The organism is Methylocaldum sp. 14B (assembly GCF_002005105.1).
In the GTDB taxonomy this organism is placed as follows: domain Bacteria; phylum Pseudomonadota; class Gammaproteobacteria; order Methylococcales; family Methylococcaceae; genus Methylocaldum.
This window is the reverse complement of sequence record NZ_MSCV01000001.1, coordinates 171,080-226,638: the sequence shown is the minus strand read 5'-3', so window position 1 is coordinate 226,638 and position 55,559 is coordinate 171,080. Positions and strand designations below refer to the sequence as shown.

Here is a 55,559-nt window from a genome sequence, read left to right as displayed (position 1 = left end):
GTTATAAAAATCCTCGCCCTGCTTGTCGAATCGCCGGTTTCCGCCGCCGGCGAGCACTTCCCGTGCGATGTCCGTGGTGATTTTGTCTTGTCCCACTTCCAACAGATCGAGAGTGATCTCCAGCAGACTCAGGACTTTTCGAGCATCACCGTCGGCCGCCTTGGCGTACCAGCAGCGAAGCTCCTCGGGAAATCCGAGGTCCGGCCGGCCGACGCCTCGTTCGCCATCCCGCAAGGCCCGCTCGATGAGATCCAGCAGATCGTCTTCCGACAAGGACTTCAACAGGTAAACGCGGGCACGCGAAAGCAAGGCGTTGTTCAGCTCGAAGGACGGATTCTCGGTGGTGGCGCCGATGAAATAGATGGTGCCGTCTTCCACATGGGGCAGAAAGGCATCCTGCTGGGATTTGTTGAAGCGATGCACCTCGTCCACGAATAGAATGGTGCGCCGATTATGCTCGGTCAAAAGCCGCTTCGCCTCGGCCACCGCTTCTCGGATTTCCTTGACGCCCGCCAGTACCGCCGAGATCGGCAGGAATTCCGCGTCGGCGTGACGGGCGACGATCCGCGCCAAGGTCGTCTTGCCGGTGCCGGGCGGCCCCCAGAAAATCATCGAATGAAGCTTGCCGGCCTTGATGGCCTCATAAAGAGGCTTGCCGGGCGATATCAAATGCCGCTGGCCGATATACTCGTCCAGGCAGCGGGGCCGCATCCGGTCGGCCAGAGGTCTCTGAAGATCCGTATTCACGCGTTTATTTTTCCTCGAACACGTCGACTCCCGGCGGAGGACGGAATTCGAACAGGCTGCGGTCCAGCTTGAGTCCCGTTTTCACCCCGGTGAAATAGATGCGGGTGAGCTGGCCGAAATTGTCGCTCAGTTCCATCCCCGCGAGCGTGTCGCCGTCCAGGCCGATCAGGACGTATTTGAATCCGCTGTCTTCGGCCTTCGGCACCAGCTTGATCCAGAACAAGCCCTCGTCCATGCCCTGATTCTCGATCTTGAAATTCTTTTCCAGCGCCACTTCGCCGCTCAGCAGCAGAGCTGGCGTGGAACCGATCGCATCGTCGAGGCGCTTGGCGGTTACCTGTTCGAGGTCGACGTCGTAGAACCAGACCTTGCCGCCATTGGAAACGATTTCCTGGCTGTAAGGCTTCTTGTAATCCCAGCGGAACTTGCCGGGACGCTGAAGATAGAACACGCCGCTGGTGCGCTGGCGGGGACTGCCGGCTTCATCGATCACGACCTGGGAAAATTCCGCCTGTAGGGTATTCGCTTTCGCCAGGAAATTCCGGAGCCGCTGGACCGGCGCCTCTTCCGCCGCTATCGGAAAGACCGGAAGAACGATCAATAAAAGAAGTAATGCTTTTTTGAACATCGTTTGTTTGTTACTCAAGAGTTCTTGGCCAGAACTTCCGCATAGCCGGTGTAATCGCGGGGCGTCAACGCCAGCAAGCGCTGCTTCGCGTCTTCCGGAATGCTCAGCCCGAGGATGAACTCGGACAGCGCCTCCGGCTCGATGCGCTTGCCCCGGGTCAGGTCCTTCAGCTTTTCGTAAGGCTTTTCGATGCCGTAACGGCGCATGACCGTTTGAATCGGCTCCGCCAGCACTTCCAGATTGGCGGCAAGATCGGCTTCCAGTACGCCCGCGTCGAGTTCGAGCTTCCCGAGCCCCTTGAGGGTCGATTGCAGCGCGATCAGCGTATGGGCGATCCCTACGCCGATGTTCCGCAGCACGGTCGAATCGGTCAAATCCCGCTGCCAGCGCGAGATCGGCAATTTTTCAGAAAGATGACCGAAGACCGCATTGGCCATCCCGAGATTGCCTTCCGAATTCTCGAAATCAATGGGATTGACCTTGTGCGGCATGGTCGAAGATCCCACTTCGCCAGCCACGGTTTTCTGGCGGAAATAGCCCAGCGAAACATAACCCCACACGTCGCGGTCGAAATCGATCAGCACAGTGTTGAAACGCGACAGGGCGTGGAAAAACTCGGCAAGATAATCGTGAGGTTCGATCTGGGTGGTGTAAGGATTGAACGTCAAACCCAAAGACGTAACGAAGTTTCGGCAAAAGATCGGCCAATCGATCTCGGGATAGGCAACCCGGTGGGCATTGTAATTGCCCACGGCACCGTTGATCTTGCCCAATAGTTCGATCGACTCCAATTGCTTCAGCTGTCTTTCGAGGCGGGCCGACACGTTGGCGAACTCCTTGCCCATGGTCGTCGGCGTAGCGGATTGTCCGTGGGTACGAGACAGCATCGGCTGGCCAGCATAAATCCCCGCCTTTTCTTTGATGGCGGCAACCAGTTGCCGAATCTGCGGCAGCAGAACGCTGTCCCGAGCTTCCTTCAGCATCAAGGCATACGCCAGATTGTTGATATCCTCAGAGGTGCAGGCGAAGTGGATGAACTCGCTCACCCGAACCAATTCCACATGATCGGCGATCTTTTCCTTGAGGAAATATTCCACCGCCTTGACGTCGTGATTGGTCGTCCTTTCGATTTGTTTCACGCGTTCCGCATCGCTTACGGAGAAACCGGTCAGGATAGCCTCCAGGCGATCGTTGGCGCTATCGCTCAGCGCAGGCACCTCGCCAATGCCCGGCTCTCCTGCCAAAGTTTGCAGCCACCGAACTTCCACCAGCACCCGGAAACGAATGAGGCCGTATTCGCTGAGGATCGGGCGCAACTCGTCCGCTTTGTCGGCATAGCGCCCGTCGATGGGGGAAAGGCAGGTGAGAGACGTCATTCAGAAAACCTTAACTTTATAGTGAGATTGCGAAACTCAGGCCACAGCCCGAAAAACCGACGTCGAGGTCGGGGCGGCATCTAACGCGCGCTCGATGATCCCGCCGCCCAGGCACTCCTCGCCCTGATAGAACACCACCGATTGGCCCGGAGTCACGGCGCGCTGCGGTCGATCGAAGACGACGCGGATTCTCTGTTCGTCGACAGCTTCGACGGTACAGATCTGATCCGGCTGACGGTAACGGACTTTTGCAGCGCATCGAACAGGCGTATCGGGAGCCTTGCCGCGCACCCAGCTCAAGCTTCCGGCTTCCAGGCCGGCATGGAACAGCATCGGATGATCATGCCCCTGACCAACGACCAGAACATTGCGCTTCAAATCCTTGGCCAATACATACCATGGCTCTTCCGAGGCGCCTTTCATGCCGCCGATGCCGAGTCCTTGCCGTTGCCCCAGGGTGTAATACATCAACCCGTCGTGGCGTCCGATGATTTGACCGTCGGGCGTTTCAATCTCGCCCGGCTGAGCAGGCAAGAAACGCTGCAAGAATTCCTTGAAACGACGCTCGCCAATGAAGCAAATGCCGGTGCTGTCTTTCTTCTGATAATTGGATAATCCCGCCTGCTCGGCGCGCTTTCTGACCTCGGATTTTTCCATGCCCCCGATCGGGAACAACACGCGAGCCAACTGCGGCTGCCCCAGGGTGTAAATGAAATAGCTTTGATCCTTCTGTTGATCGATCCCTTTCAGCAGAGTGTAACCGCCGTCCCGACGTCCGACCCGCGCGTAATGCCCCGTCGCGATCAAATCGGCGCCTAAATCCGTCGCATAATCCATAAAGGCTTTGAACTTGATCTGCTGATTACAGAGGATATCCGGATTGGGCGTGCGGCCAGCTCTATACTCGCTCAGGAAGATCTCGAACACCTCGTCCCAATATTCGGCGGCAAAATTGACCGCGTGCAGCGGGATGCCCAGTTTGTCGCAGACGCCTTTCGCGTCGGCGAAATCCTGTGGAGCGGTGCAAAGGCCGGTATGATCGTCCTCCTCCCAATTCTTCATGAAAAGACCGATCACGTCATAGCCCTGTTCCAGGAGCAACAAAGCGGTGACGGAGGAATCCACTCCGCCTGACATACCGACGACGACTTTCTGGGACATGAATTCAACTCAGCAAGGATTTGAGCACCGACAAGGGATAGCGTTCCCCGGCGAGATAATCGTCGATGCATTTCATCACCAAAGGACTTCGAAGACGCATTTTCTCGCTCAAAAGTTCCTCGCGGGTCAGCCACAAACTGCTCACGATGCCCTCGTCGAGAGGACTATCCGGATCGTGACCATCAACCGACCCGACAATTCCGATTCGAAGAAAACTGGCGTCTCCCGCAGCCCGGCGCCATAGATAAATCCCAACCAGTGCCTCGGGTCTGAAATGCCATGCGGTCTCTTCGAAGGTTTCGCGGATAGCGGCCTCGATGACGTTCTCTCCTGCTTCGACATGACCTGCGGGCTGATTGATCACAAGCTTGCCGTTATCGGCTCGCTCCTCGACTACGAGAAAACGCGCGTCCCGCTCGACGATGGCCGCGACGGTGACTCGCGGCCTCTCATTCCGGCTGAATTCGGTTTCGAGCTGGTGCATGCACTTTTAACTGATGTGTAAATTGCCTAGCCGGTTCGCGTGTGCTAAAAGAAAAACGGCCATATAACATATAGAATTAGAATGTTGCGAGGTTTGTCGATGCCCGGTGGGCAGGCTAGGATAAACCCTCTAACTTACCCCTTCCGGCTGGAGCTGAATCATGCCGTTCAACCTAAGCAGTTTAGGATTAGCGATAAAGCTGTTATTTTCCGGTTATTTGACGGTCATAGCAATCGGCTATGCCGTCGCAATGATCCAGATCCTGTTTACCCACGGAATGGCTGACGGCAAATTCGGTCTTTCCATCGAAGATATCGTCTACAGCTATTACGGCAATCGTTCCGGTTCCGTACTTGAAAGCCAGCTGAACGGCTCCATGAAGCCCATGGCGCCGGACGAAGAACGCTTCAAGATCATCCAATGGGTGCGCGACGGCGCCAGCGAGAAAGCTTATGAAAGCGACATAAAGCCCATCTTCGAGCAACGCTGCGTCAGTTGTCACAATGCGGAAGCCGGCGGATTGCCCGACTTCACGCAATTCGCGACCATCAAAGCGCGGACCGCATCCGACGAGGGCGCGACTTTCTCGTCATTGACGCGCGTGTCGCATATTCATTTATTCGGCATTTCATTCATTTTCATGTTCGTCGGACTGATCTTCGCCTTATCCACGGGAGTTCCCGTGAAACTGAAGGGCGCGGCGATCATCATGCCTTACGCTTTCTTACTGCTTGACATCACATCCTGGTGGCTGACTAAACTGAACCCACACTTCGCCCTCCTGGTCGTTCTTGGAGGCGCTGGTTTGGCTATGGCGTTCGTATTCATGTGGGTGGTCTCGATGTACGAGATGTGGATACTCCCCAGAAAGCTTCCTTTTCCGGATCGTCGTAACGCTTTAACGCGATCGTGAAACCTATGGCGAATGGTTGTGACGGGAAATCATTTATACCAAGGGCGGTCTAATACAACGGAGCCCGCAGATGCTATAGTAGCCGTGGTCTAGACATGTTGCAGTTCAAGGGCGAGAAATGGCACAACATCCTGATCACAAGCTCACAGACGATGTTGTCGTACAGGAAGCGAAGCCAAAACTTAAACGGCCACCGCTTTATAAAGTGATTCTGTTGAACGACGATTTCACTCCGATGGATTTCGTCGTTTTGGTATTGAAAACGTTCTTCGGCATGAGCGAGGAAAAAGCTACCCAGATTATGCTTCACGTTCATACGCGGGGCATCGGCGTTTGTGGCGTCTTCTCCAAGGACGTTGCAGAAACCAAAGTCCAGCTGGTGAACGATTATTCTCGGCAGCACCAGCATCCTCTGCTTTGCACAATGGAGGAAGCCTGAACAGGCCCTGATTCTATGTTAAGCAAAGAACTCGAATATTCATTAAACGTCGCGTTCCGATCGGCCTACGAGAAAAGGCACGAATTCATAACCGTCGAGCATCTCTTGCTCGCGATGCTCGACAATTCGATAGCCGTTGAAGTGCTTCGAGCCTGCGGCGCGAACATCGATCAATTGAGAAAGGATCTGACCGAGTTTCTGGATGAAACGACGCCGCTCATCCCGCCTGGCGTGAAGCGCGAAACTCAGCCGACGCTCGGCTTTCAGCGAGTCCTCCAGAGAGCGGCCTTTCACGTCCAGTCCTCGGGCAAGAAAGAGGTCACCGGCGCCAACATCCTGGTCGCTATTTTCAGCGAGCAGGACTCCCAAGCCGTTTATCTGCTCAACAAGCAGGACGTGACCCGCTTGGACGTCGTCAATTACATTTCTCACGGCATTTCGAAAGTTCGCGAAGATTCGGATGCGAGTCCGAAAAGCAGCACCACTTCGGAAAGCGACGAAGGTGAAGGCGCTGCCGCCAATCCTTTGGAAAAATTTGCTTCCAACCTTAACGAATTGGCGAAACGCGGAAAGATTGACCCGCTGATCGGACGCAAGGGCGAGATCGAACGCACCATCCAGGTCCTGTGTCGGCGTCGCAAGAATAATCCGTTGCTGGTCGGCGAGGCCGGCGTCGGTAAGACCGCGATCGCTGAGGGACTGGCCAAGAAGATCGTCGACAAAGAGGTGCCGGAAGTCCTGTCGGAAAGCACGATTTATGCGCTGGATCTCGGCTCCTTGGTTGCCGGAACCAAATACCGCGGCGATTTCGAGAAACGTCTCAAAGCACTGCTTGCACAGCTCAAGAAAGAGCCCAATTCGATTCTGTTCATCGACGAGATTCACACCATTATCGGAGCCGGATCGGCGTCGGGCGGCGTGATGGACGCCTCGAACCTGATCAAGCCGGTATTGGCCTCGGGCGAACTGCGCTGCATTGGGTCCACCACTTATCAGGAATATCGGGGTATTTTCGAAAAAGACAGGGCTCTGGCCCGTCGTTTTCAGAAAATCGATATCCATGAGCCTACTGTCGACGAGACCTACCACATTCTGCGCGGACTCAAGTCGCGGTTCGAAAAACACCATGACGTGAAATATTCACTGGCAGCGCTCCGCACGGCAGCCGAATTATCCGATCGGTACATTACCGACCGTCACTTGCCGGACAAAGCTATCGACGTGATTGACGAGGCAGGGGCCAGCCAGCGGCTGTTGCCGGTTTCCCGCCGGAAGAAGCTGATCGGCACTTTGGAGATCGAGGATATCGTCTCGAAAATCGCGCGCATTCCGCCGAAAACGGTTTCCACCAACGACAAGGACAAACTGCGGGATCTCGAAAAGAATCTGAAGATGCTGGTATTCGGCCAGGATGAAGCCATTTCGACCTTGGCCTCCGCGATCAAACTGTCGCGAGCGGGACTTCGTGAAGTGCAAAAACCCATCGGCTGCTTCCTGTTCGCAGGCCCAACCGGCGTCGGAAAAACCGAAGTCACCCGCCAGTTGGCCAAGGTACTGGGCATCGAGCTCATCCGCTTCGATATGTCCGAATACATGGAGCGGCATACCGTATCCCGATTGATTGGTGCCCCGCCCGGCTATGTAGGCTTCGACCAGGGCGGCTTGTTGACCGAAGAAGTCAACAAGCATCCGCATGCAGTGTTGCTTCTCGACGAGGTCGAGAAGGCCCATACCGATGTGTTCAACCTGTTGCTGCAGGTCATGGATCACGGCACCTTGACCGATAACAACGGACGAAAGGCCGATTTCCGGAATATCATCCTGATCATGACGACCAATGCCGGAGCCTCCGAGGGCGGCAGGCCGTCGATCGGTTTTACCCAGCAGGATCACTCCACCGACAGCATGAAGGTCATCGAGCGAATGTTTTCGCCCGAGTTCCGCAACCGGCTGGATGCCATTATTCAGTTCAAGCCGCTCAACCTCGACATCATCGGCCAAGTCGTCGACAAGTTCATGTTCGAACTGGAATCGCAACTGGCGGAAAAGCGGGTGTCGGTGGTTTTGGAGCCCGATGCGCGGGAATGGCTGGCCGAACACGGCTTCGACCCGTCTATGGGGGCGAGACCCATGGCCCGGGTTATTCAGGAAAACATCAAAAAGCCCTTGGCCGATGAAATCCTATTCGGCAAGTTAAGCGAGGGCGGAGTAGTGAGAATCAGCGTGGAAGATGGCCAACTGGCGTTTACCATCGAAGGCGTGCACGAAGCAGCGGAAGTCTGAGTTCTTAACGCTGACGAAAGGTGATTCGGCCTTTCGTTAAATCGTACGGCGTCATTTCCACTTTTACGCGGTCACCCGTCAGAATGCGGATGTAATGCTTGCGCATTTTGCCGGAAATATGTGCCGTAATAATATGACCGTTATCCAACTGGACGCGAAAAGTCGTATTGGGCAAAGTTTCGATCACTTTGCCTTCCATTTCGATGTGATCTTCTTTCGACATAAACCTCTCTCAAAAGTGAATACGAACAGTAAAAGCCGAATAATATCATATTAAGTTTCAAGCACGATATTCTCGCCTTTTTCCACCAGTACCCAGTCTTCGCCCACCAGAGCCTGTAGAGGACGAAACGAATTTTTATAGCTCATTTTTCGGCAACTGGATATCCAGAATCCGAGATATAGCCAATCCAATCCGCGTCGTTTGGTCTCCGCTACTTGCCACAAAATGGCATAGCTGCCCAGGCTGAGTGCGGGTAAATCGGGATCGAAGAACGTATAAACCGCCGAGAGGCCATCGGCCAAACAGTCGGTGACAGCTACTGCCAACAAGCTATCCCCGCGCTTAAACTCGTAGAAACCGGTCTCCGCCCATCCGCACGCAAGAAAACGAATGTAATCCTCCGCCGAGGATTCGGCCATATGGCCATCCGAATGCCGCGCATTGAGATACCGCAGGAAGAGTCGATAGTGCGCCTCTTCGAATCGAGCCGGCTTCAGAGCAATTTCCAAATCGGCATTCATCCGCTGAATCCGACGCTGCCCGCGATTCGGCCGAAATCGCGCGACCGGTATGCGTACCGGCACACAAGCCGAGCAATTCGAGCAGTGCGGCCGGTAAACCATGTCGCCGCTTCGACGGAAACCTCTGGTTGCGAGCCACGAATAAATATCGACATCCAATGACTCCCGTGGCGAAACATAAGCCATCTGCGCCTGCCTTCCCGGCAGGTAATCACAATCGTGCTCATAGCTGATGTAGAGCGGTATCGATTTCATAAAACCCCGCCCGCCGACTTCCAAGCCTCGCTCGAAACCGGCTGTTCACAATAAATTTGCAACAATTTCACGAACTCCGAGCGCGGAATCTCTTCCGCTCCCAAACTGGCTAAATGCCGGGTATAGACCTGGCAATCGATCAGGACATAACCCCACCGCTTCAAACAGTCGCACGCGAAAGCGAAAGCAGCCTTGGAAGCGTCAGTGACGTGGTGAAACATCGATTCTCCGAAAAACACCCGGCCGACCGAAACCCCGTAAAGTCCGCCAACGAGCGCCTCTTCCTGCCACGCTTCGAAGGAATGGGCCAGACCCAGATCAAAAAGATTGGAATAAGCCCGCTTCATCTCCCCTGTTATCCAGGTTCCACTCGCATAGTCTCGCGGCTCCGCACAAGCATCCATGACGCGGTCGAAACATACATCGAAACTGAAACGAAATTCACCGCGCCTGAGCCGCTTGCCAAGGCTCCGGGAAATCTTGATATTCTCGGGTTGTAGGATCAACCGCGGATCCGGCGACCACCAGAGAATCGGTTCGTCTTTGCCGAACCACGGAAAAACGCCGCTCCGATAGGCATTCACCAGCCGCCGCGCAGAGAGACACCCGCCCACTGCCAAGAGTCCGTTCGGTTCATCCAGAGCCGTTTCCACCGGCGGAAACGGCTCGTTTCGATCAAAGGGATTCAGAACGGTCAGCATGGTCGAAATTTTTGAAAGGCGAGTGGGCATTTAGTTCCGACATATAGGCGCGTACCAAACCCATCTCCCGCTCCAAAAAGCGTGCTATGGGGTCGCGGAATCCGACGTCGGCCAGCCAGTGGGCCGACCAGGTCTCGGTCGGCAGAAAGCCTCGACTGACTTTGTGTTCGCCCTGAGCGCCGGGTTCGAAGCGACGGAGGCCCTCCTCGATACAATATTCAATGCCCTGGTAATAGCAAGCCTCGAAATGAAGAGCGGTCACGTCCTCCGTGCATCCCCAGTAGCGACCGTACAATGCATCGCGACCGACGAGAAAAAATGCTGCCCCGACGATTCGTCCGTGTCGCTCGGCGAGAACCAAAAGGATTTGCTCTCCCATCTTTGCGGCAATCGCTTCGAAAAACTCGAGCGTCAGCGCCGGATAGTTGCCATGTCTCGCGAAGGTGGACCGGTAAAGCTCGTACACCGTACGCCAAATGTCGGGCTCCACTCGGTCGCCCCGGATTCTTCGCAACTCCACCGAGGCGTCCCGCACCTGCCGGCGCTCCCGCTTCACTTCCTTGCGCCGCTTGGCGGTAAAGCCCGACAAAAAGTCCTCGAAATCCCGGTAGCCCCAGTTTTCCCAGTGGAATTGACAGCCGAGCCGCTTCAACACGCGCTCCGAATGCAGCAATACCCGGTCCTGCGTGAACAACCAGTGCAGCGAGGAAACTCCTGCATCACGCGCCGCCTCGATCGCGAACTCAACCGCGGCTTCCGCCAAGCTATCCGAGTAACGCTCGGACGGAATCAGAAGACGCGGGCCCGTGGCCGGCGTGAACGGCGAGGCCACGACCAGCTTCGGATAATAGGGCATGCCTGCTCTTTCGTAGGCGTCCGCCCAGGCCCAATCGAAAACGAATTCGCCGAACGAGTTGAGTTTGAGATACGCCGGCAGGGCGCCTACCAGGCGGCGCTCGGAATCCTCGATCACCACATGGTAGGGAATCCAGCCGACGTGCTCGCCCAGGCAACCGCATTCCTCCAATGCGAGCAAGAATTCATGCCGTAGAAAGGGATAAGCGCCGTCGGTCAGCGCATTCCAGGCTTCGGGCTCGACCGCGCCGATATTGCGAATGATGCGCGACCTCAAGCCCGCCAACTGCGTCTTGTCTTGGGCATTCATCTCGTATCCTCAACAGTCAAAAGGCCGCATGCCGTGATCGATTCGCCAAACCATGAAATAATAACGCCTTTCCGCCAACACAATCCTGTCAAAATGGCTCAGTACATTTTCACGATGAACCGGGTGAGCAAAATCGTGCCGCCCAAACGCGAGATTTTGCGCGACATCTCGCTGTCCTTCTTTCCCGGCGCAAAGATCGGTGTGCTCGGCCTGAACGGGTCCGGCAAATCCACCCTGCTCCGCATCATGGCCGGCGTGGACAAGGAATACGACGGCGAAGCCCGGCCGCAGCCTGGAATCAAGATCGGCTTTCTTCCGCAGGAGCCTCAGCTCGACCCGACCAAGACCGTTCGCGGCAATGTCGAAGACGGCGTGGCTGAAATCAAGGCGTTGGTCGACCGCTTCAACGAGGTCAGCAACGCTTTCGGCGAACCCGACGCCGATTTCGACAAATTACTCGCCGAGCAGGCTGAACTCCAGGACAAAATCGAGGCTGCCGGCGCCTGGGAACTCGAACGCAAGCTGGAAATCGCCGCCGACGCCCTGCGCCTTCCGGACTGGAACGCCGACGTCACCAAGCTTTCAGGCGGCGAACGCCGCCGCGTCGCCCTGTGCCGGTTGCTGCTGTCGAATCCCGACATGCTGCTCCTCGACGAACCCACCAACCACTTAGACGCCGAATCGGTGGCTTGGCTCGAACGTTTCCTCCACGACTTTCAGGGCACGGTCATCGCCGTTACCCACGACCGCTATTTCCTGGACAATGTCGCCGGCTGGATTCTCGAATTGGACCGCGGCCACGGCATCCCCTGGGAAGGCAATTATTCCTCCTGGCTGGAACAGAAGGAAAAACGCCTGGAAATGGAGGAGAAGCAGGAAACCGCCCGCCAGAAAGCCATGAAGGAAGAGCTGGAATGGGTGCGCGCTAATCCCAAGGGCCGGCAGGCCAAGAGCAAGGCACGTTTACAGCGGTTCGAGGAACTGTCGTCCAGCGAATACCAGGCCCGTAACGAGACCCGCGAGATCTATATTCCGCCGGGGCCACGCCTGGGCGAACTGGTGGTGGAATTCGAGGGCGTCTCGAAGGGTTTCGGCGACCGACTGCTGATCGAGGACCTGAACTTCCGGCTGCCGCAGGGCGGCATCGTGGGCGTGATCGGCCCCAACGGCGTCGGCAAAACCACCCTGTTCCGCATGATGGCCGGTGCCGAAACGGCCGACACCGGCAATATCCGCGTAGGTCCGACGGTTCAGCTCGCCTATGTCGAGCAGTTCCGCGACGCCATGGACGACAAGAAAACCGTCTGGGAAGAAATTTCCGACGGCCTCGATATGGTCACGGTGGGCAAGTATCAGACGCCGTCCCGCGCCTATGTGGGCCGCTTCAACTTCAAAGGCTCGGATCAGCAGAAGCGCATCGGCGAGCTATCGGGCGGCGAACGCAACCGAGTTCATTTGGCCAAGCTGCTGAAAGCCGGCGGCAACGTGCTGTTGCTCGACGAGCCGACCAACGATCTCGACGTGGAAACCCTGCGGGCGCTTGAGGAAGCGCTGCTGGAATTCCCGGGCTGCGCTGTGGTCATTTCGCACGATCGCTGGTTCCTAGACCGCATCGCCACCCATATGCTCGCCTTCGAAGGCGATAGCAAGGTGGTCTGGTTCGAGGGCAACTATGCGGACTACGAAGCCGATCGCAAGCGTCGTTTAGGCGACGAAGCGGAAAATCCGCACCGGATCCGCTTCAAACCCTTGATGGACTGAGAGCTTGTGGATAAACCTACTGCGCGATTCGAGTCCGCGCCTGCGGTGCTCAACGTACTCGATCTAACCAAGGCATCGCGTAGCGATTCTTTGAATCCCCCTCTCTCCTTATGGGAGAGGGCCGGGATGAGGGCCTGTACGCCTGTGCTTTTCACGCCGGACCTCCGTGTCCGGCACCCTATGGGCGGCAACTGCCGTGCAAATCGGCATTCCTGCCGATTTGTCGGCACGGACTCGAACCGCTCGCGACGGTTTCTCACAAGCTCTGATTCGAAGCTGTAATATGGTTATTTCTTCGCAAAGAAGGCCGATATGGCGGCGGCTCGATCCGCCGCCACTTTCTTAACGTGCGGACGGGATTCCATCATGCCCATATAATCGGCGGCGCCGGTGACTTTCTGCAAGAAATCCTCACCGTAAATGCGTTGCGTGGCGGATGACAGCAAACCGAAACTGGGCCAGAGGGCACAATCGGCCGCCGTGAAACGATTGCCGGCTACATAAGGAGAAAATTTCGCGAGGCGATTGAACGCATCGATGCCCATACCGATTTTTTCCTTGACCTCGGCCTTGGTTTCATCCGAGGCTGAACCGCCGAAGAATGCCTCTCCGTACAGGCGCCGGACGACGAGTTCCACATTCAGCTCGAAATGTTGAATCAACTCCCGGCACTTGGCACGCTCGAAAGGGTCGGATGGATAAAGCGGATTTTGCGGAAACGCCTCTTCCAAGTATTCGAGAATGACCTGGGACTCCGAGAGCGGTCCTTTATCGGTTAACAAAAAAGGAATCTTACCGGCGGGCGAGAATTGCAAAATTGCTTCCTTATGGAACGGATTGGCCGCCTGCTCCTCGAACTCGATGCCTTTTTCCAGAAGAACCAGCTTGACCTTATTGTAATAATTGCTGATAGGAAAACCGCAAAGCTTAATCATCAATCCTCTCCTGAGTTAATAGCCGAAACGCCGGTTCCGAAAACCCAGAGTATCGTACATCGAACATCGCTCCACTAGCTCTATCGAACACATGACATTACCCAATTCAGTTACGTCCTTCGAACAATTAGCCATTGCCCAGCCCATCCTTCAGGCGCTCCGAGAGATCGGTTATGAAGCCCCGTCGCCCATTCAGGCGGAAAGCATCCCTCACCTATTGGAGGGACGCGATTTGCTCGGACAGGCCCAGACCGGCACAGGAAAAACCGCGGCCTTCGCAATTCCCATCCTGACCCGGATCGACCTGTCCCAGCGTTCGCCACAAGCCCTGGTGCTCGCGCCCACCCGCGAACTCGCCATCCAGGTGGCCGAGGCCTTCCAAACCTATGCCCGCCATCTCGAAGGCTTCCACATTCTGCCCGTTTACGGCGGCCAGGGCATGGGATCGCAATTGCGGCAACTCGCCCGCGGCGTCCATGTCATCGTGGGCACGCCGGGCCGGGTAATGGATCATCTCCGCCGCGGAACCTTGTCTTTGGATAATCTGACCACGCTGGTACTCGACGAAGCCGACGAAATGCTGCGCATGGGCTTCATCGAGGATGTCGAATGGATTCTGGAACAAACGCCGCAGACTCGCCAGATCGCGCTGTTTTCGGCCACCATGCCGACCGTCATCCGCAAAATCGCCGACCGGCATCTCAACAACGCGGCGGAAGTAAAAATCAAGGCGAAGACTGCCACCGTTGAGGCCATCAGCCAGCAATATTGGCTGGTCTCGGGCGTGCAAAAGCTGGAAGCCCTAACCCGCATTCTCGACGCGGAAGATTTCGACGCCATGATCATTTTCGTCCGCACCAAGACCGAAACCGTGGAGCTGGCCGAGAAACTGGAGGCTCGCGGGTATGAGGCCGCGGCCCTGAACGGGGATATGAGCCAGGTCTTGCGCGAGAAAGTCATCGACCGCTTGAAGAAGAATGCCCTGGACATCGTCGTCGCCACCGACGTCGCCGCGCGCGGACTGGACGTGGAGCGGATCACGCATGTCGTGAACTACGACATTCCCTACGACAGCGAAGCCTATATTCACCGCATCGGGCGCACCGGGCGCGCCGGGCGCAAAGGCAAGGCCATTCTGTTCGTCGCTCCGCGCGAAAGGCGAATGCTGCGCGCCATCGAGCAAACCACTAGACAACCCATACAGCAAATGCGGCTGCCTACCCTGCAGGACATCGCCGACCGCCGCATCGAGCAGTTCAAGGCTCAGTTGGTTCAAACTCTGGACGACGAGGACGTGAGCTTTTACCGGGAACTGGTGGACAAATTGGTCACCGACGAAATAGGCGATTCCGCCGATATCGCCGCCGCTCTCGCCTATCTGATGCATCGCGAACGTCCGCTGGAAGCTACCGAGGAACCGGAACTATCGGCTCCGGAACCGGTTCGTGAACGCCGGCGGGAAAGAACACGCCCGGAAGGAGGAACACTGCGCTACACCATCGACGTCGGCCGCGAGCACGGCGTGCAGCCCAAGGATATCGTCGGCGCCATTGCCAACGAAACCGGGCTTTCTTCCAAGCTGATCGGTCAGATCAAACTATTCGATACTTACAGCACGGTAGAACTTCCGGCCGATCTCCCGGACGATTTCTTTAGGCTACTGAAGAAAACCTGGGTAAAAAACCAGCGCCTCAATCTGCAATTGCTGGACAACGGCGGTCGGAAACCAGGCAAGAAGCCGGCAAAGTCCGGCGAACGCAAGTTCGGGAAACCGAAAGCCTCGGGGCAGGATAAACCGGCGGCGAAACGCCGCCCCAAAGAAGACCAGCCTTAAACCAGCCGTCCGTCTATGGAATTACTCGCACAACTGATCGCCAGGGCATCCGAACTGCTCGATCGTCTCGAAAGACGGATGCCTTCCGGGCCGGCGGAACCCGATTGGGAAGGCGCCATCGCCTTCCGATGGCGCGGGGCCGGTCACGCCAACCCTTTGCAACCCATCCGAAATCCTCACCGGCTGGCCCTGGCCGATATCTTGTGCGTCGACCGGCAAAAGTGCGAGCTGGACCGGAATACCCGGCAATTCCTCCAGGGATTGCCGGCCAACAACGCCTTGCTTTGGGGCTCGAAGGGTACCGGCAAATCCTCGCTCATCAAGGCTCTTCTCAACGAATATGCCTCCGTAGGTCTGCGTGTCATAGAGGTGGACCGGCAGCATTTGGTCGAGCTGCCGGACATCTTGGATCTGCTCTATCCGCGCTCGGAAAAATTCATTCTGTTCAGCGACGATCTTTCGTTCGAAGCGGACGATGCGGGCTACAAGGCTCTGAAATCAACGCTGGAAGGCTCGTTTAGCGCCCCGCCGGCGAATGTATTGATCTACGCCACCTCCAACCGGCGGCATCTGCTGCCCGAGTACCACGAGGAAAACCTGCAAGCCCGCCACGTTGAGGGCGAAATCCATCAGGGCGAAGCGGTGGAGGAAAAGATCTCGCTGTCTGAACGTTTCGGCTTGTGGCTGTCTTTTTATCCGTTCAATCAGGACCAATACCTGGACATCGTCCGGTACTGGCTGGACAAGCTCCACACCCCTTTGGACGACTGGGAAGCGGTGCGTACCGAGGCTCTTCGTTTTGCCCTTCAACGCGGTTCCCGCAGCGGCCGAGTGGCCTGGCAGTTCGCGAAGGACTGGAGCGGCCGCATGCAGCTCGATATTCGGCCGGCGAATAACCCCTGACCGTTTCAGATGACTACGGGAATCGACCGAGTATCACTCAGCGCCGAAGCAGCTAGAGCATTTTCTGATTCGGTGTACGGGAGCCCCATACGTAGGTCGGCAATCCCTTGCCGACGTACCGGCTCGGCAAAGGGCTTTGTCGGCAAGGGATTGCCGACCTACGTTCTTCCCGCCCCACACGAATCCGTACACCGGGATCAAAAACGCTCTAGCCTGATCTCGTCAGAAGACGGACGAGAAGCTGATTCGTCTCTCGCGCACGGGATTGGAGGGCGGGGAGCCGTCGCTTGATCCTGGCGCGAATTTCATCTCGCGTGTCCCAACAACGGTCTATCCTGGCGATGAGCTGACCGATCCCGACATCGCCCAGCGGCGGCGTTTCCATCTCCAGATCGTCAAGAAAACCTACGACTTTGGACGCGTAGGGAAGCGCCACGAAAGGTGTCCCCTGAAGGGCAGCGAAGATCAGAAAATGGAGCCGCATACCCACGGCGAACTCGAAACGCCCCAGAAGACCAAGCGTTTGCTGAGCAGAGTAATGCCGTCTCAGAATTTCCGCTCGTTCCGAATTGTGCATGTGCGCCACCACCCCGTGGCTGTGCTGGACGTCGGTCCGTTCCATCGGAACGAAAACGACGTCGGCATCGAGCCGGTCCACCATGAAATCCGCGGTATTGGCGAGCAGCGCGTGATAATGCTCCGGGTCGAGATCGGGAGCCGCAGGACCCGGCTCTCTGACCGAAAAGCCCACCAGGTGGCGTTCGAACTCGACACCCTCCGATTTAAGGGCTTCGAGCGGAAGCGGCTCCGGACGTAGGAGCAGAGCGGGATCGGCGGTCAGATGAATCTCGCGATCGATCCCGACGTCTTCGAGCAGCCGATAACCTTGGCGATCCCGCACCGTGATGATGGCCGCGTGGTTCAAAGCCTCGCGTACCGCGCTACGCGCACTCGAATCCGTGAGTGGCCCCGCGCTCACCGCGTACACGACCACAGGAACCCCGAATTCATGCGCGAGAAACACTTCCCTCAAGTAGGTCTCGGCGTCGCGATCGTAAAGAATGCCGCCTCCACCGAGGATAAACAGATCGAGCCCCTCCACTTCCTGGCTGACTTCTTTCCGGGTCAGGTTCCGGACCGGGACAGCACGCTCGACCTTGTGCCGGCTCAGCGTATCCTCAGGGTTCCGCGAAAAAACCGTGATCTCGGCCTCGATGGACCGGCGCAACTGGCTCACTATGCCGTCCAGAATGGCCTCGTCGCCGAGATTCATCCCGCCGTAGGATCCTGAAATGCCGATGCGGAATCGTCGGTTCTGCTGATCCATCGACTGTCTCCGAAAATCATCTCAACCCAAACCTCAAAGCGGCGAAAGCGACGGCCAGGAGAGCGCGATTCCCTGCCGCCGAAGCAGGGATTGGAAATCTTCCAGCAGTGCCTTGCGGCTTCTCACGAAGCGCGGCGGAACCTTGCGCTCAAGGCAGAACGCCGCCAGCAGCCCCGCCGCCTCGCCCACGTTCCATTCGACATGGTGTACCCGATAAGCTCCGTTCGTGATGTGCGTCACGCCCAGGTTCTTGCCGCCGGGCAATAGGTTTTCGACGCGCACCGGCAGCAACGATCCGAGCGGAATCTGGAATGGCCAGCAGCCGAGGTCCAGGTAACCGGCGCCGCTGGTACGGGGGTGGAGATCGATGCGGTAACATCCGATGCCGACCGAGTCGTCGAAAAATTCGGGACCGTCCGGTCGGAGCGGATGTGCAATCTGCTGTTCGAGTACGGTGAACTCGGCCCGGATGCGCCTGGACTCCCGGATGTAAGGCGCCGGCGCGAGTCCGTCGACGGTCCCGCCGACCACGTCCCGGCGAAGGCGGAGCCCTCGATATCCGATTCCTCCGTCCGGCCGCGGAGCTTCGGTCTGGAGCCAGTAAAGCAGACTGAGGCTGAGTTGCCGCGCGGCCTCCAGATTTCGTGCCTGCTCCACTTCGTCGACGCCGCAGACCGGTCCGAACCAGTAATCGTTCTGGGGCCAATTGACTACGCTGACGTCGCTGGGCGCGAAGCCATGCTCGAAGTTGGTGACATCCAAAATTCGACGAAAGTGCCACCAGGGCCGTCCGTCCTCCGCCTCAAACAAGAAACGCGTCAACGGCTCGTGGGTTTCGGGCCGACTCGTAGTCCAGCCGAGCAATCGCCCCGGCCAGTCCGGCGGCCGGTAATCACGCCACAGCTCGTATTGCCGTGGCTTATCGATAGTGTGGTCCTCGCCGGGAAGGTACTCCATGGCGAAGCAAACCGTGATCGCCTGCTGATCCTTGGGATCGGCCATCTCGGACGCGTGGGGCTCGCCGGTTTCGGCGCGGGATTCGGCGCCCAGCACATGTTCCACTCCGGCCAGGGCGAGCAACTCGCCCTGCGGAGTCGCGTCGATGAAATAAGATGCTTCGATCAGGGTGTCACGTCCGGATTCAAGACCTCTGACGACCACCCCGGTCACCCGATCACCGTGGGTCCATGCGTCAATCGGGCGATGGGGGTGCATAACGAACATTTTGCCGCTGAGTTGATACGGGGCGATCATCTGATGGAGAACCGCGACCGCGACGCGCGGATCGTGGCAGAGTCGGCTGACCCAACCGTTGCCCGGATTGAGATGCTTCGCCGCCGTTGCCACCGGCGTGAGCGGCAAGTGCGCGCGGTAGTATTGGCGGATACCTTCCCGCAGCGCCTTATAGCTGGCCGTCGCGCCGAATTCCTCGATCCACGGATGCTCGTCCGGGGGAACCGCCTGATTCGTCAACTGACCGCCGATCCAGTACGTTTCCTCGGTCAGAACGACCCGATATCCCACCCTGGCCGCGCCCAGGGCGGCAGCACAGGCGCCAAGCCCTCCTCCGATGATGGCGACATCCGTGCGAAGAACCTCCATGCCTGATCTCCTCCGTTCACTCCCTGGATATTGACTGTTGCGAACGGTGCGAGTTCTGGTTCGCCGGCGGACTACGGGAGCGTCGCATCTTCCAGCCAGGTCAGATAGGCGATCGCCTCTTCCCGGCTGTTGCCGCACATTTCCTGCGACGGCTGCAGTCCCGCGCAACAAGCCGGACGGCCGGGCTGCCCGAAAATGGCACATCGAAAATCAGGGGTCAGATGGATGCACCGAACGCCTGACGGCTTGCCTTCGGGCATGCCGGGAAGCGGGCTGGAAATTGATATGGCGATGCAGCAGGCGCCGCAGCCGGTCCGGCAGTCCATGGTCTCAATCGAAAAAGACAAAATGTTGCAAAGGCGCGGCTCCGAGCTTTCGCCTGATCTCCATGATAGTAGGTGCGTCGTAAGGCAACGGATCGAAGCGACCCCAAATCGGACCGGGCCACGCCGGATCGCCTCGATAGCGCACCACATGGTGAAGGTGAAGCTGTGGCACCAGATTGCCGATGGCGGCGATATTCATCTTATCGGCACGAAACAGCTCCGACAGCGTACGGGAGATGTGGGACGATTCCCGCATAAGCTGAACCTGGTCCTCATCCGTCAACTGATAAATCTCGCTAAGCTCTTCCCGCTCCGGAACGAGGATGAACCACGGATAGCGGTTCTCATTCATCAGCAAAAGCCGGCACAACGGAAAATGGCCTAACTGAATACAATCCTGCGACAAACGAGGATGCAATTCGAACATAAAGGGCTCAATCGATACCGATTCGCGGCTGCCGGACATCGGAGCCATACACGCGCTTAACCCAACGCGTCATGACCGGCACGCCGATGATCAAATAGGGATAGTAGCTGATCAGCCGCCACAGAATGGCCAGACCCAGGGCCACGCCAGCCGGGGCGAAATCCCCGAACAGCCAGGAAAAACCGAGTTCGGCGACGCCGGCGCTGCCGGGAGTCGGCGAAAGAACCATGACTATCCATAACACGGCTTGTCGACCAATGGCGAGCAGATGATCGAACAATGTCATCGGCACAGGGGAAAAAGCCGCAAGAACGCAGTTCAAGACCAGATATCGGCCTATCCATGCAAGCGATGTCGCCACCCAAACCTGAAACCAGAAAATCGATTTCCTATCCCGCAAATCACGCGAGGCCGTGAGCAGGTCGTTGACCATGTGCAAGCCTCGCGAGCGCCAGAAGCGGAACATCCGTAGCATGAGCAGCCTGGTCAGCCACCAGTTGATCCAGTGCGGCGCTACGAACAATGCCGCAATAAGCAGTATCAAGTAGACGACCAGCCCACCCCAAGCCACCCAAAACCCGACCATCATGCTGGTTCCGAGCAGTTCCGACCGAATGTAGTGCAAGGGCGCGAAAATGTCGGCCTGAGGAACGAACAGGCTCGCGAAGAAAGGGAGCGAGGTATAGAACACCTGATCGAGAAAAACCGTGGTAAATACGATCGCGGTGCTGCGACCGATGCTGATCTGTTCTTTGACCAGCATAAACACCGCAACGGCGGCTCCGCCGACCATGGATGGCGAAACCGCGGCGAAGAAATCCCAAAGGAGGATTATTTCGAGACAGGTCCGCCACTCCAGCTTACGGTCGGTCAATATCCGCAATTGCCACATGTAGCCGAAATCGCGCAGCATCATCATCAGGAGCGCCAAAGCAATCCAGAAGACCGAACGCGAAGTCCAGGCGAAACGATCCAGCACCTCGCCCATCGGAAGGCCGCTCTTGACCCATTCGCCATACAGCGTGTAGCCGACGATACCCAATCCCAAAACGACCGGTAACAGAATTCGCCCGGGGCTGAACTGCTTAAGAAGCTCGGACGTCTTCGCGACCATTCCGGTTCCGCATAAAAATTGATGGTCTGGGTATTATCGGTTACGCATGCGGCTTGTGCGTGACAAACATCGCGTCGCCGTAACTGAAAAACCGGTATTTGCGCTCTACGGCGTGCCGATAGGCCGCCAGAACCTCGGAATAACCGGCAAAAGCGCACACCAAGGTCAACAGGGTGGATTCCGGAAGATGAAAATTTGTAACCATGGCATCGACACAACGAAAGTGGAAGCCCGGACGAATAAACAAATTCGTCTCGCCTTTGTAAGAAGTCAGGGACCCTTTAAGCGAGGCCGACTCCAATGTCCGCACTACGGTTGTTCCGACGGCAATCACCCGCCCCCCGCGCTGCCGAACCTCGTTAACTTTTTCCACCACGTCCGAACCGACCTCGCAAAGCTCCGAATGCATTTTGTGCTGATCCAGTTCATCCACCCGCAAGGGTTGAAACGTGCCGCTGCCCACATGCAGCGTCACAAAAGCCCGCTCGATACCCTTCGCAGCCAGGCGCTCCAGCATCGCTTCATCGAAATGCAGACCGGCGGTGGGCGCCGCTACGGCACCGGACGCCTTCGCAAACACGGTCTGATAACGTTCCCAATCGTATACCGAATCCGGCCGGTCGATATAAGGCGGCAGAGGAATATGCCCAACGGCGCTCAAGACTTCATCGACGGTTCGACCGTCGAGAAGCATCAGCAGGAACAAATCGTCTTGCCGTCCTTGAACTGTGCATCGAAAACCGCCTTCGAGAAGAATTTCGGTTCCCGCTTTCGGAGCCTTGCTTGCACGCACATGGGCCAAGCCCATACTCGGACCGAGCACCCGTTCGATCAAAACCTCCACCCTGCCTCCGGACGCTTTGCGGCCAAAAAGCCGCGCCGGCATGACTTTGGTATCGTTAAAGACTAGAAGGTCGCCCGCACGAAGCAGTTCCGGCAGCTCGATAAACATACGATCGTCAATTTCGCCGGTCGTTCCATCCAAACACAGCAGCCGACTGGCGCTACGCTCCGGTAGCGGGTACTGGGCGATCAGATCCTCGGGAAGCTCAAAAAAGAAATCACTTTTACGCATCGACAGATGGTAACAGTCGGGGAGAAAAGAATGCAGTATGTGGCTTTTTAAGAGAGATTTCTTTATAATTCGCCTGCTTTCGCGCCGAGGTGGCGAAACTGGTAGACGCGCCAGACTCAAAATCTGGTTTGGGAAACCAAGTGCGAGTTCGATTCTCGCCCTCGGCACCACTTAAAAAACAAGACGTTACGAACTCGGAAGCGTCGGACAAAAACGGCAAGCAAAAACTGCTGTAGACGCAATGTAGACAGGCAACGCAACAAAAAGCCCGGCGCTTACCGGGCTTTTTCATGCCTGCAGATCAACCAAAAAAATCGTGACTACCGTTTGTAGTCTATGGTTATATGTACGGTGATGATTGAATTCAGGCTGCATGAGAGGGTAGATAAATGAAGCGGAAGTCAGCTCTGAGAGCCATACCTGAAATTTTCTCTGTACTTCCTCATGGCGGTTATGGCCGCTTTATAGTCAAGGAAGGCGCAATCGAAATGATGCGGGTGAATTGGACAGAGATCGGTAGCCGCTTAAGTAACTCCATAGAAAAAGTTACTCGCCATCCCGCCAACGGTAGATTGCATGGCCAGAAGGCAAAAGAAACTCGCTAAACAGTCCTTACCGGATCGTAGAGATCCGATCGCTGATTTCGTAGAACATTTGCCTGGAACGGCATCACCCGCTGAACGGATTCAAAGCGTTGTGTCTCAACAGCATTTTTCCGGCCCGATCCCACCCCCGGAAATTTTCCGTCAATACGGTGAAATCATTCCGGACGCGCCAGAGAGAATTCTGCGCGTATTTGAAGATGATTCAAAGCATGCGCGAGAAATTGCTTTCGCCGCATTAAATGCGCAGAAAGGGGATAACCGACGCGCCCACTGGATGGCATGGAGCCTTATCACAATAGGTATGTGCCTCGTGGCATTTCTGGCATATATCGACAAGGATATCCTTGCTGGCGTTGTCGCTGGATCTACTTTGGTCGCCATCGCCACCGGGTTCCTGCAGGCAGGTAAAGCAACCTCTGCAAATGATTTGTAAATCTTAAATTTACGCGCTTTTTCGCCTGCCATCCGCATAAAAAAAGCCCGGTTCGCGCCGGGCTTTTTTTATGCGCTCCAACGCTACGGGTCAGTCGATCTCGGCCCTGATCGCTTTCAGGTCTTCCGCAATGTCATCAAGGATGCGGTATAGGCCGCCCGCCGCCTGGCCGCTAACCGAGAAATCCTTGAGCGTCGACATCTGCTTCAAGAATTCAATCTTGTCCGCGATGTTATGGATTCGGTCAATCACGCTCACTGCGATCTCTTTCATTGCGATCTCCTTTACCCAACCAGGTCGAGAGCGTGATCGATGCGGCTCTCGATCTCGTCGCATACGACCTGGATTCCGTCGACATCTCGCTCACTGAGCTGCGAATCAAGCGCGCCACCAACGGCGCCGCGAACAACGCACAATAGAGATTTCGTTTGTTCCAGCATGACGCGTGCGGTTTCGAGGTTGGTGTGATGCGGCAGGCCTTTTGCCTGATCCGGCAATTCAGCGGCTCTCGGCAGATTGGACGCAGTTTGGTTTGACATGGTGATATTCCCCAGGAAGAGCGCCACCAGAATGAGGGTGGCGCGGTCTCAACTACCACTTATCGATGGCTCGGCTTATTCGTGCGGTTGCCCGCCTTATTTCACCGTATCGACCGCGCCATAGAAACTATGGGCATAAAAAATCCGCAAGTCTGACGGGTGCGGGGTCCGCGATAAGTTTGGTAGTGCGGTCAGTATGCGCACATTCGCGAATATCCGTCAATTCGCCGGGTCGGGTACGTGGTGGCTTCCATGCCATTTTCCACTATACATTCCCCATGCCAGTCTCTACGCCAGGATTGGCGCGGCTTATCGATTGGCGCGATTCTTTCATTGATCGCTGTTCATCTCCACGGCAATTTCCATTCCATACTAATCTATGTGGTTTTACCGCGCTGGCACGGTGATTGCTTTCGAGGTGAAAATTGCGCGGACGGCAGGATCAAGCGGAAAATTTTCCACTTGATCGATAGCGGCGACCCTCGCGCGCGCGGACGGCCTACCAAGCGCCACCTGAACGAAACCCAGCGGGCCATGGTCGCGGCGAAGCTGGCGAATATGACGGAGTCGCCCGGAATCAACCAGTATAAAAAAGAGGTCTCGGTAAATTTACCGAGACCTCAAATCTCCCAATCCGCCGACGACGAAATGTGAATCGGGACGGAAACGGCAGGCATAAAAAACCCCGGTCGAGCCCAAGGCTGCCGGGGTTCTTCTGGTGCAACTAGTCTCAACTACGATGCCGCTGAGCAGGCTAAGGCGATGATACGCTACCAAGCCGCGCCCATCAAGCCGGAATCAACATCGACTTGCAGGCCCTTGCTGGACATCTGGTTGACTCGCGCCGGCACGGAGCCATCGATCTTGATTCCGATTTTCGCCTCTTTTTCGCTCATGGACCGCAGCGCTTCCGCCACGATGCGGTCCACCGATGCAGATCCGCCCCGCCCCGTGAACGGTGACGGTGTAGCGACTCTCTCTTGCGGGAAGGGAACAACATTTCCGCCCGATCCGGAAAGCCCGGATGCCGGAGCCGTCAACGCTTTGAGTTGTGGCGACAGGGGTTGCGTCAACAGTGTGCGACGTCGGTCGATGTCCGCCAGCTCGCGAGCGCTCCACGCCAGGAAGGAATTCGGCAGGAGCGGCCCGAGCACCCGTACCTTCCGCAAGATGGACTCGATCAGGCTATCGATCTTGAGCCCGATCGAGTTGGTAATTCGCTCCCATTGCTCCGGCCATAGCGTTTCGAGCGGGTTCCATAAGCCCGTCAGTATGGCTACGGCGATGGTGCCGGCGGTTAATAGCGCCATGAAGGGATTGAGCGACAGCGCTGCCGTGAGCTTGAACGCGGCAGCGATCAATGGCCCGGTGATGGTCGCCGCTATCCCCAAAAATCCGAGCTTGATCAGATTGGACCAGCCGCCGACGTTTCCCGCCAAGGTGCCGATGGATCGCCCGACCGCACGGATTCCGCGCAATGCTTCCTCAAGGAAGTCCTGAATCGCGGTGCCGGTCTGCTTCGCCCAGGCCTCCAGGCTGCCATCGGCCGCCATGCGGTTGATGCGTTCGAGCAGATCGGACAGATTGCCCTTCATCCAGTCGAACAGCCCTGAGTTCATGACGTTCAGCTTGAAGCGGTCCCATTGGTCCCCGATCGCCTGCCACATGAACGTCCAGTTCTTTTGCTGCTTGGCCATCGCGCCCCCGTATTTTGAATTCCAAATGGATTCGAGGGTGCCGACGATCGCGGCGCGGTTGTTCTTGTCGGCCGACTTCCGCATGGTCTGGCCGTTGACGGTGTACTCGTAGACGATCTTCTTGCCGACGGTACTCGCCCGGATCCCGAACTCCTTTAGCCGCTCATTCTCTCCGGTCATGGCATCGGCCACGGCTTCGACCGCCTGCATGACGGGCTTGCCCATCGCGGCGCCGGTATCGCCCAGCGTCCGCAGCAGGCCGTTGGTCGGGTCGAGTCCGTAGGCCCGCATTTTGACGAAGGAATCGGTCACCTCGCCGAGGGAAAACGGCGTTTCCGCCGCGAAATTGGAGACCCACTTCATGGATTCCCGAGCCTTCGCGCTGCTACCCTCCAGCTGCTCCAGGACGGATTGGAACCGCTCGAACTCGGCGGCTGGGTCGACAAAAGCCTTCTTGAACAAGAATCCCGCCCCGATGCCGAGCGCCCCAAGCTTTGCGCCGAGTGACGTCGCCTCGCGGCCGACATCGGCCAGGCCCGTTTTCACGGCCGACAAGCCCGAGAGCCGCGCGAATTTGTCCATTTCGAACGATAGCCGCTTGACGGGCGCGTTCATCGCCTGCAATTGGCCGTTGAGCTTCTTGATCGGGCCGGTGGCCTGATCGATGGTTTTCAGCAGGATCGAGAGACTGAGTTTTTTTCCGGTTGCCATAGTGCTTTTTCCGTAACGTTACGAAAAAACCCGGCACGATGCCGGGTGTTGGGAAGAAGGGTGTCCGGCGTGACCTCCGCTACCGCTACATTTACACGCCGGACACGGCGCAGCGGTACGAGGACTGAGTTAATGCCCGAGATAGCTGGACCAGGCATCTTGAGTTGCAGGATCGGCAGCCGGTGCTCCGGATCCGGCAACAGCGCCGCCTGGATCGGGGATGAAACATTGTTTCGCGGGCGACGGCTTGGCCGCGGTCGGGGCTGCGGCTTCCGGCAGCCGGGTGTCGGAGCGGCCCAGGGCCTTGTCCCAAAGGTCTTGTACGTGGGCGCTCTCAGTTTGAGGATCCGGCGGGGGCGCGCGACGGTTAGGTGCTGGCGTTGCCGGTCCTGCGGTTTGGGGTGCGGTCTGTACCGGATTTCGTTCGGCCGGCAAGCCAAGCTTTCCTTGGAGCCACCCCGGTACCGGGCCGGGGTCCTTTCCGGAAGTCGCGTACAGCAGTGACGGCTTCACGTCCGCGTCGGTCATTTCGACCCAGGCCAAGCGGCCACTGTCGTCCGCGATAAGCTTTTCACGACCCTTGGCCGGGTCGGCACCCAGGCAGCGGAACAGACTCATGCGGCCGTCGGGATGTTTGCGTTCGACAACCAGGTAAGCGGTGTCTTGGGGTTTCTTGATTGTCATCATGCAACCTCATCCCAATCGCCCAGGACGACGGACGGGTTGACGCCGGCCCGGCGCGGGTAGACCTGGCCGTGGTCGCGCTCCCAGGCGCAGATGAGCCGCTCCTCGGCGAGCTCCAGGTCGAACAACGCCTGCTCCAGGTCGAGTTTGCGATCGGCGCGTTCGGCCAGCGGCGGACCGGCTTCGACGGTCTTGTAGTGCTCCGCAATCAGCGCGTGCAGGCGATGTTCCATCGCCTCCGGGAACAGTCGACACATGATTTGCGTCAAGTCGCCACTGGAGCTCAAAAGATCCGACCCCATATACCCCGGATGACAGAACCGGCCGACGCTCAGGTCGGCGTGCCGCCCCTGAGCCCGAACGGCGTCGCTGGCTTGCTTGCAGGCCTCTTCGTACGCCTGGGGCGCGTCCCGAAGCCATTCGATCCGTTCTTTTGTGGCGGCGATCTCGGTGCGGAGTCGCGCCAGCTCGGTATCAAAATTCGTGGGTTTTGCCATGTCTTATTTTCTCCAAAAGCCGAAAATACCGCCCGTCGGTGCCGCCGCGGCAGCCTGTTCAGGTGGCGCATACCCGGCATGGGCTCGACCGACATCGCTGCCGGAATCCGGCAGAGTGGCCTCGCTTGCCAAGCGGGCGGTTTGATTGGGTGTCCGGCGTCCGTATTGCCGCGCGAAATCGCGTAGCGCCGGCAGGCAGGCGCTCAGCGATTCCCATCGCTGGTGCACGCGGCGGTGCTCGGCCTCGAGTTCGCCAAACTGAACCTTTCGGTCGGCGACGGCGGCCACATGACTGAGCCACGGGCTCGGGCTCTCGGCGTGGTGGGTGGTTCCGTCCGTCGTCCATCCAACCGTCTGAACGGTTGCGGGGAACTCCGGGAGCTTTGACGGGCATCCGCGATCAAGCCAGTCGTGGATAAGGGCGCGGACATCCGGCGGAGCCGAGTAGCTGTCTCGCCTCAGTTGGTCGCGGCGGCGATAAAAATCTGAACGGGCCTCGTCTCGGCGCTCCATGACGGACAGGAGCACGGCGTGCGCTTGACGGCTTGCCTCTTCGAGGCGATTCAATTTTGAAAAATTGATGTTCATGGTGGTTTGCGGCCCTCCGGTTCGTTGGATTGGGGACCATTCTCCGCCGGCTGTCACTCGAAGAGAATGGGGGTGCTTTTCGAGTGGAACGAAATCACGGGGAGGGCGCCAATGCTGCCGTTTTCGTTTCAGACTGCACACCGATACATGGTTATCGCAAGCAAATCGGTCATCACAAATGTCGCGCATGCGCGACATTTGCCGGCATCCTGGTACACGCTCTACGAATCGCCCTTGGTCAGTATCGCGTAGATGGCCCCTACCGAATAATTAACCTCCCCGTTCTTGAGCCGGAAAAGCCCGAACAAGTGCTGCTCAATGCCGTCCAGGGTGTCCGGCGGGGTATCGAGACCTTGCAGCCGGCTCCACCGGTAGCGCTTGAACGCGGCGATTTCCTTAAATAAAGACTCCGCTCGGCTCCAAGGGGTAGGCGCCGGGATCAAGTCCGCCGCAAGGCGTACAAGGAGCTTAGCCTTGCGTTGACGGACCGCATCGCGCCAGGAACGGCCAGGAAGCTCCGTCAGGCGCAAGGCGCGCTCCAGGGGTTGCCCCGTTTCGATTGCGGAGCGCAGGCCTTCGCGGAGCCAGTTCGCGACCTCGGGCGTTATCGGCTCGCCGTCGATCAACGCGGCCAGGTCATCGACGCCGAGCATGCCGGCCTCCATCGGCGAGCCACCCCAGCGCCTCGGCGGTCCAATCGCCCCCACGCCGCCGTGCAACGGCCTCGCGCTCCAGGGCGGACATCTCCCGGAGCAGCATCGCCGCCGTCTGCCGCAAGGCATCGATTCGCCGGTCCAGCTCCCGCGCTCCGTCAAGCAGCTCGACGACGACTTCCACCCGAGATCGCGGTGAATTGTGAGGTTCTGCGATTGAGCGCAGGATCTCGGTAGCGGTTTCGATGGGGTTCCGCGTCATTGTAGTCGCGACCGAATCGCGCCGGCCGCGATAGCCCGCAGCGATCCCTGTGCAGCTTCGAGCGCCGCCATGTAGTCACGATGCAAATCAACATCCACATTCTCCAGGTGTTCGATTTCCGCGTTTTGCAGATCGATCAATTCAAGGGCCTTGTTGATTTGCTCATTAAGGGAATCGATACGGGCTTCACGGTCAGGTTCCGGCAGCCCGTGGCCGCCGAGACCGGCCGAAAAGGCTCTGAAGTATGCATTAGCTCCACTGTTTTTCATTTTTCAGCCTCGCTCTTCGGAAGCCACTGGGCTTCATCGGTTAAAACGTCGCAGATCGCGCGCAGTTCCCCGCGAATTGCATCACGGAGCCGGCACTCAAGGGTCCACACGTCCGTGATCGCCGCCAGCTCTGGCGCGGTTCGCGCCGGCAGGGTTTCTACGAGAGCATCACGTAGGGTTCGGGCTATTTGGTGCTGCGCTCGCTCGGATCCTGCGCGGTCGATCAGCTCGCCTGCGCGAACCGCGTTCTCGCGCTCGAGTTTTTCAGCCAGCGCTCGCTCCCGGCGTATCCGCATCTCTGCCAGTTCCGAATTTTGTGCGTCCGCAGTCAACGCCCCTTCGGCCTTGCGGTCCAGGCGCGGGACAAGCGCCTTGCCGTTCTCGCGCGCCCACGCCAGACATTCGTCGAAGTCATACTCATTCGAGCGCCCCCGATTTTTCGAGCGCCGGTGGGGCATGCCCTCGCGGGTCCAATAGGTGACACTCATGGCACTGATCCCGAGCGCCTGCGATAACTCTTTTGCGTTCATGTATATATTACCCGTACTATTTATAAACAACTAAAGTTCTTTAAAAATCAATCACTAGCGTTTGTTCGGCGTCTTGCCGCTCGCACTGAACAGTGTTCAGGAAGGACCCGTGATCAATGCACGTCCGGCCTCTGGGTGTAGTGCACCTCAGCATGGTCGCAGCCCGCTTCCATGGCGACCTTGAGCAGCGCTTCGAGGAACAGCTCGGGACTCGACGTTTCGAAGGCCGCAAGCCCGTCCTGGAACGCGCCGAACAGCACCATCCCGTGCACAACTATTACCGTGCGACCTTGGCGCCGAGCATCGCGTAAGGCGCGCCACACACCGGCATGCTTGGCCATCTTGCGGACCTTGGCGTCATCGACGATGACGCGGCCCATCGGCGTTGACAGTTTGGGTTTGCGTTTCACCGAGATCTCCTTTTGATATTCTGCCGAAGCCTGTGAAGCATCGACTGGACTGCATCATCCACCGAACGCCACCATTGCCCCCCATTGAACTCGTAGACCGATCCTGTTCGCGTATCCAGTAACGCCCTTAACTCATTATCGACTTGGCTCTCTATAGTTATTGGATAGGCGCCGGTCACATCTTCGAGCCCATGGACGCCTTCTCCGCTGATATCCCACGCGATGATCGGCAAACGCCAAACTTCCACCTCCTCCTCCTCGCACTGGTGACTTTCTTCGTAGAGAATGACGGAGAGCAAAAAAAGGTGCTCACTCGTGTTTGGAATCCTCTTGGTACAACTTTTCATTTCGTTCACTTTTCTCTCCGATAAAAAAATCGTTCTCTGTCCCCACTGTCCCCGCCTGTCCCCATTAATTTTTTATTGGTGGGGACAGCTCAAGGCCACGGCTGACGCGGCTTACATACATACTGTCCCCACTGTCCCCACCAAATAACATAGATATATATATATCGCGGCGACCTACCCCATTTGACCGACATGGCATACCCCTCTCCGTATATATATATGTATGCTGAATTTGGTGGGGACAGTGGGGGCAGTGGGGACAGCGGCCATCAAAGCCACGGTTGGCGCGGCTTCCAGAAATTTGCATGTCGCCAAACAGTGGGGACAGAACGCCGCAAACAGTGGGGACAGAACGCCGCAAACAGTGGGGACATCACGCGACATCCCCCTCGATCAGCGCCCGCCCGAGGATGTATACCCGGCGCTTGACGCCACCAATCCGGCGCTGAGGGGCCAGGCGCAACTTGCCGGCCTCTTTCGCGACTTCGGCCAGCAGCCCCCGGTCATGTAGCCGCCGCCATATCGTGCGCTCGGCAGTCGCCATATGGCCGCCCATGGACCGAGCCATACCCTGCACCGCCGCGTACGCCGCCGGCCCGTCCAGGTACACCCGGACGGCATCCACCCACCCGATCCGCTCGCCTAGCGCGCGGTCGACATCCGCCCCGCCGTCGGCTCCGGGCGCCACCCGCCAGCCCCAAAAATTCGGCCGTTCGGCCGGCGCGCCCTGTGTCGTCGCGTCGCATAGGTGGCACGCGCCCGCCGTCAGCGCCGACCGCAAAAGCCCGATAAACTGGGTGACCTCGTCCTGCTCAGCCTGGAGGTCGCCCTGCGCGGCGATGGCGGCCCGGATCGCGGCATCGGCGGCGGCGAACATCTCGGCCGCCTCGTCGTCGGCCAGCGCCCCGGCATCGACGGCGTACTGCCGCGCCAGGTCCAGCCCCAGGGCCAGCGACGCGTAGATGTCGGCCGCCCGTGGGTGGCACGCGCCCACCCCGTCGGCGATGGCCCGGTCGCGCAACGCCCGGAGATATCCCGGTGCCGCCGCCATCCACTCCGGCATCGCGCCCGCCAGCCAGCGGAGATATCCGGCCATGGCCCGCTCCAGCGCACCGGACCGTGCCGCGCCCTGAAGGTCGCCGAGCACGGCGTTATCGACAGTCTGCCGGCCGACCTCCACGATCGCCATCCGCGCCCGCAGACTGTGCCCGCGCGGGATATCCTCGCCGGTGGCGACCACCAGCCCTCGCGGATAATAGGCCGGTCGCTGCCGCAGATCGGTCGTGCGCCGGCCCCGTCCGGACTGATTTCCGGCCCCTCGGAATAGGCGATCGGCCTTGGCATGGATGCGGCCGACCTCGGTCGCCGACCCAGCGGGCAAAAAATCATCGACCACATACAGGGCGTCCTTGGACTGAAAGGCCTTGGCCTCGAGGTCGGTCTCGGTGTCGGCGAAATTGGCCGGGAAGTGCCGCGCGTCGAATCCGCGCCCGAAGTGCGCCAGCGACACGCCGGCCACCTCGGACTTGCGCGAGCCGGTCGGCCCGGCGACAAACACACCGTGGTCGCACGGTGCCGCCGACCCGAGCGGTGCCCGGTACACGGCGGCCAGCATCACGGCCCCCAAGGCCGGGTAGTCCGGCGCGACGCCCAATAGGCGCAGGCTGGCGCGGATATCCGCGCGCAGGTCTCCGGCATCCGCCGCGAACCGGTACCGCGACATGTGCCCCGATCCGACATCCACCTCGAGGTCGTCCCGATGCCCGTCGGCCGTGATCGCGCCCCCGCCGTGCAGGTAGACCCACGCACCGCCGACCTCCCGCCACCCGGTGTGACCGTACACGGTCCGGCGGCGGACATCGGGCGATAACACCTGGATCGCCGCGCGGACATGGTCGCGGGTCGAGGGTCCCGCATGGACGACGGCGCGGGCACCCCATGCGGCCGGCACCCACGCCATGGACGGATATTCGGCGGCACGGACCTCGGCCGCCGGCAGCGGCGTACCGTCGGCCAGCCGGCCCGCGAGCCGGAACGTGACGTCCTGCGTCGCGCCGTCGTCGTGGACGATCTCCTCGGCGATCGCTGCCACGAAGTTGGCCAGCTGCCGCCGGCCGTCGTCGTCGACCAACCACAGCCGGCCGTCGTCGACCCGGTACGGCATGTCGACCTCGCCGGCACCGCCGGACGGCGCCGACCGGCCCCGCGCGCCGACCAGGTCGGCCAACAGGTCGGTCGTGGTGGACGCCTTGGCGGCGATGAGCCGCAGCAGGCGGTGCGTCGTCGCCGGCGACAATCGGGCGGACGACATGGACTGGGCGACCCCGACCAGGTCGCCGTAGTCGTCGGTGTCGGCGATCCGCGCCTCGTAGGCCTTGGCGGCCGCGAGGTCGGCGCCGAGATCGATGACGTTGCCGGCGGGCACCGTCGCCGGCGTGACCTCAATCACGCTGGGCAGGTCGCGGTCATCCATGGCCACCCCCCCGAACCGAGATGATCCGACCGCCGGGGGGCAGGTAGATGATGCGGGCGACGTAGTTGACCAGGATGGCCCCCAGCGCCGTGATTACCGCGACCGGCTCCGGCCGGCCGAAACCGCAAATCACGGCGTCGGCAAAACCGGCGACCGCCGACCAGTCGTACCCGGCCGGATCTTCGCCGAACGGCAGCAACAGTTTGCGGCCCGCGAACCAGGTGCCCGAGGCCGCCGGCGGCCAGCCGTCGGAGCCGGTGACCACCACCACCGTCCGGGATCGGTCGGCGACCAGGTGACGGGCATACGGCGGTCGGCGGCGATACCCGCTTGACGCCGCCGTTCGCGGTGATAAACTATTGACGCTACTCTTGTTTTGTTCGTTTCGGCCCGGCGCGGGACCCACCCCGCGACCGGGTTTATTTTTGTCGGGCATAACCCCTCCGTCAGCGGGACGCGATCGTCATCGCGACGATCATCACCACAGCCACCAGGTCGACATCGACGGCGGCGGCCAGGGCCAGGCATCGGTATAGTCGCGCGGTCATACAGCGCCCTCCATCCGTACTTTTCCGCGTTTTTTGAGGCCGTGCAGTTTGACCTGCTCGATCACCTCGCGGCGATAAAAAACGTGATGGCCGATTTTGATGTACGGCAGGCAGTACCTGCCGGTCGACCGCCAAATCCGGAGCGTAGCCTCGTCTACCCGCAGTTCTTTGGCGGCTTCGCGCGGCGTCAATAGGTCGTGATTATTCGCCGCCGACGGCGCGGCAATCGCAGATGATGTGCTGGACATTGATATCTCCCGTTTTGATGGATGACGGGAGATATGTTCACTTTTGTGAGTTGGACTTTGCTCTGAAAAGTCCAACTTTTTTTAGACGCCGCGCCGGACCTTTCTGACTATCTTCCGAATGTAGTCCCAGTTGTTCGGGTCAATCTGTATAGCGACAGCCCGATCACTGCGGTCTGGGTGGCGCGCCAAAATATCTTTTGCTTTTTTTTCCCAGTCGTCTCGAATCTTTTTAGTGCTCTCTCTCTTTTGCCTGCCCCCCTTCGCAGGATTAATTCTCGCAACTATCGAATGCACTACGGCATACCCTTCAAGTCGCGATCGCTCGGAAACGAATATCTCGTTCGCCCTTTCGTCATAGCCGCGTTCCAATAGGTATCTCGCTGCGGCGAATACGCGCCAGGCCGCGCCTGTCAGCGGCGTTGGACGCACCCCTCGGCCGCGCCCCTCGAGATATTTCCGCGACAGGCGGTCAATCTCATCAGGAGGTATGTGGTAGCGCCATCCGCAACGGCCCTGCTCCGGATCGTAGGCATAGGTTTCCAAATCAAAGCGGGTGTACTCTTGCGCGAGCAGGTAATCCCTTGCCCAATCGCGCATGAACTCGATATTCGCCCAATGCTCTTTCGGAGCCTCCAAAATGGATTTCAACGGGTCCATGTCGCTACCCCTCTGCACCAGCCGCAGCGCGCAGCGCATCGGTAACCATCTGCATCGGCCGCCGCAGCCGCTCGATGTCGTGCACGATGTAGCCGGCGGTGACATCCGATTGCGCGGCCCGGTGGTTCAACAACCGCTTCAGGGCATAAGCGGAGATGTCCAGGCTTTCCGCCGTCGTGATGAAGGTTCGCCGCAGGTCGTGCAGCGTGAACCGAACTCCGGATTCCCCGATAATCCGACCGATCCAGTGCCGCACGTCCACCAGCCGGCCGGTTTTGCCGGAAAAGACGTAATCGCCCGTTGCCGCTTCGGCTCGCCGTCGCAGGATCTCTTCCAGGAAGTCCGACATGGGCAACACGTGCGGATCGCTGTTCTTCGTATCGATGATCGCGAAAGTCCGGTCCCTAAAATCGACGGCCGATAGCGGGAGCCCGGCTGCTTCTTCCTTACGAAGGCCCGTGAACGCCAAAAACAAAAAGTAATCCCGGACCGACTCCACGTCGGCATTGCTCTTGAGCGCCCGCAGCTCGGAAACGGCGCGAAACCAGCTCGGCCACAGGTAGGGCTTGATGATGGTGCGTCGCCGGTCGACGCGGAACCAGGATCGCTCACGCGAAAGCCGCTTGACCGGGTTTTCGAGAATGAAGGGTTTTCCGTCGGCGTCACGGTATCGCCCCATGGCGAAGTTGACCAGCGCCCGCAGCACCCGCATGGCGTGATTGGCCCGCGACGGACTCGCTTTGCCGCGATCCTTGTGCCGCCTGGCTACCATCTCTTCGGTGATGTTCGCGATCGGCTTGTTCAACCAATCGGCAAACGAGGTATTCAGCGCCTCCTGATAATCGTTCCGTGTGGATTCCTTCAAGTTGTTACGCGCATCAACGTAGTCATCGAAGACATCTTGCAGGGTGACATTCCTGTGCTTCTCGGCTTGCCGTTCCGCCACCGGATCGTCACCGGTCGCCAGCTCGCCCAGGACCCGCCGAGCTTCCCGTCGAGCATCCATGACGCTCATGCTCTGACACCTGGCGATGGTGATCCGTCGCGGCCGACCATGCTTGACCCTCGCCTCGACAATGAAGGCCTTCGCTCCCGTATCGGTGATCCGAAGACCGAAACCGCTCAGCTTGGTATCCCGAATGAACCGCTGGCCTTTAGCCGGCGGTTCCGATTCCCGAACGATCCGCTCGGTAATCTCCGCATAAGATGTACTCATCTGTTGCCTTTTCATGTAGACGCAATGTAGACAGATTAAGCAAAATTGACTTAGGTAGCAACAGATACCGAAATGTTAACGGAAGTGTCTTACTCCTTGATTTATCGGGCTTATTTCCGGTTTTTGGAGTGTTAACGGAGATTAACGTAAGTTATTGAAAGTTGATAATGTCAAAGACTCAAAATCTGGTTTGGGAAACCAAGTGCGAGTTCGATTCTCGCCCTCGGCACCACTTAAAAAATCAAGACGTTATGAACTCGAAAGCATCCGACAAAAACGGCAAGCAAAAACGCCCGTAGATGCAATGTAGAGAAGTAACGCAGAAATGAGCCCGGCAATGAACCGGGCTTTTTTGTTTTTTCCAAAGAGAAGCTCGAAGATGAGCCAGACTAGCGTATGCTGCTCAAAGCGACGTGATTAGCAACCGTGCAACTAAATTACAGTTGCTAATGTAACCATCGGTTACTAAACTCTGTTTCGAGTCGTGAGTAAGAAAGAAAAACTCATCGAACGATTGATCGCGGTCCCTTCAGACTTCACGTGGACGGAACTCGTGAGCGTCTTGCAACACTTTGGATATCGGCAAAGACAGGGGGATGGATCTCGTGTCAAGTTTGACAACGGCAATCCGAATGACATGATCAATCTACATAAACCGCATCCAGGTTCAATCGTTAAACGCTACGCTTTGGAGATGGTCATAGAGAAATTAAAAAACGCGGGGTATTTATGATGAATATGCTGCGCTACAAAGGCTACTATGGTTCCGTTAACGTTAGCTTCGAGGACGGATGCTTATATGGGAAGTTGGAATTTATCGATCCACTTGTTACATTCGAAGCCCAAACCGTACCTGAGCTTTTAAATGCATTCCATGAGGCAGTAGACGATTACATTGCTACGTGCGAAGAACAAGGCGTCAAACCACAAAAGCCCTATAGCGGATCATTTAACGTTCGGATCGGCCCCGAACTCCACAAAGCAGCAGCTCGGGTTGCTAGGTTACAAAAGACTAGACTTAATGAGTTCGTCAAACAAGCAATTCAACGAGCGGTAGAGACGTTTGACGCTAGCGAACGTAACCGAGAAGTTCCATTAATGTGTCATAGGTCTCTGGGCACGGATGAAATGCTCTCGGCCATTTTCGACTTGCGTTCCGCCCTTCAGAATACACCCGATACACCCGTGCAACTACTTCGGGGACTTGCGGTCTTGCGGAGCACTACCGCAACGATTACTAACGAACCAGAAGATAAGCCGATCATTGTTCCGGATAATTTAGTCGGGTACGCCAGGACGGTAAATTAATGAGCACAGAAAAGCAAGTTGAAACAGAGGAACCAACTCGGTTCGCGTTCTCGCACAAAGAGATTGCCGAAGTATTAATTAAGAAACAGGGAATCCACGAAGGCATTTGGTCCTTATATATGGAGTTCGGGCTATCTGCTGCCAATGTTGGGCAATCCGAAAGCAATCTTCTCCCTGCTGCGATTGTTCCTGTAGTGAAGATAGGCATTCAAAAGGCAGAAAAGTTGACCTCGATTGCGGTTGACGCATCGGAAATTAACCCAGCGCCAAAGAAAAGCAAGAGGACACGTCATTCAACACCCGAATGATGTTGAGAAGTAAGTATTATCCCCCCGACAGAGCCGGGGAACTCCCGATTTGGTTAGAATAAGGCCCGCGCGAGCTTTTTCTAACCCGCCAATTATCCAAATAAAAAAAGTACGGGTAAGTCGAAACTCGGCTGGGGCCATCTCTAAGCAAGCGCCCATCAAGCAATCGAATTGATCAGCCGAATCTTTTCGCCTTGAGTAAGCCGATAAAACCGGCGGAGTTCTTCCATCATCTCGCCTGCCCGCGCTTTTTTCAGATAACGGGTTTCCAATCGAAGGCAATACTTGCCTGCATAATGGTTGGCATCTTCATAGCGCTGCCGCTGAACCTGGTCCAATGCCGCGTCGTAAGCCGGGGCCTCGAATAGGCAATATCGAAGTTCCGAAGGTACAAGACTTTTGCCCTGCCGCTTCCATAGCGATGTGGCGGTTACGAATTTATCCACCTCGGCCTGCATCTCCAGTTCCATCAGCGTCACGCCGCGCTCGACGCCAGCGTTCCATATGAGATAAAGAAAGTGACTGACGCCTTCCACGGCCAAAAGGAAATCGATGAAATTTTCGGAATGAAGACTCACCAGCGGATCATCATCGGTCAGGCGGGCCAATACCGAGGCATCGAGGAAAAGTGCGAGATCCAGATGGTCATCTTGTTGCGAGACCAAGAGCTTCTCTTTGCTTTCGCGAGGATTGATGCTGGTGTCCAAACGCCGCGCGAGGTCCGGATCGGTAATCAAGAAATCCTCCACATCGAGATCAACCTCGATGCGATAGATGCGCTCCAGCAGCTTCTGCAGGACATTCAGGCGCATAATCCTAGAAACGGCAGTTGGACGCGTCCGAGTGTGCGGCGGGCGGGCCGGATGGCAAGCCTGTCCTGAGCTCGGTCGAAGGGCCTGTCCTGAGCCCCGTCGAAGGGGCGCGACGAGGCAGCGAGGTAGTCTCCCGCGATGAGAAGCAACGCCGCCAGGCAGCTCGCCCGCCGTGCAATCGGGTGCGTAGCCTTTTCACCTAAGCGGTGAGATCGGTAGAAGGTAGGACGGTCAGAATTCATGCGGCTTTTCTACTCCTTCTAAAGCGGCCAACTGCCGTTTCTAGGAAGTGGCGCCTCCTTCAGTTGTGCCGGCGACTGATCGAGCCTTGGGCCGGCTCTATGCCCAGTTTCCTCAGCTTGTCAGCCGCGCGCTTGCTGCCGGTTCGAAGCCAGATTTCGTAGAGCCTCATAATATCGGTGCACGAATTCAACGGGGTTCTTTCCCCGACCTCCGACAGTACGTCCACGAACGATTGGAACTTTTCGGAAAGCTCGCCAAAAATCGCGCAGAAAGCTTTACCTCGTAAGGTGCCTCGGTTAAGGTCGCACAGATATCCATAGGCGGTACCCCCCATGGCGATGTAATAGTCGATGTCGACGAGCTTTCGATTGAGGCTGGAGGAAAACAAGCCGGATATCAATAGCGCCACGTCTCCGAGCCTGCGCAGAATTTGATGCCTCTCTTCCATGCTCGCCGCCTCCACGGCTTCAGCGTAGATCAAGGCAAGTGGCTGCAATGTGACGCCTTCGGCGGTACGGGAAAACAGCTTGTCCGCCTGGGTGAAATAGGCAAGCAAGTTGACGATGTAGTAGACGGTGTCCTCTCCGGCATCGACTTTTTGATTCGATAAAGCCGTTGTTACCGATTCCCTGAAGAATTCCTGGACGTTTACATCCGTAATCAAGTTCGCGTCGAGGTTTTCAGGCGCCATCATGTCTAGACCTCCAAAGAGTTAAGATCTACCCCAAAAAGCGACGAATCCGCCCGTGTTGCAAGCCGATCATGAAACTTCTCCTCGAGTATAGCAACTGTCCGTGAGCCTACGCCTCCGGTATGCCGGGAGAAAAAACGGATTATCCATTGGACGACGACGAGCGGTTGCGGTTCTCCTTACCGTGATCGATCAGAGCTTTTGCCCCAATTCAATCAAGGTTATGTCGCTTATCGATAATACAGGCAAAAGCCGGACCATTCGGGCGCCGTAACCCGATGGTGGAACAGCGGACCTATTGGCAGACCGGTTTAACTAACGGCAGGCGGGAGGAAGCAAATTTCTGAGGCAAGCAAGCTTTAACAGGCCGGCGGCACTGATCGAGTCGGTGATTGTGCCGTCCATCACCATGCGCACCGCCTCCAGCAAAGGCAGCTTCTTGATTGTAATAGCCTCCGTCTCTTCGAAGTCCGGTTCGCCCTCCACCAAACCCTCCGCAAGGAACACATAGCCTTCCTCGTCGGTAACCGAGTTCGTGGTATGCAAGTGCATGAAAACACTCCAGTCCTTGGCTATCAGGCCGGTTTCCTCCTTGAGCTCGCGTTTCGCGGTCTCCAGAATGTCTTCACCTTCGGGCGAACCGCCCATGGGAATTTCCCAGAAATAGGCATCGGGCACGTAGCGATATTGGCCGACCAGCCAAGTATTGCCTTCGGCGTCTATCGGTATGATGCCGATAGCCTGACTCTTGAAATGGATCCTGCCATAAATACTCAACCCGCCGGATGGGTTGATCACCTCGTCCTCGTCCAGACGAATCCACGGATTTTCGTAGACTTCCCGACGCCGAATCAATTTCCAAGGGTTGTGCTCCGACATAAATCAACGTCCGTGAAATGCGGGACTGAGTTCGTGCACGGCTTCGATCATCGCCTTGGCGTGCTCGGGATCGACATCGGGCAATATCCCATGTCCCAAGTTGAACACATGTCCCTCTCCGTGACCGTATTGCTCCAAGACCCGCTTTACTTCGGTGCGTATGGCCTCGATCGGTGCATACAAAGCCATAGGATCCAAATTGCCTTGCAGCGCGACCTTGTGCCCCACTCGTCGACGCGCCTCTCCGATGGGTGTGGTCCAATCCAAGCCTAAGGCGTCGAATCCCGTTTCCGCCATGGCTTCCAGCCACTGTCCGCCGCCCTTGGTAAAGAAGATGGTCGGTATGATTTTGCCGCCGTGGCGCCGATTCAGCTTGTCGAGTACGCGCTTGGCGTAAGCCAAGGAGAATTCTTCGTAATGCGCCGCCGGCAGAATTCCACCCCATGTGTCGAACACCATGACCACATCGACGCCTGCGGCGATTTGGGCATTGATATACAGCGCTACGGCGTCGGCCAATTTTTCCAGGAGATCATGGAGAACCACGGGTTGCTCGTACATCAATCCCTTGACCCTGCGAAACTCCTGCCCGCCGCCGCCCTCGACCATATAGGTGGCCAAAGTCCAGGGACTACCCGAGAACCCGATAAGCGGAACGCTGCCGTCCAGATTTTGTTGAATCAGGCGTACAGCATCCATGACATACCGCAAATCGGTTTCCGGATCAGGAACCGACAGCCGGCGCACATCCGCAGCACTGCGGACCGGATTTCTGAAATGGGGCCCCTCGCCTTCGACGAACTCCAGACCCAAACCCATGGCATCCGGCACCGTGAGAATATCGGAGAATAGAATGGCGGCATCCAGACGGAAGCGCGCGAGAGGCTGCAACGTGACCTCGCAAGCCAGTTCGGGCGTGCTGCACAATTTCATAAAACTGCCCGCTTGCTCCCTGACGCGACGATATTCGGGCAAATAGCGGCCCGCTTGGCGCATCATCCAAACCGGGGTCCTTTCGGTGGGCTGTCTCAATAGTGCACGGATAAGACAATCATTTTTAGGTGCATTCATGGCATCACGCAAATCAATGGCAGAAAGATCGGGTTACAGCAATGGGCGTAAAAATCGACACTCGGGAGCAAGACATGGCATTCACGCCGAATTCATAACACGCCTTTAGAACATCCGTTCGATTAATTTCAACGAGCCGAAGAATCAACCGACGAGCTAAGCTCCGCATGCCGCGGCATCATTCGCCGAATCTCTTGGTGAATAGATTTCATCTGTCTGGGCAAAGGCTGACCGACGGAAAGGGGTAAAGTCGCCGTTGCTTCCTTGGCCGCAGGCAGAGTCGGATAGATTCCGAAAAACAGCGGATAGAGATCACTGCTCCCCTTGCGGGAACGAAAACTGGCCAGTTCGCTGCCCGGCGGAAATTGTTTGGCCAGCTTACGCACCGCGTTCAATCGGGAAACGGCGACGATCTGCAAGGTGTAGGCTTCGGGACTTTGATTCATCAGCCATTCGGCACTCTTAAGACCTTCCATAACGATCTCTGGCGATCTCGAACGCTCGCTCTCTTGCGCACCCGATTGGCCCCTCTTCGCCTCAGCTTCAGTTACAGCGCCGGCCGGCGGCAAACGGTCCGGCGACATCTCGATCTGCGCCTCCGACATGCTTTTCGGTTCTTCCATGACCGAAGGCGGTAGTGGCTCACGCTGGGTGTCCGGTTCTATCGGCTTATGAGCTTCAACTGTTTTCTTCGCCTCCGCTTCGAACGTACGTGTCGCTGCCATCTCTACCGATTCGCGAATCGGTAGGCTCTCCGACTTTTCGCTCTCGGCTAGCGGCAAAGGCACAGATGACGATTGTGGATCAGTAAGCGGCTCGTCAAGATTCGGGGGCTGGACAGCTTGGGCCTTTTCGGAGTCGGGAGAGACAACGGAGACCATCTCGGGATTTTGGACAACAGGGCCATCGTAAATCTGTTGGTCCGGCTCCGGGATCTGCCGCGAGAACATCAAAAAAAACGCGTAGGCCGTTGCGCCAACCAATAAGCCGGCGCCGGTAAGCCAACCGACCTTAGTCGATATCGCCGCTGTGGCCGATCCGTAGGGAGATCCCAGAATTTCGATCACTTTGCCAGGAATTCCTCGACTTCTGGCATGCAGCCGTTTTACGAAGGATTCCGTAATTCCGTGCTCGGTGACCAATTCAGGCAACGTCACCCTCAATTGGTCCGCGAAGAGTCCGCATTCCTCTTCCGATAGTGCGGGAATCTCCAATATAAACGCATCGCCAAGAGCGGATTTGTCGGTGTCGGATTTTTGCGGCATTTCTTCGGTGCGCATTGCGAATACCAAGCACAAGGAAGGATAACGGCCAGCTAACTGCCATAAGGCGTCTAAAAGCCCCGACACGAGCGCGCCGGCATCGTCGAGCAGCAGCACCACGTTTCGACGCTCCTTGGCATAGCTTTCCAGCAAATCGGTCAAATCCGCTCCCGACGATGCCGATCTCGATTTTTCCTGATTTAAGGCGCGGGACAACTCATCGACGATGCGCTCAAAACTCACGCCGGGCGCTGACGTCAAATAGCAAACCGTTGCAAGTGGCGCCAAGCGGGTCTTGAGAAGACGCAAGAAGGTTGTCTTGCCGATGCCTTCCGGTCCGCATACGACGATGGGCTGAGCCAAGTTAACCGCCAAGTGCGAAAGCAAGTCGAACTTTTGTATGCGTGCCGCAGAAATCAGCGATAAGGATTGCCCGCCATGAGCGCTCTCGCGACCGCTGGCGGGCAGTGAAAGCTCAGCCGCGCCCATATTCACTCAAGGTGGCCCGAAGCAACTCGAGATCGACCGCTATAGGCAAAGTTGCCCGCCCGATCTTTTCCGGCAAGATTAGCCGCAGCTTACCTGCCACGTTTTTTTTGTCGACAGCCATCAGGTCCAAATAGCGGTCTACATCCAAATTCGCTGGCGGCGTCACCGGCAGCCGTGCCCGCCTAAGCAACGAAATGATGCGCTCGACGCTATCAGTATCCAGCCAACCCAACCGTCGTGAGAGATCTGCGGCCTGACAGATTCCGATCGCTACTGCTTCGCCGTGCAGATAGCTTCCGTAACCCATTCCTGTTTCAATGGCATGCCCAAAGGTGTGCCCCAAATTCAGTGTTGCTCTCACCCCGGACTCCCGCTCGTCTTCGGCTACAACCTCCGCCTTGTTGATACAGGATCTCTCGATGGCGTAGGTTAGGGCGTCGGCATCGCGGCCCAAAAGCATCTCCAGGTTGGCTTCCAGCCAGACGAAAAATTCGAAATCGCGGATAAGACCGTATTTGATCACCTCGGCCAAGCCGGCGCTAAACTCCCGGTCAGCCAATGTATCGAGCGTCGAAGTATCGGCCAGCACGCATTGCGGCTGATAAAAAGCCCCGATCATGTTCTTGCCGCGCGGATGATTGACTGCGGTTTTTCCACCTACGGAAGAATCCACCTGCGCCAGCAAAGTCGTCGGAATTTGAATGAACGGCACGCCCCTCTGATAACACGCGGCGGCGAAACCCACCAGATCGCCGATTACCCCGCCCCCTAGGGCGATGAGAGACGCGTCTCGGCTGAATTTTCGGACAAGCAACTCATCGAAGATGACCATTGCCGATTCGATGCTTTTATAAGACTCGCCGTCCGGCAAAACCACCTCGGCGGTCTGCTTGCCGTCTAGGCTCTGTCTGACCCGGTCCAAATAGAGGGGGGCAACCGTTTCGTTGGTAACCACCATGACTTGGCTGGAACTGAGGTGCCTAGACAGGAGTTCGCCGGACTCCAGAACTCTCGAACCGATATAAATTGGATAGCTGCGTTCGCCCAGGCTGACAGTCAGGGTTTTCATGAATTCGCGTTTGCTCGGTTATAGGCTTTCAAGATTTGGCGGACGGCGCTGCGGCTGGAATGCGTTCCCGTATCCACGATGAAATCGGCCAAAGAGCGATAAATCGGCTCCCGCACCCGCAACAACTCTTGTAGTCGCTGGCGAGGATTTTCGGTCTTGAGCAGCGGCCGGTTGGAATCTTTGTGAGTTCTCTCAAGCTGCTTTTCGACCGAACACTGCAGATATACGACGAATCCCCGCCCATGCAGCACTTCTCGATTCTTCGGCAACAGAATCGATCCCCCCCCGGTAGCCAACACTATTCCGTCCTCGCAACACAACTCGGCCAAAACTTCGGATTCTCGCCTTCTGAAGCCTTCCTCACCCTCATACTCGAAAATCATAGGGATACAGACGCCGGTGCGATGTTCTATCTCCCTGTCACTATCCACGAATCGGACACCCAAGGCTTTGGCCAGAAGTCGCCCAATGGTCGTCTTGCCCGCTCCCATGGGCCCGATCAAATAAATATTGTGCGTATGTCTCATGCTGCCCGAGGTGAGAAATCGGGTCATCATACCATGTGTGTCGAAAATACCGGGCAGTAACACTCACAGCCGGCCTGAAAACAAAAAGGCGCCGCCGTTTAAGGCCGCGCCTTTGTTTCCAATGTCAGCAGAAATCAGCGAAGGGCGAGATCTTGCTTGAGAACTTTCGGCGTGATGAAAACGAGCAACTCCCTTTTTGTATCTTCGACATTATTTCTCCGGAACATATATCCGATTCCCGGCAGATCCCCGAAAAACGGAACTTTGTCGGTGTTATTCCGATTCAAGCCCTCGTAAACGCCTCCCAACACCACGGTTTCCCCGTTGGCAACTTGTGCCGTCGTTTCGATCTCGCGCTTATCGATTGCCGGGCCAACTGGCGTTTGCTGGCCTTGTTCATCTTTCTTGATCAACAATTCCATCAACACTTGATCGTCGGGCGTGATATGCGGCGTCACATTCAGCTCAAGCACTGCCTGCTTGAAGGTGATGTTGGCCGACGCTCCTCCCCCCGCTACAACCGTAGTTTGATAAGGAATCTCGACACCCTGCTTGATGACCGCCTTGGTCTGGTCCGAGGTAATCAGCCGAGGATTGGAGACTGTTTCGCTACGCCCCTCACGCTGTGCGGCCGATAACTCGAGATCAAGCAAGTAATCGCCCGCTTTGATGAGAGTGAATCCAAGGGCGCTCGCGCCACCAGTCGCGGCGGTTGCCGCGCCCTGAGCCGCGAGATCCACCAGCACGTCGGCGTTGGTCGACTTCTCCCCGCCGGCGGCCGGTTGCTGGAAAATGACGCCGCTTGATCCCGAACCTGCATCTGAAAAGGAATCGGCGCCTCTCCCTTTAACCAGCCTGTTGACCTGAAGCCGACTACCCAAATCCCTCAGAAAATCGTTTCTGGCAATGACGATCCGAGATTCGATCAGTACCTGCCGAATTGGCTTGTCCAACTGGCGAACAAGATCGCGGACTCGCTCCAAATTGCGCGGAGTATCTTTCACGATCAACTGATTGGTCCGCGGATCGACGGTTACGTTACCCCGACCGGATAAAACCGATTGACTCACATCCAGTGTCGATACGGCTGTGGATGCCGACGCACCGCCGATGCCGGCCGGTTGACTCATGGATTGGCTAATCCGTTCAGTGGTGCCGACTAAAACTTTCTTGATATCTTCGGCCGTGGTGTAGTTGATCTGGATGATTTCCGTCCGCAGCGGCTCCAAATCTTCCACGACTTTCTGAGCTTCGAGTTCCTCCTTCTCCTGTTTATTGATTTCTTCCAACGGTGCGACGCGGATGATGTTTCCTTCTTGCCGTTTCCCCAATCCCTTGGACTTGAGGACCAATTCCAAAGCCTGATCCCACGGAACATCGTTGAGCCGAAGGGTTACATTCCCCTGAACGGTATCGCTGGCAACAATATTCAGGTTGGTAAAATCAGCCAGAATTTGAAGAACAGACCGCACCGGAATGTCCTGGAAATTTAGCGTCAGCTTCTCGCCCGAGTACGAGAAATTCTTTTTCTTGATTTCCTCTTTTTCCATTTTGGTCAACGGACGAAATTCCACCGTCAGGACGTTATCGGTCTGGTAAGAGGAATAATCGTAGTCGTCGGAAACCGTCGCTACGACCATCCTCGCATGGGCACCTTCCGTCGTGGCGTCGACGGAACGGACAGGAGTAGCGAAATCCATGACGTCGAGCCTGCGCTCCAATTGCGGAGGCAGACCCGTGTCGGCAAATCTGACAATGACCTTTTGTCCCTCTTCGTGGATATCAACCAAGGACTTAGGATCGCTCAGCGTCACTAGAAGTCGTCCCTCACCCTTTTCGCCACGACGAAAGTCAATGTTTTCAATCCGCCTATCGCTTCCGCCGAGTGGCCGATCCATAAACTGCGATTTTGTCGATGCTGCGCTCGCGGCGGCAATCGGTGCAGTGCCGCTTTGCAGTGTGATAAGAATATTGTCACCGTCTAGCCGGCTGGTGTAGGGCATCATGTTGGTCAAATTGATGACCACGCGGGTACGACCGGACGATTCCACGGCTTGAACACTTTGAGCTCCACCCACATTGATCGGCACTAATTTCTGGTCCAAACCGTTCGTTACGCCGGGCAAATCCAGTGCAATGCGGGCGGGATTTTCGGTATGGAAGATTCTCGGCTCTCTGGCGGGCCCACTTAAACCCAAAAGCAGCTGTAAGTTATCCCCAGGCAGGATCGAAAAATCCACGGACTTAAGTACAAGCCCCTCCGCCTGACTGACGGGCAGATGCAGGGACAAACCGATCAGAATAAGACCCATCATTCTTTTGTATCGCTGCCGTGCGGCCGACGCGATACGGTTACCTATTTCCGCTCTCATTTCTTCTCCCCCACTTCCGCCAAGTCAAGAGACGCTTTACGTTCACGCCATGCCCCGGGACTGTCGGATATGATTTCTACCAATTCGATCAAGTTTTCTTTGATGTTGACGATCTTGCCGAAGTTTTTTCCCATGTGATTACCGACGCGCACCCGGTGAATCGTTCCGTCGGTAGCTTTCACTAATCCCCACAGCGAACCTTGCCGATCGACCGTTCCGACCATGCGTAGCGTATCCAGCTCGTAGGATTCCAGTTCCTCCTTAGGGCGATTGATATCTGGCCGGATGCTACTCGCAATTTTTTCCTCTTCAGTCTCCTGAGCCTTCTCATCGATAACGAAAGGATTTCGCAAATCCTCCGCATTGAATACAAATGGCTCTACTGTCTTAACTTCCGGCAACGGCTCGACTGATCCTTTCTGACGTGCCTTGACCTCTGCAACGTAGGCCTGTAAATCCGTCAAATCGTCCCCGGCGCATCCGGTTAGTCCGATAGCGAGCATCCACGACACGAGGAGTCGTGGATGGCACGGCGGTACCAAAAACTTCAAGTGCCCACCCATAGTGCTACTTTCTTTGTTGTGGCTTTTTAACTTGATTCGCTGGAGCAGGCCCCTCGTCCAGGTAGCGATAAGTCCTGACCAGCGCGCTCATGACCAATGGGTCCTTTGCGGATTTCTTTGCTCCCGCATCCTTGTTGTGGGCTGCGATCTTCACGTTATGTATCGTTACGATTCGCGGTAACGACGCCAGTCCGCTGATGAACGCACCGAACTCCATATAGTCGCCGATCACGCGGATTTCTATGGGTAACTCCGCATAGAACTCTTTGGCGATTTCGGCGCCGGGTTTGAAAAGCTCGAACTCCAATCCGGCCGCTAAGCCGGTTTGAGAAACGTCGACCAATAATTCGGGAACCTGGGTTTTATCGGGTAGCTGCCTGAGCAAATCGCCGAAACTCTTCTCGATTTCCGCCATTTGCTCCTTGTATTCTTCTAGATTTGCGGCCTTTTTTTGCCGCTGCTCAAATTTGTTCTTGAGTTCCAGTTCCTTGCTTTCTTCAGTTTCGAGCTGCGCGATTTGATCCTGAGTGTCCAAGTAGTACCCCAAGCCACTCAGAATTAGGCATAGTATGGTAATAATCGCCACCTTGATCGGTAGCGGCCACGCGCCCGCGTTTTCTATGTCCCAATTGATTTCGGAAAGATTCATGACGGTTTCCTTTCCTGATTGTCCGCCTTATCTCCTCCCTGCTTGACCTGAAGCGTAAAGCGGTTGCCCTGTGCTTTTTTGCTTTCCTTAGCCTCCTGCTTGGTCTCGATGATGTTTAAAAGGGGCTCCCTCATCCAAGGCGAAGACTCCAAATTCCGCATGTAAGCGGAAACTCGGGCATTGGACTGGGCCATTCCATTCATCGTCAGATTGCTATCCAACTGGGTTAAATCCGTTAGATAAACACCTTCGGGAATGGTACGCGCCAACTCATCGAACAAATGGACGATCTCGGGCCGGCTCGCTTGCAATCGCTGGATGACTTCCATCTTGGCGATCAGCCGTTTTTTCTTGGTTTCCAACTCTTCGATTTCCTTGATCTTCTGATCGAGCAGGGCGATCTCGGACTCCAAGTATTGATTACGCTGGCTCTGATAATCGATCATGCTGCCGATGAAATAATGAACGAAGCACAGAATCGCCCCGGTCGATAGCAACGCGGCCAGGGTAATAGCGACGAATTCCTTTTGCCGTTGTTTGCGATGTTCCGCACGCCAAGGAAGTAAGTTGATTCGAGCCATCAGTCCAAACTCCTTAATGCCAATCCACAAGCAGTCATAAGTGCCGGAGCATCATTGCTCAAACTTTGCGGTTTAACGCGCGGCGCGAGAGACATGGTGACAAACGGGTTGGCGGAAGTAGTGGGGATACCCAGAATGCCTTCCACGAAACGATCGATCCCTTGGATCGAGCCGCACCCTCCGGCCAACACGAGCCCGTCGACGGTGCGATGCGAGCTTGAAGACAGGAAAAACTGCAGCGAGCGGCCGATTTGCTGCGCCATCGCTTGTTTGAACGGCTCCAGCACTTCGAGCTGATAATTGTCTGGAAGACCGCCGTGTTTTTTTGCCAAACCGGCTTCCTCATAGGAAAGCCCGTAACGACGCTGGATTTCTTCCGTCAACTGCTTGCCGCCGAATCCCTGCTCGCGGGTATAAATGATGCGGCGATTATGGATCACATTCAGGGTCGTCATGGTCGACCCGACATCAGCCACGGCGATGGTTTGATCCGAACTGTAGCCGGGCAGTTGATCCAAAATAAGATTGCACGCATTCTCCAGGGCGTACGATTCCACATCCACGACTTCCGCCTTGAGTCCGGCCATCTCCAGAGCCGCCACACGATCCTCCACATTCTCCTTACGAGAGGCGACCAGTAGCACATCGACCATGTCCGGATTTTTCTCGGCTTTGCCCTGCACCTCGAAATCCAGGCTCACCTCGTCCAGTGAGTAGGGAATGTATTGATCCGCCTCCAGTTCGATTTGCGCTTCCAACTCGTCATCGCTTAGAGAAGCGGGCATCGAGATCATCTTGGTTATTACCGAAGAACTCGGTACCGCCACCGCCGCGTGCTTCAATCGGGTGCCCGATTGCTTGATGACCGATTTGATAACATTGCCGATGATTTCAACCTTAGCGATGTTCTTGTCGATCACGGCGTCCAACGGCAACGGCGCGACAGCATAGCTTTCCACCCGATAGTTCTGTCCGTTTCTACTCAGTTCCAGCAGCTTTACGGCCGCCGTGCTGATATCGATGCCAAGTAGCGGCGGTCTCTTGTGGTTCAAAAAAAACATCGATGACTTCCTAAACTGGCCTTGACCTCATGCAAGCGATACCGTGTCTTAATGGCGTTTCTCATCGCCCGCTAGACTCTGTACTGTAGTATAGTAGGGATTAGAAGTTTGCCCATGACACGCCAAACACCGATCAACCGTGCACTTCGGAGCTACTATTTGTAGCCGCAGCCTGAAAACACCTTTTTGATTGTCGAGTGAGAACCCGCAACAGTCGACGCCAAGCGCGCTCCCGTTCAGTGAGCCTCTTGAAGCTAATCTTTTTTTTCCTCCTTGCCGGATTCGCGAGTTTGGCCTTAGCCGCGTTCTTGCTTTATCGGTTCATCGAACCGCAACTCCCGGATATAGAAGTTTTGCGGGATGCGCGGTACCAGACTCCGATGAGCATTTACAGCAAAGATGGCCTCCTAATCGCGCAATACGGCGAAATGAAGCGCAGCCCGGTCAGCTTTTCCGAAGTGCCAGAAAAAGTCATTCAGGCTTTCTTGGCGGCCGAGGACAATCGGTTTTTTGACCATCCGGGCGTGGACTACCAAGGTTTATTGCGAGCGACGTTTTCCTTTCTTCGGACGGGCAAGAAGAAGCAAGGTGGCAGCACGATCACCATGCAGGTGGCCCGCAATTTCTTTTTAAGCAGCGAAAAGACCTTTTTTCGCAAACTCAAGGAAATCGTGCTGGCGATCAAAATCGAATCGGAATTGACGAAAGAACAGATCTTGGAGCTGTACTTGAACAAGATCTACTTCGGCCACCACGCGTATGGCGTCGTAGCTGCGACTCAGGTCTACTACGGCAAAGGGATTAACGAGCTCGACCTGGATGAAATCGCGACGATTGCGGGTTTACCGAAGGCTCCCTCCGCGTTCAATCCGATAACCAATCCAGAGAGGGCGGCGAGCCGGCGAAACTATGTCCTAAAGCGGATGCGGAAACTGGGCTACATCAATGATCAGACTTACCAGGACATGATCAACCGGCCTGTCACCGCAAAACTCCATACGACCCCCGTCGAGTTAAATGCCCCCCATGTCGCAGAGCTGATCCGCAACGAGATGTATCGGCAGTATGGCGAATCCGCTTACACCAGCGGTTACAGGATATACACCACGATCGACAGCCGCTTGCAGGCAGCCGCAGACAGGGCGCTGCGCCTTGCGCTGCACGACTACGATGAGCGTCACGGATTTCGGGGCGCTAAGCAACGAGTAGATTTAAAGAAGGACAAGCGCACCAAGGACTGGGACGAGCGATTATCCAGCATCCCCAGAGCGGGAGAAACGGTACCCGGGCTGGTCCTAGCTGTTAAAGACAGCTCGGCAGAAATTTATCTCGGCGACAAACAGCGCATCGAACTGGACTGGGACGGCCTTAAATGGGCACGCAAGTATATCTCCGAGAATGCACAAGGTCCTCTGCCCAAAAGCACCAAAGAGATACTCAAGGCCGGTGATCTCATCAGGCTTCGCAAAGACGGCAACGACCATTGGAAACTTAGCCAGATTCCGGAAGTTGAAGGCGCGCTGGTCGCATTGGATCCGACCAGCGGTGCCGTAGTCGCGCTGAGCGGCGGGTATGATTTTGCTCTCAGCAAGTTCAACAGAGCGACTCAGGCGCAAAGACAGCCCGGCTCCGGCTTTAAACCAATACTCTACGCGGCAGCATTGACCCACGGATATACTCCGGCGAGTGTCGTAAATGACGCTCCCGTTGTCTTTTCCGACCCGTCCCAGGCGGACGGATTCTGGCGTCCTCAGAATTACTCGGGCCGATTTTACGGCCCCACGCGACTCAGAGTCGCACTCGCCAAATCACGAAACCTCGTATCCATTCGATTGCTTCAAAGCATCGGCCTCAAGAAGGCCATAGATATGGCCATGCGCTTCGGCTTTCAGCCCGAAGAGCTGCCACGATCTCTCCCGCTAGCCTTAGGAAGCGGCACTGCAACGCCCCTCCGGATGGGGCAAGCCTATGCCGTGTTCGCGAATGGCGGCTTCCACGTCGAACCGTACTTCATCGAACGCATCGAAACCGAAGCCGATAGAACGATCTTCCGAGCTACGCCGCAAATCGCATGTGCGAATTGTGCCGAGTCCGATGATCACCAAACGAATTTTGCACCTCGCACGTTATCTCCCCAGGTCCATTACATGATGAACTCCATGCTGCAAGACGTGGTACGAACCGGGACCGCGACCCGTGCAATGGAACTGGGGCGTAACGATATTGCCGGCAAAACCGGCACAACGAATGAATATAGGGATGCCTGGTTTAACGGTTATGTTCCCTCTCTGACGACCATCGCTTGGGTCGGCTTCGATTCATCAAAATCCTTGGGAAAAGGTGAAACTGGCGGCAAAGCCGCACTGCCCATGTGGATGTATTTCATGCAGGAAGCCCTCAAAGATTTACCCGAGCAGACTTTTCCGCTTCCAAGCGGGTTGACCATCGCTCGGATGGATCCGGGCACGGGAATGCTTGCTCCACCCGGCAGCACTAATGCTATCTTCGAGGTATTCCCGTCGGAGCGCGCTCCTCGTTACTATGCTGCGCCGCGCGTAAGCGAACCGCCTCCCTCTGAAGTCATCGAAGACGAGGCCGAGCCGGAATTACCGAAGCCCCCTCCCCTTCGAACGACGACCGAAAAACCAATCGAATCGCTATTTTGATCTCCATCATGTCTACGAAAGATAAAGCACGCCTGTTGATCGCTCAGGAGGCTGCGAGGATTATCGCCGAAGAGGGTGTAAACGATTATCTTCCGGCAAAAAACAAGGCTGCCGCCCGCCTGGGGATAGCGAATTCACGAAGCCTTCCCCGAAACGAGGAAATCGACCAAGCGTTAGAGGAATACCATCGACTCTATCGGGCTGAAACACAGCCGCTGCACATTGCTCGTCTTCGAAAACTCGCATTAGAGGCCATGCGTTTCCTGGAAGAGTTTTCGCCGCGATTGATCGGTGGCGCGTTGGATGGCAGCGCCAGTAAATACAGCCCGATCATCTTGTATGTATATCCCGAAAGCCCCGAAGAGATCATCAAGAAATTGGTTGAAGCCCGCATACCATTTAAGGAAGGGGCCTTTTCGTTGAATTTGGGACACAGGCGGGGCATGACGTATCCGGCGCTGGATTTTTTTGTCGATGGCGTCCGCGTCGAATTGGCGGTACTCCCGCCGGAATTGAAGGGGCAACGGATCAATCGAAAGGAAAAGGCGGTGCCTGGCGGCTCTCTTCAGGACGTCGAGAAACTGATTAACGGCATTTCGCCGTGAGACTCGGCCGAAGCCTCACGAGAACGACAATCAAAGACCAATATCTATCGGTTGATCGATAATCCGTTTTTGACCGGCCCAAAACGGAGAGCATTCCTTGCTCATTGCCGTTAAACGAGGGGCGGCCAGGCCGATTTCGAAAGACGCAAACGAGGCTGAAAAATCAGCCCCGTCCGTACTTGCGTCGGAACTTGTCAACACGACCAGCAGTGTCGACGATCTTCTGCTTGCCTGTATAGAATGGATGGCAAGCGGAGCAAACTTCAACCTGCAAATCTTTGCCAAGCGTCGACTTGGTTTCGAAGGTATTGCCGCAACTGCAATGGACGGCAATGGACTTGTATTCGGGATGAATATCCGGCTTCATAATGAGGCTTTCTCCAGAAATCAGAACAAAGGGACGACAAATTTTTCATGGTACTTAAAACGGCTCTTCACTGCAAGATGGACGCACTCTTTAGCGCGGATCGTCCTGCTTCCAACTGAACACCGGCCAACCTGCATGAACCTTTATTTCCATTTTCGGCAACTGCACTCTAGCGGTTATATACCTGTCTGAGATATAAACCATAATGCGTATAGTTTCCCTCAATGTTAACGGCGTGCGGTCAGCAGCGCGCAAAGGCTTTTTCCACTGGATGGATAAACAGAATGCCGACGTTGTCTGCCTACAGGAAACCAAGGCTCAGACACACCAACTGGAAGACCCTATCTACTGGCCTAAAGGGTACCAGTGCTACTACCTGGATGCTGTCAAAAAAGGCTACAGCGGTGTGGCGTTGTATAGCCGGCGGGAGCCGGACGAAGTCATTCAGGGCATTGGCTGGCCTGACATGGACGCCGAAGGGCGCTATCTCGAAGCCCGATTCGGCCCGCTAAGCGTCGTGTCCCTATACTTGCCTTCTGGATCGTCCAGCGAGGAACGGCAAGCGGTGAAGTTCGATTTCATGAACCGCTTCCTGCCGTATCTTCGGGAGTGCGCGCAGTCCGGGCGCAATTATATTTTCTGCGGCGACTGGAATATCGCCCATAAACCCATTGATCTCAAGAATTGGCGATCCAACCAGAAAAACTCCGGGTTCCTGCCCGAAGAGCGTGCTTGGCTGGATGTCGTATTCGAGGAGGACGGCTGGGTCGATGCCTTTCGTGTCGTCAATCAGGAGCCTGAACAATATACCTGGTGGTCGAATCGCGGTCAGGCTTGGGCCAAGAACGTGGGTTGGCGTATCGATTATCACGTGACCAGCCCCACTTTTCGGGACGCAATCCGCGCCGCCCATGTTTATAAGGAAGAGCGCTTTTCCGACCATGCGCCACTCACCATAGACTATGACTACCCTTTCCTGGCGTGACGCGCTATTTAACAGACGAATGTTGATCTGCGTCCTCACGGGGTTTTCCTCGGGGTTGCCTCTATTCGTGCTGATCAGCCTGATTTCGGCCTGGCTACGCGACGGAGGTGTCGACCTCAAAGAGATCGGGTTGCTGGCTCTCGTTCAATTTCCTTACATCTGGAAGTTTTTGTGGGCGCCACTCTGTGACCGATACGGTCTACCAATGGGGCGACGCCGGACTTGGATGCTGATTACCCAAATTGCACTGCTGCTCTCGATTCCCGCTTTTGGTTGGCTCGCTCCCGTTCCAGACATCGCGACCATTCGTTGGCTGGCGGTAGCGGTAGCACTATTTTCAGCAACCCAGGACATTGCAATCGATGCCTTTCGGCGAGAGATTCTCAGGGACGAAGAGCAAGGACTTGGCAATGTAATCCATGTGAATGCGTACAAAATCGCCGGGCTCGTACCGGGATCTCTGTCGCTGATCCTCGCTGATTATTTGTCTTGGGACGCCGTCTACTTGATCACGGCCCTGTTCATGTTCCCCGGCATTCTCCTGACGCTCATCGGAACCGAACCGGAGTTTTCCAGCCACGCCCCTCCGACGCTACGTCAAGCCTTAGTCGATCCTTTTCGTGAATTTGTTCAACGAAAGGGTTGGAGCGGCGCGTTAACGGTCCTGGGATTCATCTTTTTTTACAAGCTGGGCGATAGCATGGCAACGGCGCTGGCCACGCCCTTTTATTTGGACATGGGCTACAGCAAGACCGAAATCGGCGTGATCGCCAAGCATGCCGGACTTTGGCCTAACGTTGCAGGCGGCATTTTAGGTGGAATATGGATGATTTCTCTGGGGATACATCGGTCTCTTTGGGTATTTGGCGTTTTACAGGCGCTGGTGATTCTCGGCTTTGCCTGGCTTGCCACGGCCGGCCATACCTTGGCTGGCCTGGCTGCCGTTATCGGCGCTGAGGCGTTCGGTGTCGGATTGGGCACGGCCGCGTTCGTTGCCTACATCGCCACCGCCACCAATCCGGCGTACACCGCCACCCAGTTCGCGCTGTTTACCAGCCTGGCCGCAACGCCACGGACGCTGGCCAATGCATTCACCGGCTTTCTCGTCGAAGGTGGGGACATTAAGATGGGAAACATTTCGCTGCTTCACATCGAAGCGCTAGGCTGGGAACGCTTCTTTTGGGTTTGCTTCGCGCTCACCCTTCCAGGCATGCTGCTACTGTTCAAAGTCGCGCCATGGAACGGAGGCAAGCGGAGCAGAGATCCAGGACGTCTCGAGCCTCAACCCGATTCGCAGTCATCCGACTGAAAAATTTTGCGCCGAAGGAATGCGTTGCGCAGATAAGAGAGCGCCCTCTGGATGCTCTCCTCCGGCGCGAATTCGGCCTACTTTCGAATATAAAGGTCCGTAATACTGCCTTCCAGCATCTCGGCGGCAAATGCAAAGGTTTCCGACAAAGTCGGATGCGGGTGAATAGTCAAGG

61 protein-coding genes and 1 tRNA gene (2 of these 62 running past the window's edge) are annotated in these 55,559 nt (G+C 56.7%); 15 read left to right on the top strand and 47 right to left on the bottom strand.

Annotation, left to right across the window (positions count from 1 at the left end):
- The 5 genes in view from B2A78_RS01140 to B2A78_RS01120 are tightly spaced (at most 36 nt apart) and all read right to left on the bottom strand, a layout consistent with a single transcriptional unit that may run on beyond the window.
- On the bottom strand, positions 1–747 hold the 5' portion of the coding sequence (locus tag B2A78_RS01140; protein WP_077728050.1) for a replication-associated recombination protein A. It extends 567 nt beyond the left edge of the window; the window shows 747 of its 1,314 coding nt (coding positions 1–747); it begins with the start codon at positions 745–747; the stop codon falls past the left edge of the window.
- 4 nt (positions 748–751) lie between these two features.
- Entirely contained in the window at positions 752–1,375 is a 624-nt protein-coding gene (gene lolA, locus B2A78_RS01135; protein ID WP_077728049.1) for an outer membrane lipoprotein chaperone LolA, read from the bottom strand.
- A gap of 14 nt (positions 1,376–1,389) precedes the next feature.
- Positions 1,390–2,751: an adenylosuccinate lyase gene (gene purB / locus B2A78_RS01130; protein WP_077728048.1), complete on the bottom strand. Its 1,362-nt coding sequence runs from the start codon at positions 2,749–2,751 to the stop codon at positions 1,390–1,392.
- Positions 2,752–2,787: 36 nt separating this feature from the next.
- A complete protein-coding gene (mnmA, locus tag B2A78_RS01125; RefSeq protein WP_077728047.1) occupies positions 2,788–3,912 on the bottom strand; it encodes a tRNA 2-thiouridine(34) synthase MnmA in 1,125 nt (374 codons plus the stop codon).
- Positions 3,913–3,916: 4 nt separating this feature from the next.
- Positions 3,917–4,396: an NUDIX hydrolase gene (locus tag B2A78_RS01120; RefSeq protein ID WP_077728046.1), complete on the bottom strand. Its 480-nt coding sequence runs from the start codon at positions 4,394–4,396 to the stop codon at positions 3,917–3,919.
- A 160-nt stretch (positions 4,397–4,556) separates the two neighbouring features.
- Between B2A78_RS01120 and B2A78_RS01115 the strand changes: the two genes are divergently transcribed.
- From B2A78_RS01115 to clpA, 3 genes are all read left to right on the top strand, one after another.
- On the top strand, positions 4,557–5,309 hold the full coding sequence (locus tag B2A78_RS01115; RefSeq protein WP_077728045.1) for an elongation factor-1 alpha: 753 nt from the start codon (positions 4,557–4,559) through the stop codon (positions 5,307–5,309).
- Between the two features lie 118 nt (positions 5,310–5,427).
- A complete protein-coding gene (clpS, locus tag B2A78_RS01110) occupies positions 5,428–5,748 on the top strand; it encodes an ATP-dependent Clp protease adapter ClpS (protein WP_077728044.1) in 321 nt (106 codons plus the stop codon).
- Between the two features lie 15 nt (positions 5,749–5,763).
- Positions 5,764–8,031 carry an ATP-dependent Clp protease ATP-binding subunit ClpA gene (gene clpA, locus B2A78_RS01105; RefSeq protein WP_077728043.1) on the top strand — a complete coding sequence of 756 codons (2,268 nt, stop codon included), beginning with the start codon at positions 5,764–5,766 and terminating at the stop codon, positions 8,029–8,031.
- Positions 8,032–8,035: 4 nt separating this feature from the next.
- Here the strand turns inward: clpA and infA are convergent, their stop codons facing one another.
- From infA to B2A78_RS01085, 4 genes are read right to left on the bottom strand one after another with little or no spacing between them, the layout of a single operon-like run.
- Entirely contained in the window at positions 8,036–8,254 is a 219-nt protein-coding gene (gene infA / locus B2A78_RS01100) for a translation initiation factor IF-1 (protein ID WP_026609371.1), read from the bottom strand.
- Positions 8,255–8,304: 50 nt separating this feature from the next.
- Positions 8,305–9,030, bottom strand: coding sequence for an arginyltransferase (locus tag B2A78_RS01095; RefSeq protein ID WP_077728042.1), 726 nt, complete (start codon positions 9,028–9,030; stop codon positions 8,305–8,307).
- On the bottom strand, positions 9,027–9,731 hold the full coding sequence (gene aat / locus B2A78_RS01090) for a leucyl/phenylalanyl-tRNA--protein transferase (RefSeq protein ID WP_077728127.1): 705 nt from the start codon (positions 9,729–9,731) through the stop codon (positions 9,027–9,029). The genes B2A78_RS01095 and aat overlap by 4 nt, the downstream gene beginning before the upstream one ends.
- Positions 9,706–10,896 carry a GNAT family N-acetyltransferase gene (locus tag B2A78_RS01085; RefSeq protein WP_077728041.1) on the bottom strand — a complete coding sequence of 397 codons (1,191 nt, stop codon included), beginning with the start codon at positions 10,894–10,896 and terminating at the stop codon, positions 9,706–9,708. Before B2A78_RS01085 ends, aat begins: the two co-directional genes overlap by 26 nt.
- 93 nt (positions 10,897–10,989) lie before the next feature.
- Here B2A78_RS01085 and ettA point away from each other — a divergent pair, with 93 nt between their 5' ends.
- The gene (ettA, locus tag B2A78_RS01080) at positions 10,990–12,657 is read left to right on the top strand and encodes an energy-dependent translational throttle protein EttA (RefSeq protein WP_077728040.1); all 1,668 of its coding nucleotides are present in this window, start codon (positions 10,990–10,992) and stop codon (positions 12,655–12,657) included.
- A gap of 287 nt (positions 12,658–12,944) precedes the next feature.
- Here the strand turns inward: ettA and B2A78_RS01075 are convergent, their stop codons facing one another.
- On the bottom strand, positions 12,945–13,592 hold the full coding sequence (locus tag B2A78_RS01075) for a glutathione S-transferase (protein WP_077728039.1): 648 nt from the start codon (positions 13,590–13,592) through the stop codon (positions 12,945–12,947).
- Positions 13,593–13,683: 91 nt separating this feature from the next.
- On the opposite strand from B2A78_RS01075, the gene B2A78_RS01070 reads away from it, so the two are divergent.
- A complete protein-coding gene (locus tag B2A78_RS01070) occupies positions 13,684–15,426 on the top strand; it encodes a DEAD/DEAH box helicase (RefSeq protein ID WP_077728038.1) in 1,743 nt (580 codons plus the stop codon).
- A 15-nt stretch (positions 15,427–15,441) separates the two neighbouring features.
- Positions 15,442–16,329, top strand: a complete 888-nt coding sequence (locus tag B2A78_RS01065; RefSeq protein WP_077728037.1) for an ATP-binding protein — start codon at positions 15,442–15,444, stop codon at positions 16,327–16,329.
- A 208-nt stretch (positions 16,330–16,537) separates the two neighbouring features.
- Here the strand turns inward: B2A78_RS01065 and B2A78_RS01060 are convergent, their stop codons facing one another.
- The 6 genes from B2A78_RS01060 to queA form a co-directional block, all read right to left on the bottom strand.
- Positions 16,538–17,656, bottom strand: coding sequence for a polysaccharide pyruvyl transferase family protein (locus tag B2A78_RS01060; RefSeq protein WP_077728036.1), 1,119 nt, complete (start codon positions 17,654–17,656; stop codon positions 16,538–16,540).
- Positions 17,657–17,689: 33 nt separating this feature from the next.
- Entirely contained in the window at positions 17,690–19,258 is a 1,569-nt protein-coding gene (locus B2A78_RS01055) for an FAD-dependent oxidoreductase (protein WP_077728035.1), read from the bottom strand.
- A gap of 71 nt (positions 19,259–19,329) precedes the next feature.
- Positions 19,330–19,584 carry a YkgJ family cysteine cluster protein gene (locus B2A78_RS01050; protein ID WP_077728034.1) on the bottom strand — a complete coding sequence of 85 codons (255 nt, stop codon included), beginning with the start codon at positions 19,582–19,584 and terminating at the stop codon, positions 19,330–19,332.
- Positions 19,585–19,588: 4 nt separating this feature from the next.
- Positions 19,589–20,011 (bottom strand): HIT domain-containing protein, encoded by a 423-nt coding sequence (locus tag B2A78_RS01045; RefSeq protein WP_077728033.1) that lies wholly within the window; start codon positions 20,009–20,011, stop codon positions 19,589–19,591.
- Between the two features lie 7 nt (positions 20,012–20,018).
- A complete protein-coding gene (locus B2A78_RS01040) occupies positions 20,019–21,125 on the bottom strand; it encodes a lysylphosphatidylglycerol synthase transmembrane domain-containing protein (protein WP_077728032.1) in 1,107 nt (368 codons plus the stop codon).
- A gap of 40 nt (positions 21,126–21,165) precedes the next feature.
- Positions 21,166–22,200: a tRNA preQ1(34) S-adenosylmethionine ribosyltransferase-isomerase QueA gene (queA, locus tag B2A78_RS01035; protein WP_077728031.1), complete on the bottom strand. Its 1,035-nt coding sequence runs from the start codon at positions 22,198–22,200 to the stop codon at positions 21,166–21,168.
- Positions 22,201–22,283: 83 nt separating this feature from the next.
- On the opposite strand from queA, the gene B2A78_RS01030 reads away from it, so the two are divergent.
- Together B2A78_RS01030 and B2A78_RS01025 are read left to right on the top strand one after the other, a co-directional pair.
- Positions 22,284–22,370 (top strand) — tRNA-Leu (locus B2A78_RS01030).
- 406 nt (positions 22,371–22,776) lie between these two features.
- On the top strand, positions 22,777–23,238 hold the full coding sequence (locus B2A78_RS01025; RefSeq protein WP_077728030.1) for a DUF2335 domain-containing protein: 462 nt from the start codon (positions 22,777–22,779) through the stop codon (positions 23,236–23,238).
- 90 nt (positions 23,239–23,328) lie between these two features.
- Here the strand turns inward: B2A78_RS01025 and B2A78_RS01020 are convergent, their stop codons facing one another.
- The 17 genes from B2A78_RS01020 to B2A78_RS00935 all read right to left on the bottom strand — a co-directional run bounded on the left by B2A78_RS01020 (position 23,329) and on the right by B2A78_RS00935 (position 35,567).
- Positions 23,329–23,511: a hypothetical protein gene (locus B2A78_RS01020; protein ID WP_077728029.1), complete on the bottom strand. Its 183-nt coding sequence runs from the start codon at positions 23,509–23,511 to the stop codon at positions 23,329–23,331.
- 11 nt (positions 23,512–23,522) lie between these two features.
- Positions 23,523–23,777 (bottom strand): hypothetical protein, encoded by a 255-nt coding sequence (locus B2A78_RS01015; protein ID WP_077728028.1) that lies wholly within the window; start codon positions 23,775–23,777, stop codon positions 23,523–23,525.
- Positions 23,778–24,547: 770 nt separating this feature from the next.
- The gene (locus B2A78_RS01005) at positions 24,548–26,185 is read right to left on the bottom strand and encodes a tape measure protein (protein ID WP_077728026.1); all 1,638 of its coding nucleotides are present in this window, start codon (positions 26,183–26,185) and stop codon (positions 24,548–24,550) included.
- Positions 26,186–26,314: 129 nt separating this feature from the next.
- Positions 26,315–26,872, bottom strand: coding sequence for a hypothetical protein (locus tag B2A78_RS01000; protein WP_077728025.1), 558 nt, complete (start codon positions 26,870–26,872; stop codon positions 26,315–26,317).
- Complete coding sequence (locus tag B2A78_RS00995) at positions 26,869–27,366, bottom strand: hypothetical protein (RefSeq protein ID WP_077728024.1); 498 nt, start codon at positions 27,364–27,366, stop codon at positions 26,869–26,871. The genes B2A78_RS01000 and B2A78_RS00995 overlap by 4 nt, the downstream gene beginning before the upstream one ends.
- A 3-nt stretch (positions 27,367–27,369) precedes the next feature.
- Complete coding sequence (locus tag B2A78_RS00990; RefSeq protein WP_077728023.1) at positions 27,370–27,954, bottom strand: hypothetical protein; 585 nt, start codon at positions 27,952–27,954, stop codon at positions 27,370–27,372.
- 221 nt (positions 27,955–28,175) lie between these two features.
- On the bottom strand, positions 28,176–28,607 hold the full coding sequence (locus tag B2A78_RS00985) for a hypothetical protein (RefSeq protein WP_077728022.1): 432 nt from the start codon (positions 28,605–28,607) through the stop codon (positions 28,176–28,178).
- On the bottom strand, positions 28,591–28,869 hold the full coding sequence (locus tag B2A78_RS00980; RefSeq protein ID WP_077728021.1) for a hypothetical protein: 279 nt from the start codon (positions 28,867–28,869) through the stop codon (positions 28,591–28,593). The genes B2A78_RS00985 and B2A78_RS00980 overlap by 17 nt, the downstream gene beginning before the upstream one ends.
- A complete protein-coding gene (locus B2A78_RS00975; RefSeq protein WP_077728020.1) occupies positions 28,866–29,138 on the bottom strand; it encodes a hypothetical protein in 273 nt (90 codons plus the stop codon). The genes B2A78_RS00980 and B2A78_RS00975 overlap by 4 nt, the downstream gene beginning before the upstream one ends.
- On the bottom strand, positions 29,135–29,668 hold the full coding sequence (locus B2A78_RS00970; protein WP_077728019.1) for a terminase small subunit: 534 nt from the start codon (positions 29,666–29,668) through the stop codon (positions 29,135–29,137). The genes B2A78_RS00975 and B2A78_RS00970 overlap by 4 nt, the downstream gene beginning before the upstream one ends.
- Positions 29,669–29,781: 113 nt before the next feature.
- A complete protein-coding gene (locus B2A78_RS00965) occupies positions 29,782–30,078 on the bottom strand; it encodes a hypothetical protein (protein ID WP_077728018.1) in 297 nt (98 codons plus the stop codon).
- Complete coding sequence (locus B2A78_RS00960) at positions 30,075–30,434, bottom strand: hypothetical protein (RefSeq protein ID WP_143735032.1); 360 nt, start codon at positions 30,432–30,434, stop codon at positions 30,075–30,077. The genes B2A78_RS00965 and B2A78_RS00960 overlap by 4 nt, the downstream gene beginning before the upstream one ends.
- 364 nt (positions 30,435–30,798) lie before the next feature.
- Positions 30,799–32,898 (bottom strand): hypothetical protein, encoded by a 2,100-nt coding sequence (locus tag B2A78_RS00955; RefSeq protein WP_077728016.1) that lies wholly within the window; start codon positions 32,896–32,898, stop codon positions 30,799–30,801.
- A complete protein-coding gene (locus tag B2A78_RS00950; RefSeq protein ID WP_077728015.1) occupies positions 32,891–33,334 on the bottom strand; it encodes a hypothetical protein in 444 nt (147 codons plus the stop codon). Before B2A78_RS00950 ends, B2A78_RS00955 begins: the two co-directional genes overlap by 8 nt.
- Before the next feature lie 108 nt (positions 33,335–33,442).
- Positions 33,443–33,694 carry a helix-turn-helix domain-containing protein gene (locus B2A78_RS00945; RefSeq protein WP_143735031.1) on the bottom strand — a complete coding sequence of 84 codons (252 nt, stop codon included), beginning with the start codon at positions 33,692–33,694 and terminating at the stop codon, positions 33,443–33,445.
- An 81-nt stretch (positions 33,695–33,775) separates the two neighbouring features.
- Complete coding sequence (locus B2A78_RS00940; RefSeq protein ID WP_143735030.1) at positions 33,776–34,351, bottom strand: hypothetical protein; 576 nt, start codon at positions 34,349–34,351, stop codon at positions 33,776–33,778.
- Positions 34,352–34,355: 4 nt separating this feature from the next.
- The gene (locus B2A78_RS00935; RefSeq protein WP_077728013.1) at positions 34,356–35,567 is read right to left on the bottom strand and encodes an integrase arm-type DNA-binding domain-containing protein; all 1,212 of its coding nucleotides are present in this window, start codon (positions 35,565–35,567) and stop codon (positions 34,356–34,358) included.
- A 484-nt stretch (positions 35,568–36,051) separates the two neighbouring features.
- On the opposite strand from B2A78_RS00935, the gene B2A78_RS00930 reads away from it, so the two are divergent.
- From B2A78_RS00930 to B2A78_RS00920, 3 genes are read left to right on the top strand one after another with little or no spacing between them, the layout of a single operon-like run.
- The gene (locus tag B2A78_RS00930; protein ID WP_077728012.1) at positions 36,052–36,300 is read left to right on the top strand and encodes a type II toxin-antitoxin system HicA family toxin; all 249 of its coding nucleotides are present in this window, start codon (positions 36,052–36,054) and stop codon (positions 36,298–36,300) included.
- On the top strand, positions 36,297–36,875 hold the full coding sequence (locus B2A78_RS00925) for a type II toxin-antitoxin system HicB family antitoxin (RefSeq protein ID WP_240502359.1): 579 nt from the start codon (positions 36,297–36,299) through the stop codon (positions 36,873–36,875). Before B2A78_RS00930 ends, B2A78_RS00925 begins: the two co-directional genes overlap by 4 nt.
- Entirely contained in the window at positions 36,875–37,183 is a 309-nt protein-coding gene (locus B2A78_RS00920; protein ID WP_077728011.1) for a hypothetical protein, read from the top strand. Before B2A78_RS00925 ends, B2A78_RS00920 begins: the two co-directional genes overlap by 1 nt.
- A 158-nt stretch (positions 37,184–37,341) precedes the next feature.
- Here the strand turns inward: B2A78_RS00920 and B2A78_RS00915 are convergent, their stop codons facing one another.
- From B2A78_RS00915 to B2A78_RS00855, 12 genes are all read right to left on the bottom strand, one after another.
- Positions 37,342–37,995, bottom strand: a complete 654-nt coding sequence (locus B2A78_RS00915; RefSeq protein ID WP_077728010.1) for a hypothetical protein — start codon at positions 37,993–37,995, stop codon at positions 37,342–37,344.
- A gap of 301 nt (positions 37,996–38,296) precedes the next feature.
- Positions 38,297–38,932 (bottom strand): hypothetical protein, encoded by a 636-nt coding sequence (locus B2A78_RS00905; RefSeq protein ID WP_205780634.1) that lies wholly within the window; start codon positions 38,930–38,932, stop codon positions 38,297–38,299.
- A 312-nt stretch (positions 38,933–39,244) separates the two neighbouring features.
- On the bottom strand, positions 39,245–39,808 hold the full coding sequence (locus B2A78_RS00900) for an NUDIX hydrolase (protein ID WP_077728008.1): 564 nt from the start codon (positions 39,806–39,808) through the stop codon (positions 39,245–39,247).
- Positions 39,809–39,811: 3 nt separating this feature from the next.
- Complete coding sequence (gene hemE / locus B2A78_RS00895) at positions 39,812–40,879, bottom strand: uroporphyrinogen decarboxylase (protein ID WP_077728007.1); 1,068 nt, start codon at positions 40,877–40,879, stop codon at positions 39,812–39,814.
- Between the two features lie 128 nt (positions 40,880–41,007).
- A complete protein-coding gene (locus B2A78_RS00890; RefSeq protein ID WP_077728006.1) occupies positions 41,008–42,630 on the bottom strand; it encodes an AAA family ATPase in 1,623 nt (540 codons plus the stop codon).
- A complete protein-coding gene (gene aroB, locus B2A78_RS00885) occupies positions 42,617–43,699 on the bottom strand; it encodes a 3-dehydroquinate synthase (RefSeq protein WP_077728005.1) in 1,083 nt (360 codons plus the stop codon). Before aroB ends, B2A78_RS00890 begins: the two co-directional genes overlap by 14 nt.
- On the bottom strand, positions 43,696–44,226 hold the full coding sequence (aroK, locus tag B2A78_RS00880; RefSeq protein ID WP_077728124.1) for a shikimate kinase AroK: 531 nt from the start codon (positions 44,224–44,226) through the stop codon (positions 43,696–43,698). The genes aroB and aroK overlap by 4 nt, the downstream gene beginning before the upstream one ends.
- 134 nt (positions 44,227–44,360) lie before the next feature.
- A complete protein-coding gene (locus B2A78_RS00875; RefSeq protein WP_240502358.1) occupies positions 44,361–46,538 on the bottom strand; it encodes a type IV pilus secretin PilQ in 2,178 nt (725 codons plus the stop codon).
- Positions 46,539–46,594: 56 nt separating this feature from the next.
- The gene (locus tag B2A78_RS00870) at positions 46,595–47,062 is read right to left on the bottom strand and encodes a pilus assembly protein PilP (RefSeq protein WP_240502357.1); all 468 of its coding nucleotides are present in this window, start codon (positions 47,060–47,062) and stop codon (positions 46,595–46,597) included.
- Between the two features lie 103 nt (positions 47,063–47,165).
- Positions 47,166–47,810 (bottom strand): type 4a pilus biogenesis protein PilO, encoded by a 645-nt coding sequence (locus tag B2A78_RS00865; RefSeq protein ID WP_077728003.1) that lies wholly within the window; start codon positions 47,808–47,810, stop codon positions 47,166–47,168.
- On the bottom strand, positions 47,807–48,391 hold the full coding sequence (locus B2A78_RS00860; RefSeq protein WP_077728002.1) for a PilN domain-containing protein: 585 nt from the start codon (positions 48,389–48,391) through the stop codon (positions 47,807–47,809). The genes B2A78_RS00865 and B2A78_RS00860 overlap by 4 nt, the downstream gene beginning before the upstream one ends.
- Complete coding sequence (locus B2A78_RS00855) at positions 48,391–49,452, bottom strand: pilus assembly protein PilM (RefSeq protein WP_077728001.1); 1,062 nt, start codon at positions 49,450–49,452, stop codon at positions 48,391–48,393. Before B2A78_RS00855 ends, B2A78_RS00860 begins: the two co-directional genes overlap by 1 nt.
- Before the next feature lie 380 nt (positions 49,453–49,832).
- Here B2A78_RS00855 and B2A78_RS00850 point away from each other — a divergent pair, with 380 nt between their 5' ends.
- Positions 49,833–52,118 (top strand): penicillin-binding protein 1A, encoded by a 2,286-nt coding sequence (locus B2A78_RS00850; protein ID WP_077728122.1) that lies wholly within the window; start codon positions 49,833–49,835, stop codon positions 52,116–52,118.
- A gap of 8 nt (positions 52,119–52,126) precedes the next feature.
- Positions 52,127–52,723, top strand: a complete 597-nt coding sequence (locus B2A78_RS00845) for a hypothetical protein (protein WP_139841026.1) — start codon at positions 52,127–52,129, stop codon at positions 52,721–52,723.
- A 163-nt stretch (positions 52,724–52,886) separates the two neighbouring features.
- Here the strand turns inward: B2A78_RS00845 and rpmE are convergent, their stop codons facing one another.
- On the bottom strand, positions 52,887–53,090 hold the full coding sequence (rpmE, locus tag B2A78_RS00840) for a 50S ribosomal protein L31 (protein ID WP_077727999.1): 204 nt from the start codon (positions 53,088–53,090) through the stop codon (positions 52,887–52,889).
- Between the two features lie 205 nt (positions 53,091–53,295).
- Here rpmE and B2A78_RS00835 point away from each other — a divergent pair, with 205 nt between their 5' ends.
- Positions 53,296–54,075: an exodeoxyribonuclease III gene (locus B2A78_RS00835; RefSeq protein WP_077727998.1), complete on the top strand. Its 780-nt coding sequence runs from the start codon at positions 53,296–53,298 to the stop codon at positions 54,073–54,075.
- A gap of 19 nt (positions 54,076–54,094) precedes the next feature.
- The gene (locus B2A78_RS00830; RefSeq protein ID WP_205780633.1) at positions 54,095–55,384 is read left to right on the top strand and encodes an AmpG family muropeptide MFS transporter; all 1,290 of its coding nucleotides are present in this window, start codon (positions 54,095–54,097) and stop codon (positions 55,382–55,384) included.
- 77 nt (positions 55,385–55,461) lie between these two features.
- On the opposite strand, the gene lpdA is transcribed toward B2A78_RS00830, so the two are convergent.
- Positions 55,462–55,559, bottom strand: partial view of a dihydrolipoyl dehydrogenase gene (lpdA, locus tag B2A78_RS00825; RefSeq protein WP_077727996.1) — the final stretch only. Its footprint extends 1,324 nt past the window's final position; 98 of the gene's 1,422 nt are visible here — the last part of the coding sequence; its start codon lies beyond the right edge, outside the window; its stop codon occupies positions 55,462–55,464.

Bases quoted from the DNA above. Each gene is read 5' to 3' on its own strand.
- lolA (WP_077728049.1), bottom strand. From the start codon at position 1,375: ATGTTCAAAAAAGCATTACTTCTTTTATTGATCGTTCTTCCGGTCTTT.
- purB (WP_077728048.1), bottom strand. From the start codon at position 2,751: ATGACGTCTCTCACCTGCCTTTCCCCCATCGACGGGCGCTATGCCGAC.
- mnmA (WP_077728047.1), bottom strand. From the start codon at position 3,912: ATGTCCCAGAAAGTCGTCGTCGGTATGTCAGGCGGAGTGGATTCCTCC.
- B2A78_RS01120 (WP_077728046.1), bottom strand. From the start codon at position 4,396: ATGCACCAGCTCGAAACCGAATTCAGCCGGAATGAGAGGCCGCGAGTC.
- B2A78_RS01115 (WP_077728045.1), top strand. From the start codon at position 4,557: ATGCCGTTCAACCTAAGCAGTTTAGGATTAGCGATAAAGCTGTTATTT.
- clpS (WP_077728044.1), top strand. From the start codon at position 5,428: ATGGCACAACATCCTGATCACAAGCTCACAGACGATGTTGTCGTACAG.
- clpA (WP_077728043.1), top strand. From the start codon at position 5,764: ATGTTAAGCAAAGAACTCGAATATTCATTAAACGTCGCGTTCCGATCG.
- infA (WP_026609371.1), bottom strand. From the start codon at position 8,254: ATGTCGAAAGAAGATCACATCGAAATGGAAGGCAAAGTGATCGAAACT.
- B2A78_RS01095 (WP_077728042.1), bottom strand. From the start codon at position 9,030: ATGAAATCGATACCGCTCTACATCAGCTATGAGCACGATTGTGATTAC.
- aat (WP_077728127.1), bottom strand. From the start codon at position 9,731: ATGCTGACCGTTCTGAATCCCTTTGATCGAAACGAGCCGTTTCCGCCG.
- B2A78_RS01085 (WP_077728041.1), bottom strand. From the start codon at position 10,896: ATGAATGCCCAAGACAAGACGCAGTTGGCGGGCTTGAGGTCGCGCATC.
- ettA (WP_077728040.1), top strand. From the start codon at position 10,990: ATGGCTCAGTACATTTTCACGATGAACCGGGTGAGCAAAATCGTGCCG.
- B2A78_RS01075 (WP_077728039.1), bottom strand. From the start codon at position 13,592: ATGATTAAGCTTTGCGGTTTTCCTATCAGCAATTATTACAATAAGGTC.
- B2A78_RS01070 (WP_077728038.1), top strand. From the start codon at position 13,684: ATGACATTACCCAATTCAGTTACGTCCTTCGAACAATTAGCCATTGCC.
- B2A78_RS01065 (WP_077728037.1), top strand. From the start codon at position 15,442: ATGGAATTACTCGCACAACTGATCGCCAGGGCATCCGAACTGCTCGAT.
- B2A78_RS01060 (WP_077728036.1), bottom strand. From the start codon at position 17,656: ATGGATCAGCAGAACCGACGATTCCGCATCGGCATTTCAGGATCCTAC.
- B2A78_RS01055 (WP_077728035.1), bottom strand. From the start codon at position 19,258: ATGGAGGTTCTTCGCACGGATGTCGCCATCATCGGAGGAGGGCTTGGC.
- B2A78_RS01050 (WP_077728034.1), bottom strand. From the start codon at position 19,584: ATGGACTGCCGGACCGGCTGCGGCGCCTGCTGCATCGCCATATCAATT.
- B2A78_RS01045 (WP_077728033.1), bottom strand. From the start codon at position 20,011: ATGTTCGAATTGCATCCTCGTTTGTCGCAGGATTGTATTCAGTTAGGC.
- B2A78_RS01040 (WP_077728032.1), bottom strand. From the start codon at position 21,125: ATGGTCGCGAAGACGTCCGAGCTTCTTAAGCAGTTCAGCCCCGGGCGA.
- queA (WP_077728031.1), bottom strand. From the start codon at position 22,200: ATGCGTAAAAGTGATTTCTTTTTTGAGCTTCCCGAGGATCTGATCGCC.
- B2A78_RS01025 (WP_077728030.1), top strand. From the start codon at position 22,777: ATGGCCAGAAGGCAAAAGAAACTCGCTAAACAGTCCTTACCGGATCGT.
- B2A78_RS01020 (WP_077728029.1), bottom strand. From the start codon at position 23,511: ATGAAAGAGATCGCAGTGAGCGTGATTGACCGAATCCATAACATCGCG.
- B2A78_RS01015 (WP_077728028.1), bottom strand. From the start codon at position 23,777: ATGTCAAACCAAACTGCGTCCAATCTGCCGAGAGCCGCTGAATTGCCG.
- B2A78_RS01005 (WP_077728026.1), bottom strand. From the start codon at position 26,185: ATGGCAACCGGAAAAAAACTCAGTCTCTCGATCCTGCTGAAAACCATC.
- B2A78_RS01000 (WP_077728025.1), bottom strand. From the start codon at position 26,872: ATGATGACAATCAAGAAACCCCAAGACACCGCTTACCTGGTTGTCGAA.
- B2A78_RS00995 (WP_077728024.1), bottom strand. From the start codon at position 27,366: ATGGCAAAACCCACGAATTTTGATACCGAGCTGGCGCGACTCCGCACC.
- B2A78_RS00990 (WP_077728023.1), bottom strand. From the start codon at position 27,954: ATGAACATCAATTTTTCAAAATTGAATCGCCTCGAAGAGGCAAGCCGT.
- B2A78_RS00985 (WP_077728022.1), bottom strand. From the start codon at position 28,607: ATGCTCGGCGTCGATGACCTGGCCGCGTTGATCGACGGCGAGCCGATA.
- B2A78_RS00980 (WP_077728021.1), bottom strand. From the start codon at position 28,869: ATGACGCGGAACCCCATCGAAACCGCTACCGAGATCCTGCGCTCAATC.
- B2A78_RS00975 (WP_077728020.1), bottom strand. From the start codon at position 29,138: ATGAAAAACAGTGGAGCTAATGCATACTTCAGAGCCTTTTCGGCCGGT.
- B2A78_RS00970 (WP_077728019.1), bottom strand. From the start codon at position 29,668: ATGAACGCAAAAGAGTTATCGCAGGCGCTCGGGATCAGTGCCATGAGT.
- B2A78_RS00955 (WP_077728016.1), bottom strand. From the start codon at position 32,898: ATGGATGACCGCGACCTGCCCAGCGTGATTGAGGTCACGCCGGCGACG.
- B2A78_RS00950 (WP_077728015.1), bottom strand. From the start codon at position 33,334: ATGCCCGACAAAAATAAACCCGGTCGCGGGGTGGGTCCCGCGCCGGGC.
- B2A78_RS00945 (WP_143735031.1), bottom strand. From the start codon at position 33,694: ATGTCCAGCACATCATCTGCGATTGCCGCGCCGTCGGCGGCGAATAAT.
- B2A78_RS00940 (WP_143735030.1), bottom strand. From the start codon at position 34,351: ATGGACCCGTTGAAATCCATTTTGGAGGCTCCGAAAGAGCATTGGGCG.
- B2A78_RS00935 (WP_077728013.1), bottom strand. From the start codon at position 35,567: ATGAGTACATCTTATGCGGAGATTACCGAGCGGATCGTTCGGGAATCG.
- B2A78_RS00925 (WP_240502359.1), top strand. From the start codon at position 36,297: ATGATGAATATGCTGCGCTACAAAGGCTACTATGGTTCCGTTAACGTT.
- B2A78_RS00920 (WP_077728011.1), top strand. From the start codon at position 36,875: ATGAGCACAGAAAAGCAAGTTGAAACAGAGGAACCAACTCGGTTCGCG.
- B2A78_RS00915 (WP_077728010.1), bottom strand. From the start codon at position 37,995: ATGCGCCTGAATGTCCTGCAGAAGCTGCTGGAGCGCATCTATCGCATC.
- B2A78_RS00905 (WP_205780634.1), bottom strand. From the start codon at position 38,932: ATGATGGCGCCTGAAAACCTCGACGCGAACTTGATTACGGATGTAAAC.
- B2A78_RS00900 (WP_077728008.1), bottom strand. From the start codon at position 39,808: ATGTCGGAGCACAACCCTTGGAAATTGATTCGGCGTCGGGAAGTCTAC.
- hemE (WP_077728007.1), bottom strand. From the start codon at position 40,879: ATGAATGCACCTAAAAATGATTGTCTTATCCGTGCACTATTGAGACAG.
- B2A78_RS00890 (WP_077728006.1), bottom strand. From the start codon at position 42,630: ATGGGCGCGGCTGAGCTTTCACTGCCCGCCAGCGGTCGCGAGAGCGCT.
- aroB (WP_077728005.1), bottom strand. From the start codon at position 43,699: ATGAAAACCCTGACTGTCAGCCTGGGCGAACGCAGCTATCCAATTTAT.
- aroK (WP_077728124.1), bottom strand. From the start codon at position 44,226: ATGAGACATACGCACAATATTTATTTGATCGGGCCCATGGGAGCGGGC.
- B2A78_RS00875 (WP_240502358.1), bottom strand. From the start codon at position 46,538: ATGGGTCTTATTCTGATCGGTTTGTCCCTGCATCTGCCCGTCAGTCAG.
- B2A78_RS00865 (WP_077728003.1), bottom strand. From the start codon at position 47,810: ATGAATCTTTCCGAAATCAATTGGGACATAGAAAACGCGGGCGCGTGG.
- B2A78_RS00860 (WP_077728002.1), bottom strand. From the start codon at position 48,391: ATGGCTCGAATCAACTTACTTCCTTGGCGTGCGGAACATCGCAAACAA.
- B2A78_RS00855 (WP_077728001.1), bottom strand. From the start codon at position 49,452: ATGTTTTTTTTGAACCACAAGAGACCGCCGCTACTTGGCATCGATATC.
- B2A78_RS00850 (WP_077728122.1), top strand. From the start codon at position 49,833: ATGAGCATTTACAGCAAAGATGGCCTCCTAATCGCGCAATACGGCGAA.
- B2A78_RS00845 (WP_139841026.1), top strand. From the start codon at position 52,127: ATGTCTACGAAAGATAAAGCACGCCTGTTGATCGCTCAGGAGGCTGCG.
- rpmE (WP_077727999.1), bottom strand. From the start codon at position 53,090: ATGAAGCCGGATATTCATCCCGAATACAAGTCCATTGCCGTCCATTGC.
- B2A78_RS00835 (WP_077727998.1), top strand. From the start codon at position 53,296: ATGCGTATAGTTTCCCTCAATGTTAACGGCGTGCGGTCAGCAGCGCGC.
- B2A78_RS00830 (WP_205780633.1), top strand. From the start codon at position 54,095: ATGTTGATCTGCGTCCTCACGGGGTTTTCCTCGGGGTTGCCTCTATTC.